The following is a 57,671-nucleotide window of genomic DNA, read 5'->3' on the forward strand; positions in this document are numbered from 1 at the left end:
GACGTAATACTTAAAGTATACAAGAAAAAAGGCACAGCGCCCTCATAAAATGAGAGTCTGTGCCTTTTTTCTTAGTATACTTTTTCAGTGGCCTCTAAAAAACGCCAGCCCTCTTTAAAGGACTGGCGTTGTATGAAAGATGACAAAATCGATTATGAAAAACCATTGACCGCGTGCCGTGCTTATAGCAGCCGCTGTAAGCGCAAGATCGTAAACCGGTTGCGCACGAACAGCGCATCCTGCAGCGATGCCTCCACCAGCGCTGGCTCCACGCCAAGCTGGTCCGGCGTTACCGGCCCCTGCACCGCCGCGAGCCACGCAGCAAGCTGCGCTGGCGGCGGAACCGCCCGGGCGATGCTCTGCACATCGCCCCAATGCTTCGCGATGCGCGCCCCAAGCGCACGCGCATCCACCCCCATCGCCGACGCATTCTCGGCGATGATGGCCTCGGCCATGGCCCCGTAAGCCGCCCGGATGCGTTCCGCATCCGTCTGCGCACTCGGGGCCAGCCCTTGCGCTAGGCGCGCAGCCGCCTCGTCGGCCGTAAGCTCAAGCAGCGCCTGATAGCGCTGCGCCATGAGCACGGTCGCGACGCCGACCTTCGCGCCGTGCAGCAGCGCCCGGCGGCGCTGCTGCAGAAGCACCATCTCCCAATAATGGGAGAGATGGTGCTCAGCCCCAGAGGCCGGCCGCGAGTGGCCGACCAAAAGCATGGAAAGGCCGGATAGGATCAGGCCTTCCATCAAACGGCGCATGCCCAGCTCGGTGCGCTGCGCAATCTCTTCCAGATTGGCGGTGGTCAATTCCACCGCCTCCAAAGTCAAGCGAGCACTCAGCTCGCAGTAGTGCTCGTCTAACAGCACGCGGCCGAGTGCCCAGTCCGCGAGCGAGGTGTGCTTGCCGAGCATGTCGCCAACGCCAGCTGCGATCATGGCTTGCGGCGCTGCTGCGAGTATGCCCAAGTCAGCGAACAGCGCCTCGGGCGCAGAGCAGGGAATCGTCTGTTTGAAACCGCGAACGATGAGCGGTGCGCCCACTGAGGCAAACCCATCAACGGACGGCGCTGTCGGCACGGAGAGGAAAGGCCGATTCGTTCGATGGCTTACAAAGCGAACAATGTCATGTAGCGTCCCTGTGCCTACGGCGATCAGAACTTGTGAAGTCGTCGACGTGTCCAACATCAATTGTACGATAGCTTCCTCGTCAGCTGCGACTTCGCCCATCTCATTCTCACGAATGACACAAGTGCCAACCTTCACCTGTCCGTCTTCCAGCAGCGAACGCAGCTTTTCACCAGCCACCGCATAGGTATTCGCATCGGCTACCAGCGTTATTTCTTCATACCCTGTTTCCTTCACATAAGCAACAACATCAGCTAAAGCATTTTGAGCTATGACAATACGGCGAATCGGAATCTCATGCTTTTGCCCGCAGGCGCAATCTAGTCTTTTTCCCAACCACGCTTGTAATAATTCACTCAAATCTCTCATCTCCTAACTCGTACGTACAAGTGATCCTTCCTCCTATTCTAGCTCAACCTATGCTATAATGAAAGCCATTCTAATAGACTTTTCGCACGAAAAGAGGAGACAAATCCCTCATGCCGATTCAATCCGAAACAGAGCTATATGCACCGATCAAAAACTTCTTCGAACAGCGCGGCTACACCGTCCGCGGGGAGGTTAAGCACTGTGACTTAGTCGCCATTCGCGGTGAGGAACCACCGCTAATTGTTGAATTAAAGAAGAGCTTTAATATCCCGCTTCTCATTCAAGGGATTGATCGTTTACGGCTTACACAGGATGTGTATGTCGCTTTCGAACTCCCTAACAAGGGGAAAGCCCCCCATCGTGTGCAATGGGAGGACATTCGTCGACTTTGTCGCATGCTTGGACTAGGTGTCTTAACGGTCCAATTCTACAAACACAAACAGCCCACAGTCGATCTCGTCTGTGAGCCTACACCATATACCTTACGACCTAATAAACGGGCCTCTGGCAAATTAATGACCGAATTTCATGAGCGCAGCGGTGACTACAACGTTGGCGGCAGCTCCCAGCAGAAGCTAATGACCGCCTACCGCGAGAAATCGCTCCATTGCGCTTATCTGATGCAGCAACACGGCCCACTAAGTCCGCGCAAGCTGCGTGAGTTTACGAGTAATATGAATGTAAGCTCCTTGCTCCAGCAAAACTACTATCGTTGGTTTGTCAGACAAAGCCGCGGCATCTATCATCTTACGCCAAACGGTGAAAAAGCCTTACTAGACTATGCCCACGTAGTTACGGCTTTCCCAAGTATTGAGCTGAATTAATGGATTTTTTCGACTAGAATAAATAGTAGACACCTCGTAAAGAGAATAATAATCATATCAGGAGGTGTTCATTTTGGGTGAGCAGCGGCAAAGGTATAATGATGAATTTATACAACAGACGGTGAAATTCATTCAAGAACAAACGAAATCGGTAACACAGATAGCTGAGGAATTGAATATTCCGGCAGGAACCCTGCACCAATGGGTTGCGAAATATCGACAGTTTGATAGTGAATCTATTGCAACACCAGAAAGACTCCGCCAGTTAGAACAGCTTTTGAAAGAGAAAGACCGTGAACTCGCTGCCAAAGATCGCCTCATTGCAGATGCTCAAGAAGAACTTGCGATTGTAAAAAAGGCCGTACACATCTTCAACAAACCAAAGAACTAAGGTTCCAGCTCATTGAAAAGCATCGTTCTGAATCTTTCAATGGAGAAGATGTCTCAGACGCTTGAGTTTTTTTCGACTTAGAGCATCCCTCATAGCTCTTTTCTCTCCCCTAAGTCGATTTTTTCGACTTAGGGCATCCCTCCTATGACCGAATCACAACCCGATGAACATTGGACTCCTCATTCATCCGCAGCAGTGCTTTGTTCATCCATATCGCGGCTTGTGAGCCTTCCCCCATGGCAATCGTCACTTGCTCAGCATGGACACCTACATCACCCGCCGCCCATACGAATGGGACGCTCGTCATCTTACTCCGAGGGTCGGTCATGATGTGTCGATTCTCCATGCGTTCTGCACCCAGCTGACGTGCTAGATCGGACTTGACCTCATTCCCTCCGAAGGCAATAAAGCCTCTCTCTGCTTCAACTTTACTGCCATCTTTGAGCACAATGCCTTTGAAACGCCCCGGTGAATCGGCAATAACCTCGGCAAGATCTTCTGTCAAATAGGTGATGCCTTTATTCTTCATCTCCATAAGATGCTCACTTTTCACAGCACAGCTTTGGTGATTTACATACGTTATCCTCTCTGTTCGGTGGCGCAGCTTAATCGCCATTGCTGCTCCTGCATCACCTGAGCCCATCACCACCGTACTGCGATCCTTAATTTCATAGCCGTCGCAATCCGGACACACATATACGGTTAATCCCAAGCACTCCTTCAGGTTCGGGATTTCAGGCATGCGATCGATCAAGCCAGTCGCCAGTAGAAGCGTATTCGCTTCGTAACCTCGGCCACTTTTTCCCCATAGCTCGAAGCCATCACCTATTCTTCCTTTGGCGACAGCTTGGACAACTTCATCTTGGACAAAAACAACGCCTAACCGCTCCGCCTGCAACCTGCCTAATTGTCGTAATTGTTCCCCCGATACGCCGTCTGGCCAACCAAGAATATTATGATAGCTCCTACACAGTGTTGAACGCCCGTAACCCGCATCAATCACAAGTACTTTATGCTCATATCTGCCTAATTGAATCGCCGCTTGAAGCCCTGCAATGCCGCCTCCGACGATCAAAGCATCCACTTTCTCCATGTCCACAGTGCCCCTCTTCTTCAATTCACTACCAACTAGGATAACCGAATTGTGGGACAATCATCCTTTTCATCGATTCTTAATCGACCAAATCAAACCAAATTGCGTCATTGCGGCTAGCAACAGAATCCATGGAATGAGGCCGCTGTCCAAATCGCTCCCGAAAGTGATTAGAGCTAGAATGGAAATAACCCGCCCCACATTCAAGAAAAACTCCCGAACAACAACACTTTCGACCTTTAATTCTCCTTTGAGAGGAAGTCTCGCAATTAAGCTATAATAGAAACCTGTCATTGTATTCCCTTGCAGAGGTGCAAATATCGAATACAGAATCATGAAGCCGACGACCGACCACACATTTAAGCTTCCTATTATACAGGAGACACCCACAAGGTAACCTACCGTCGAAATGGTCAAATACATTCTTGCTCTACCCGCATTCGCGTACTTCGAAATAAAAATCCCCATCACGATACTTAGACTCGAATAAAGGACACCGAGATAACCGACCAAATCTTCACGAGGCAGTACTTTGAATAAGAGAATGTTCGGAAGAAACATCATCGTGCCCTGCAGCAAACCCATACCAAAGAAGCCAAACAACGCTTTCAACCACTCTTGTTTTTTCTTCATGATGAGCCCTGTGTATTTCAAATAATACACCCGATGATGCCCGCTTGACGCCTTGATTTTCAATGATATTAACGCGGCCAATACAAACATGATGAATGCGATGGAGAAGACGATGGTATATCCGCTTAAACCTTCTTTTAACCGAATAATGAAACCAGCAAGTGCCGGCCCTGCAAGCGTAGCCGCTGTGAAGAACATCATATTGAACGCGAGATAGCGAATCCGATTCTGTTCCGTCGACACATCATACATCAGTGTTAAATAGCCAACCCAGTAGAAAGCGCCAGCAAGTCCATTAAATATGGCAAAAAGCACATAATAATCGACCAACCGCTCCCCTGCAATACTCACACTTAAATAGAAGAGACCGATTAGTACGATGCCAAGCCGGTACGCGACCATACGATCCTTCTTCTTAATCATATAACCGCCAATGGCGAACCCTATCGGTGTTAAGATATACACGATGATGCTGTAAGTCCCATTCACGACTACACTATGCGTTAACCGCCATAAGTATAAATTGAGGAACACCCCTGACATGGAAGCTCCGAATTGAAAAATAGTATGAATAATCAAGGAAATAATCGCATCGCGAGACAACTTTTTCTCTAGCGGAAGCGCATTCCCTCTGTTCTGCAGCCATGCTCTAATTTTATGATTCATGGTGAACCCCCAGTCTTCTACATTGTAACAGCCATTGCGCGAACTGTTAAACAGCAAAAAGCCCCAGCATTGGCGCTGAGGCTTGACGTACGTCTAGATTCGGGTTACTTCTTAAGGCTATCCCATGTTTTCTGGAATTCTTCCAACATTTGATCCTTGGTATACTTCTTCGCTACATAACCTTGCATGATATCGCCGAATTTCTTACTCGATGCTTCTCCACCTGGGAATTTGAACCAGTTCCAGCTCAATGTTTTGCCAGCTTTGCTGTAAGCGATAATGTCTGCTGCTAATGGTCCAAGTACTTTCTCGTCAGCAGGAATGGATTTGAACGCAGGGATAAACTTGAACTCGTCTGTGATGTATTTCTTACCGATATCGGAGCTAACCATCCAGTTCAAGAATTTCTTAGCTTCGTCTTTCACTGCAGAGTTTTTGTTAACAACCCAGTTATTCGGTACGCCTACGAACAATTTGTCGTTCGCAGTTGCATCATCACTGATCGGCATTGGCAAGAAACCAATTTTGATATCAGGGTTTGTTTTGGAAATTTGAACTTGTGTCCAGTTACCTTGTTGCGTCATAGCCGCTTTACCCGTTGCAAAATCCGTTACTTGTGTATTGTAGTCGGTTTGTAGTGGGTTTTTGTTGCCATATTGCAATTGAAGGTCGAACAATTTCGCCCATTGGTTGAACACTTCGTTACCTGTAATTTTCGCTGTACCTTTGTTCAAGCCATCGATGAACGCATTTGGATCCTTTTGATAAGCAAATGGAAGGTTCACGAAATGGTTTCCAAGTACCCACCACTCCGCATAGCCAGTTTCAAAAGGAGTGATTCCCGCATCTTTCAACTTTTTAGCCGCTGCTTCTAATTGAGAGAATGTTTTTGGAAGCTCTGTGATGCCCGCTTTAGCAAATAGATCTTTGTTGTATTGGAAGCCATAACCTTCAAGGTTAAGCGGCTGACCGTATAGCTTGCCACCTTTTGTCATAGGCTCTTTCGCAACATCTACAAGATCTTTCACCCAAGGTTGATCGGATAGATCTTCCAAGTTATCGATCCATTTATCTAGATCCGTGAAACCACCGTTGTTGAAAATATCCGGTTTGTCACCTGCATTAAACTTCGCTAGCAAGGCTGCACCGTAATCAGCACCACCACCGACAGTGTCCACTTGAATTTTCACGTTCGGGTTCAGCTTCTGATACTCTTGCACCATTTTACCAAGTTGATCTGCAATCTCTACTTTGAATTGGAAAATTTTAATAGTGACTGGCTTACCGCCAGCAGCAGGTGTTGTTGTAGCTGTTGAAGCGCCCGTAGTTGGAGCTGGACTTGCTGTCTCGTCTTTTTTCCCGCAGCCAGCTGCTAATACGGATAAAGATAATACTGCCGCCATTGAAACCATCGTTAATTTTTTCATTTAGGTAATGCCTCCCTTTAACTTGTTTCTTCGTTTGTTCCCCGCTTACTTGCCCTTAACTTGCTTCCTTACATGATTCATTGTAAACACTTACATCGTGCCTTAACACCGAGTATATTGAACATAAAGGTGGAATATCTTGAACTTATTTGCAATTTTGTCATCCTTTTACTGAACCTGCCGTAATCCCTTCAACAATATGTTTCTGTAAGAACAAGAAGAAAATAACGATCGGCAGTACGCTTAAGGTTAACCCAGCAAGAGCTAAATCCCATTGTTTCGTATATTGTCCAAAGAAAGAGAAGGTAGCGAGCGGAATCGTTCGCAGCTCCGGATTGCCCAGTACGAGTGATGGAAGCAAGTAGTCATTCCAGATCCATAAACTGTTCAAAATGATAATCGTAATCGACATTGGCTTGAGCAATGGAAATACGATTTTCCAAAACACACCATAGGCTGAACTGCCATCTACTTTTGCCGACTCCTCAATTTCCAGCGGAATGGACTTGATGAAACCATGATACAAGAACACATTTAGTGAAACACCGAAACCGAAGTAACAAGCAACCAATCCCAGCTTACTATCCATGAAGCCAATTTGACTAGCTACACGTACTAGCGGAATCATAATCGACTGGAAAGGAATTACCATCGCAGCTACGAAAGCCAAGAACACCAAGTTATTGAATTTACTAGATTTTCTCACCATGCGATAAGCTGCCATGGACGAGATCACCACAAGGCCCACATTAGCCAAAACGGTAATGAACAAAGAGTTGAAGAACGCCTTTGGAAACTTCATGATACTCCACACTTTCGTGTAGTTATCTAGGTAAAGAGAGCTTGGAAGTTTCGCTGTATTCGCTGCAAGTTCAGGGAACGTCTTCAAGGAATTTGCGATAACAAAGTAAAACGGAATTAAGAATAGTAAGGCAACTAGAATGCCCAGGACTTCGAGAGCAAATAATCGACCTGTATATTTTTTGACGGAAGCCATTAGACCTCAACCTCCTTACGCTTGGTGTACATCACTTGGATGGTTGAAATGATGGCAACCACGATGAAGAATACGAGAGCTTTGGCCGTACCTAAGCCGTAGCGGTTATTACGGAATGCTTCTTGATAAATATTGATGGATACGGACTCCGTAGAATTGAATGGTCCGCCTTTTGTCAAAGAGAAATTCAAATCAAAGATTTTGAATGACCATGAAATCGTCAAGAACAAACAGACTGTCACTGCTGGCATAATGAGTGGAACGATGATGCTTCGCAATACTTGTAAACGGGATGCACCGTCAATATAAGCTGCTTCCAGCATATCCTTCGGTACATTCGACAAGGCCGCTATGTAGATAATCATTAGATATCCTGCACCCTGCCACACACTGACAATAACGATCGCCCAGAAAGCCGTCGGTGAATCGCCCAACCAAGGTAATTCGAAAAAGCCGATATGTGTAAGATTGCCAAGAGTCGCAAATCCTTTTACAAAAATAAACTGCCAAATAAAACCAAGCAACAAACCACCAATTACGTTAGGCATGAAAAAGATGGTGCGCAGCACATTTCTTGTTTTCAGCGCTTGCGTCAGCAATAAGGCGAGTAAGAAACCTACTAGGTTTGTCAGAATAACGTTCGTCACGGTTAAACGTGAAGTAAAGTTAAATGCATTGCGATAATCCTTATCATGGAATAGGATTTGTTTGAAGTTTTCCAACCCATTGAATTTCACTTCTGTTGTTACGCCATTCCATTCGGTAAACGAATAATAGATGCTCATCAGAAATGGAATCAAGACTACGATGGTAAAAAATACTAACGCAGGTCCGATAAAAACCCATTGCTGAAGCCATCCAGAAAGCATTCTTTTTGTTTTCACTGGGAAGTCCCCCTTACCATTTTGCTACTATACCCCAAGTATAGAGTGCTGCAGTACCCCAAAACACAGACAATGGTGACGCATTAGGTGGAATTTGTTGACCTCTCCTGCTACAATGTAGGGGAAAATCCTAATACAGAAACCGAGTTGATGACGTGTGATTCGACATAGTATCCGCAATAAACTCATCTTATTTTTGCTCATTGCCACGTTAATCCCCTTCCTCACCTCCCTTGTTGTGTCCTACTTTTTTACGAAGCAGAAGGTTACCGAGGATACGCTCACGAACAACTCCGTGCTGCTTACACAGGGTAAAACAAACATCGAAAACTATCTGAACGGCCTTGTTCAGGCTTCCTCGACGATTTACACAGGAAGAAATCTGGCTGAGCTTGGTCAATTTTATGATATTATTCAAACGCAGCGTGAAATCGACTATCAGAGCGATAAAGTGATCAAAAGCGGGCTCCAGGTAATGTCACACTCCGTGAAGGAAATCAAACAAATTTACCTGTATGCCTCAGTGAGCAACCGTTCTTATCTCTCCAACAATGACATCCAAGTAGGCATGGTGGGTAAATATGAAGGACTGCAGCCGTTCCCAGCGGACAAGCTTGTCTATTTTGAAACGACTCACCAGAGCAATTTATACGGGATGTCGCTTACTGCGTATTCTATCCCAACGCCAGTTATTTCTATGCACCGAAACGTCATGTACTCACCCAGTAATCAATCCATTGGCGAGCTGGTGATTGATTTGAAATTAGATCTTATTTCCGACATTTCCCAAAGCCTTTTCACCCATGATCAAGAGGAGCTCTATATTTTAGATGAAAAAGGGAAGATCGTCTTCGGCCCGGATGCAAGCAAATGGGGACTTCCTTTAGGTGACAGTTGGGGAAATGAAGCGATTCAAAGTACGCTTGATCGAGGCAGCTACGAGTGGACGAAAGGTGATTTTGCCGGGATTAATATGTATGAGAAAATGCGCGCAGACTATTTGAACTGGACCATTGTCAAGCGTATTCCCTATGAGCTTTTAACCAAAAATGCTCGCCAGTTGACTTTCATTAATGCTCTAATCCTTAGTTTCTCCATGCTGATTGTCATGGCTGGTACGGTCTATATTAGTATTCGTTTCACTGCCCCAATCAAGCAATTAATTCGGTACATTACCCGTATTCAAACTGGACAAGCTGGGCTAGGTGATCAGCAAAGCGATATTGAGTTGACCCGCGTGGACGAAATGGGGATTCTCGCAAACCGCTTCCATGGGCTTATGCAAGATCTAGATCAAATGGTTATGCGTGAATATCGGTTGGAACTCGCGAATAAATCGAATCAACTCATGGCCTTGCAAGCGCAGATTAACCCGCATTTTCTGAATAATGCCTTGCAATCTATCGGTACCTTAGCCTTGCAGCACGAAGCTCCTAAGATTTACACCTTGATTAATTCTTTGGCCAAAATGATGCACTACAGCATGAACACGAATGAATCGGTGGTTCCGCTTCGTAAAGAAATTGAACATACGAAAGCCTATTTGGAGCTGCAGAAGCAGCGTTTTGAACATCAATTTGAAATTGTTTATGCGATTGAGGAAGTCACTCAGACCTTATCTGTTCCTAAAATGATGCTTCAACCGCTTGTCGAAAATTATTTCAAGCATGGCTTTAAACCTAGCCAATCGCGAGACGTCGGTCTGTTGCGTATCGAAGCTGCGAAACTAATCACCGCAGAAGGTGACTTTTTGAAGCTCACCGTTGTTGATAATGGCATTGGGATGACGGAACAGCGGATCCATGAAGTCCGAAGTCGTTTGAAAACGCCAACTGCAGCAGATGATTCCTATATCGGTTTACGTAATGTTCTTACGCGCGTCCAGCTCTATTTCAATGATGATGCCACATTGGAGATCGACCATGTCCATCCCCAAGGCCTGCGAATTGTCATTCTTATTCCGATGAAAAAGGGAGTTACCTGAAATGAAAGTATTACTTGTTGATGATGAGAAGCATGTTCGTGATGCCATCCGATTGCTTGTGGATTGGAAGCATTATGGCATTGATACCATATTAGAAGCATCTGACGGGGAAGCCGCCGTTGCCTTGGTTGGCAGTGAGCATCCAGAAATCATTATGACCGATATGATGATGCCCGGCATGAATGGCGTGAAGCTGCTAGAGTGGCTGCATCGTTTTGCCCCTGATGCCAAGACGATCGTTATCAGTGGTCACGACGACTTTTCGTTACTTCGACATACGGTGAAGTTCGGTGGAACCGATTATATTTTGAAACCGATCGATCCAGATCAGTTGAACGAAGCTTTGGACAAAGCCATTCAGACCTGGCTTAAGGATGAAGAACAGCGGCATGCCAATCGAGAGCTCAATATCGAAGTGAACCAATTCAAACCGATTTACTGGGATAAGCTGCTTTCCGCGTTAATTGCCGAACCGAATACGTACGAACCTGTCGCTGACCAGCTAGAGCGTGAGCTTCATTTATCCAGACATGTCACGACCTGCCGAGTTGCCATTCTCTCGTTAGATACGATGGAGGCTAGTATCAAGAATAAATTCAGTCAAAATATGGATCTCCTTCTTTTCTCCTTGATTAATATTTGCAATGAATTTCTTGTTCCGCCTCAGCGCGGCTACGCTTTCCGACACTTGCATAATTCGAACGAAATTGTTCTTTTTTTATGGTCTGAACCTTCCCAAGCGGAGGAATTGCTCGCTACGATAAATGATGGGATTCGCACTGCTTTGCATGCCCGTGTGGACTTCGGGATTGGGCGTGAACATAGTTTTCCAAGTCAATTGAAGCTTTCCTACCAGGAAGCGCGCGATGCCCTCCGTCAACGTAATCTGAAATCCAAAGAAACCTGGATTCATACGAATTGGCTGCCTGCCAAGGTTACACCACAAACGTTAACCTTTCACCAGTTTGAAGAGCAAATCTATCTGGCGCTGCGCAGTGGGAATGTCGAGCAGATCCAAGAGATAGTACAGCTGTGGATCGACGCAATCCGAAGCTGTGAAGTGATTACGCCTGAGCAGCTGGAGCACTGGTGGGGAGAATATCGTGTGATGATGCGTCGTTGGGTCCAGCAGTTGCTGCCGAACAGCCGCGAGGAAGAGATTCATCCGCTGCTCCTAGAAGATAGCGTTGCTACGATTATTACACTCGATGAGAAGGGCATCCTCTCTTTGTCTCTCTGGCAGCAAGAGTTAACTCGCAGCCTCGTTCAGCTATCCAAACTCCATCTCGAGAGTCAGCACAAGGGGAACAATGTTATTTTCGAAATCGCTAGTTTTCTAGAAAAACACTACCACGAGGATATTTCGCTTGCGGATATTGCTAGCCGCTTCTATCTAAGCCGTGAGTATATCTCTCGCAAATTCAAACAGGAGTTCGAAGTCAATCTATCTGATTACTTAGGACAGATTCGGATGAGCAAGGCGAAGGTGCTGCTCTGCAACCCAAATCTGCGCATTTCCCAGGTTGCTGAGATGGTTGGTTATCAGGATGAAAAGTATTTCAGTAAGGTTTTCAAAAAAATGTCGGGGATGACCCCCAATGAATATCGAAAAACAGCGAATTCTATCTAAAGTTCCGAGAAAATAATGGAATATGCTATACTAGTATGTAAGAGGTGATTTTCATGAGTATGCCCATTGAAAGCGCAACGGCGAATTCTTTTCCCCGCACGTCGAAGGCAACAAGGGTCAAGAAGAAAACGTATGTCTACCTATTCGTGGGTTGGGTCATGCTGATCGCAGTCGGAGTAACAGCTACGATGATGTACACGGAGCATCTGAGGCAACAAATATCTACCGATATCGCACAGCAAACCCAGCAGCAATTACAGGTAATTCAACAAGATTATCAGAAGCAAGTCTCTCAATTGAAGGATAGTGTAACTACCGATATGAAGACTTTGCAAGCCAAAGTAGATTCATTGAATGAACTACTGGCATTCACCAAAGATAGCGCTAACAGCAAGACCGATAATAGTAATCAATTGTATACGCAGCTTGCAGACGTCAAAAAGAAGCTAGATGAGCTGACTAAGAATCTGGATGTGTTGAAATAATGACAGCAAATTCGATTCAGCAAATCAATCGTATGATGTTGCTTGTATGTGCCCCATTCCTGGGCATGCTGATTTGGCTGCTCTTCGTCTCCCTGCATATTTCTATTCCAGTCAATTCACCTATAGCGTCAATACCACTCCAGCTAGAGCAAGAGACGAATAACTTGAACAGCCTATTGACCAAGGCGAATAATGACGCCGTTCAAACGAAAACTATTATTCAACAGTATTTTCAGCTGTACGAGAAAAGCACGGCAGAAGTAACCGCCATGCTCCAAAGTGCGGCTTCGCAAGTCGTCAAACCCGGACTTATCTATGATGCACGTATTACAGCCAAGCTTGGAAGTCCCATCCGTTCAGCCACTTCTGGCAATATTGATATTCAGCTGTTCGCTTTGAATGAAAAACATTATTCAGGTTATGCTCTTAAAGTGAACCTCAAAAGTGATAAAGCGATCAAGCTTGTGTTAGGGAACGATAAGCTCGGTTCGAGTGAAACGACGTTAGCCGCGGCTTCGCGCTATGGCGCCGTTGTCGGCATTAACGCTGGCGGCTTCGCGGACGATAACCGTGGAAAACGCTATCCGCTGGACACCACCGTGATGAACGGGAAATATGTCAACGGCTTCTTCCCAACCAACAATGACACAGCTTTCATCGGTTTGAACAAGGACCGAAAGCTGATCGGCGGCAAGTTCAGCTCGCAGTCGGAGCTTGATAAGTTGAATCCTCTGATGGGTTCGACATTCGTCCCCGTGTTGATGAAGAACGGCAGCAAGACATCTATTCCGTATCAATGGCAGAGTTCACCAGCAAGAGCTGCACGAACCGTGATGGCTAATTACAAGCATGATCAGCTCTTATTCCTTGTTACAGACGGCTACGATGAGAGCGGCAATTCCGGTGCTACACTGGCTGAGCTGCAGGACAAGATGCAACAGCTAGGCGTCGTTGATGCTTACAATCTAGATGGAGGCGGCTCTACGACACTTGTCTGGGGTGGCAGCGTAATCAATCGTCCTTCCGATGGAAGACTCCGACCACTCGCTACAAACTTCTTGTTTTTCAAATGACCCAAATTATTCACACAATATTCGTTTCTTTTTTGGGGATGGTTGGGTATAATAAGCCTTAACTATGTGCAAAAATGTTCTTTAACCCTATAGGAGGTGCAGCAATGTTCGGTTTATCTACAACATTTTGGCTCGTTAATTCGGTTTTTCTATTATTCATCGTCGCTATGTTGACGGCTTCCTATAACGAGGACAAAACAAAAGGCCTATAAAAGCCAAGAAAAAAGCATCGTCTTCTCCAGTTGGAGAAAACGATGCTTTTTTTCATTTGTTAAACTACTAGGCTCTCGCCTTAAGCAGGTTCATTTCAGTTATACAAACGCCGCAAATATAGCGATCTTTGAATTCACTGACACTTTCCATGCTACCGCAGAATACACATTTCGGACGATATCTCTCGAGAATAATATGGTCTCCCTGCACTAGAATTTCTACAGGATCCCCCTCATTCATTTGGTATCGCTTTCTTAACGATTTAGGTAATACGATTCGTCCCAATTGATCGACTTTACGTACGACTCCAGCTGGCTTCATCATAGGACTTCACCTCTCTTTTCCCAGACGTTTTCTACATTTCCGGCGATTTCACTTCGACCATCTTAACCATATCGAGCTTACCGATACTATTCGCCGTCATTCATGTAATTCCTTCTGCCAAAGCCCTAAAAACTTTCTTTTCTTGTCAGAAATGTCGCTTGAGCACTAAAAAACGTAGGTCAGGAGTATTCCTACTCGAGACCTACAAATCCAGTTTGTCGTAATCCCTCATATAAAATAATAGCCGCTGAGTTGGATAGATTTAATGATCTTACCGCGTCGGACATTGGCAACCGTATTAAGGTATCTGGATGTTGACGAAGCAATTCCTCAGGCAAACCTTTAGTCTCTTTACCAAACACGAAAAAATCGCCATCTTGGAAAGTAAAATCGGAGTAACGTAGTTTTGCCTTCGTTGATGCGAAGAAGAATCTATGACCCTCATACGCTGCCATGACTTCATCGAATGAATCGTGATAGTCAATCTTTACGGAATGCCAATAATCAAGACCAGCTCGCTTCAGCGTCTTATCATCGGTATCAAAGCCAAGGGGTCTCACCAAATGAAGATGCGTACCTGTTGCTGCACATGTGCGAGAAATGTTACCTGTGTTCGCAGGAATTTCTGGTTCTACCAATACAATATGAAAAGCCATCTCTGTTCATTCACCTCATTCTCTATCCTATTATAACCTGATTCCGATTGCAATTTAACACAGGGTTAACTTTATCTTAATATCACGATGATAGAGGTACGTCATACTAGAGATATCCTTCATTAAAAGGAGATACCTAACAATGAAAAAGAAAATTCTTATTGTTGATGACGAACCTTCAATTTCCATGCTAATTGAATTTAACCTAAAGCTTGCCGGTTTCGAAGTACACTGTGTATTCGACGGAGAAGCTGTCTTCGGCGCTATTCAATCCTTTCGCCCTGACCTTATTGTCCTTGATCTCATGCTGCCCAAAATGGACGGCTTACAAGTATGCCGCAAGCTGAGAAGCCAGAACAACCTTGTTCCAATTATTATGTTGACGGCTATGCAGGATCTAACCGATAAAATTGCCGGTTTAGACAACGGAGCCGATGATTACATGACAAAACCTTTCTCACCGCTTGAGCTTGTCTCACGTATCCAAGCAATTCATCGCCGTATTCAAACCTTGCCTTCAACGACAGAAGAAGCACCGATCGCGATCGGTCAAATTTCCGTCAAAGCAGAGCAACGGGAAGTAACGATGAATGGCACGCCTATCGAGCTTACACCGAAGGAATTTGAATTGCTTCTATTCCTCTGCAAGCATCGCGGCAAAGTCCTTAGTCGACAACAGCTGCTTCACGGCGTGTGGGACTATCATTTCCTCGGGGATACGCGCATCGTAGACGTCCATATCTCGCATCTGCGTGACAAGATTGAGCAGAATGCACGTCATCCGGAATATATCATGACGATCCGCAACGTTGGTTACAAATTGACTGAGCCTGTCATCAAAGAGTCTTACGCTTAATGCACCAACTACATGAAAAGAAACATCCCAGAACATGAAATCATGTCTTGGGATGTTTTTTGTTTAAGATTTTCCTTTCAGCTCTGCTGCCGCTTGCTCAGCTTGCTTATGCTCCAAGGATTCGGTTAATCGTTCTTTACTCATGAGAACTGCTGCTATAACAGCCAAAGCTGTTGGAATCAATGCCCACATAAATGTATAGGAAATCGAGGATGATAATCCGGCTGTAATTTTATCTAGAGCAGGTTTTGGAATTTGGGCTCGCATTTCAGGTGCCAGCAATACCCTAGGATCACTAAACGCTGGATTGTCAGCCATGTTCCCTTGCCCGCTTCCAGCGAAAATATCCTTAAGCTTCGCTGTAAAATCATTCCGTTGAATAATTCCGAATAGTGTAATCCCTAACGTCATACCTAAGGAACGAACGAACGAGACTGTTGCATTCACTGAACCACGCTGGGACGGATCAAAGTGATGAATCGCCGCATTGGAAAGTACCGAGAAGCTCGCGCCGATCCCAACACCAACGACGATCATGCACATTGTCACATACAAGCGAGTTGTATCCGGTTCAAGCTGTGTCAACATGAACATACCCGCTGCTAGAATTACAACAAAGATCATCATAATGTTCCGGTAGGGCATCTTATTCATTAAGAAACCGCCGCCGACCGCTGAGAATACGGAACCTACCATCATCGGCAATAAGACGAGTCCCGAATTCGTAGCTGTACCGCCAAGTACCCCTTGAATATAAATCGGGATATACACAGATGCTGTGATGAAGCCCATCCCGCTCAATAAACCAAGCGCATTACTCGTTGTAAAAAGACGGTTCTTAAACATTGGGAATGAAATAATAGGCTCGATGACTTTTCTTTCGATGAAGATAAAACAAATCGTTAATACGGTGAAAGCTGCAAATAGTCCAATAATTAAGCTGGAATCCCATGCATATTTGTTTCCACCAAGCTCAAGGGCAAACATCATACTGACAACGGCACCAACAAGCGTAACGGCACCCCACCAGTCGATTTTCTGCTTCGTATGAATCGGTGATTCTTTGTAGTAGATTGCAATAAAAATAAGGGCCAAAATACCAAGAGGAATATTGACATAGAAGACCCAATGCCAGTTAATATAATCTGTAATATACGCGCCAAGCAACGGTCCGAAAATACTCGACAAACCGAATACCGCACCGAACAAACCGCCTAACTTCCCGCGTTGTTCAACAGGGACAGTATCAAACATAATTGTGAATGCAATCGGAATAAGCGCTCCGCCGCCAATCCCTTGAAGCGCACGATAAATGCTAAGCTGAACAATACTTTCTGCTGTACCACACAGGATAGAGGCAAGCAAGAATACAATTAAACCAAAAATAAAAAACCGTTTACGCCCGAACATATCGGATAACTTACCAAAAATCGGCATACCGGCCATTTCAGCAACCATGTATGCGGATGTTACCCAAACGAACTTATCCAGTCCGCCAAGATCACCTACGATCGTTCCCATTGCTGTAGCGACAATCGTATTATCCATCGATGCCATCAGCATCGCCAAGAGCAGACCTGCTAAAACAAAGCCTACTTTATTATTTGCTTTCGTCATTCTTACACATTCCTTTACTATTTCGTTTCGTCTGTCCACTTTAAACGGACAGGCGTACTACATCTTGCGTGATTCTTTCACAATGGCACCCTTCTTTTTCTCCAGATGCACCTTGTATTCAACCAGTTCGACTTCACAGCCAGGCCCAATGACAACTTGGTTACCGCGGACTACCTTCGCTCTCGTATGCTCCAGGTAAATATCATCCCCTTCAATCACCGAAACCATAACCTTTGCGTGCGGTGAGGGTCTAAAGAAAAAGCTAAACGGATGGAGCATGCTCGCTTTGCGAATTCTAATTTTCTCTCCACCAATCTCTTTCGCCGTTGAATCTTGAAATAGCTTGATATCGATCTCTCCTGCGTTCAACAATCCACCAACATCAAACATTCCCTTCAGATTAAACACATCGACTTCGCAATCCCCTCCTGCGGCGATATGCCCTTTAAGCGCGATCTTGGTGCCTTGCATATGGCCTTTCACTTCAATCGTCCCTGAACCCGTAAGTGAGCCAATTTCGGCATCACCACTGATACTCACCGTCCCCGAATTTTTCATTGTATCGCTTCGAACATTTCCCGTCAACGCAAAAGTGCCCACAATACCCGCTTGGCCTGTCTGCAAATTGCCTTCCATCTCTAATGTTCCGACACATTTCAGAAGCCGGCATTTCGTATCGCCTTCAATGCTTCCTTCTCCAACAATTTTCACACGATCGTAAAGACCACCTGCCACAGTAGAGCTGCCTGTAATGTTCAAGTTACTAATTTGCGAACGTTTGTTTGCATTCAATTCCATTGTACATCAAACCCTCCTCTCTCCGCTACACTTTTTCGCTGATCTTCACTTTGGATTTCTTATCCTGTTCGAGCTTGACCGTATATTCAATGAGTCCGATCTCGCATCCAGGCCCAATCGTAATATTCGCCCCTCTTACTACATCTGCCGTCGTGTACTCCAGATAAATATGATCGCCTTCGATCGTCTGGCACGTCAAATGATTGCCGATAGCTGCAGGCAGAATCTTCAACAAACTAGCAAAGCTAATACCCGGCTGCTTACGAATTTGGATTCGTTCTCCACCGATTTCCGATATTTTGCAATGACCGTGCAAGGTAACTTGGATGGTATCCGCATTGAGTGTGCCCACATGCAGCTTGCCATTTGCGTGAAACTTCTCTGCTTCACAGCTGCCGGTTATCGTGGATGCGCCGTGTATCTCAATATTTTCGCCAAAATAATTACCCTCAACCTTCACTCTCCCATGAATCCGTGTACGCTTAGCCTTCAAATCCCCCTGAATCGTAAGGGTCCCATTCATTTCCGCCGTTTCCGATTGGATGCTGCCATTCACTTCTCCACGACCATTTAGCGTAAAATGCGAGCAAATAACGTCCCCTTCCAGGCGTCCTAATCCATCAATTTTCACGGTACGAAAGCTCCCGCCATTCGAAGAACCTATCCCAGAGATCATCAAATTACGTTTCAGTTCAGCTGAGTGCATGGATGCCACCTCCTTACATTGTTGTCATTTTTAACTTCAACTCTTCAATTTTCTTCGCTACCTGCACGCGGAGCACGATCTTAGCACCACGCTCGCAAAACAGTTCACAGCCTGTCGTAACCAGGAAGAACAAAGTTAAGCCCATCTTGCGAATAAAAATTAAATCACAAGGCTTTCCCTCAAACTTGTCATATTGCTCTTTCATCGTCAGAAGCAGGTGCTTTCCTTCATCGAGGCTCATCTCACCAGTTTGTAAGCAATCCTCTAATAGGAACAGAAACAACGTTTCTTCAAAGCTGTACACCGCTGTCGCCCCTAAAAAGGGGGAAGCATATTCAATCGTCGTCAGTGAAACAATGTTTCGCTTCACAAGCTCTAATTTGTCTATTCTCAGATCACTCGGAACGATAGAGAACACATCCGCTAGTTCGTCAAGAGATAGATCATCTTTCATATTTAAAATTTTATCGATACGCGCCAGCATCTGCCCCTTCGGGAAAAACGTTTCCTGTCCCGTAAACGCTGATTTCCGTATAAACCATTCCTCAGGAACTAAGTTTTTCCGTTTCCAGCGGTATAATTGACCATAGGATATTCCTGTTAGCTCTAATAGCTCTTTTTTGGAGATCAAATCCTCTTCCAAACGACATCCCTCCTTTGCAAGTTTAATTTAACATAACATTGTTACGTTGACATCAGCCTTGAGACTGAACCCCCATCAGTCCTGGATACGATTCGATAACTGCAACTCGAATTTTTCAAGTTACAGCGGCTACTTCGACTCTTTCTCCTCCCGCAACTCGAATTTTTCGAGTTACAGGCTTATCGACCCGATTAGCTAGGCGCATAACCAAAAAAAACCACCCAGCAACCGCTGAGTGGTTCATTTTTTCACTTTATGTTTCACTTCTTAAAATATAAAGTCATCGTCCGTCAAAGCCTCGACGTGAATCGTGCGCACATAACCATTGCCTTTTTTGGAGAAAAAGTCATGCTGCTTTGTCTTCGTGCTCAGACCGTTCAATACAATCGGGTTGATCTCCTCTTCCGGGAACATCGGCTCAACACCCAAGTTCATGAACGCCTTATTCGCATTATAGCGCAAGAATGCTTTCACTTCGTCTGCTAGACCGAGCGGTCCGTACAGACTATCTGTATAGCCTTCTTCATTTGCATGAAGCTCTTTCAACAGGGCACATAGCGTCGCATACGCCTCATCTTGCTCAGCAGGGCTAAGCTCCGCGTAGACCTCTTGTGCCAACACGCCGATGTACAAGCCGTGGATACTCTCATCGCGTAGAATCAAATCAATGATTTCGCCGCTACTCGTCATTTTACCTTGGCCAGCCAAGTACAACGGATAATAGAAACCGCTATAGAACAAATAGCTTTCTAGCAAAACAGACGATGCCATCGCTAGATACAGCTCTTTGGTCGTATTAATATTTTCATAATAATGTGAAATCTTATTCGCCTTAAACTGCAAGTGTGGATTACGCTCCACCCATTGGAACAGCTCGTTGATCTCTTCTGTCGTAGACAGCGTCGTGAAAATCGAACTGTAAGACTTCGCGTGGATCTGCTCCATCATCCCCATGAAGCTAAGCACAGCTTTGCGCTGCAGCCCATCCACATGCTCAAGAATCTTCGGCATCCCAACGCCGCCTTGCATCGTATCGAGCAATGTCAGACCGCCAAGTACCTTCATATACAGCTCGCGCTCCACAGCGCTCAAGGTGATCCAAGACATTTTATCATCAGACAATGGAATCTCTTCATCTGTCCAAAATTGCATAATATTTTGATTCCAGAACGTATTCGTAAAATCATCATCAGGTCGGTTCCAATTTACCGCTTTACGAACGATTGGTTTATTTAGAGTAGGTGCAGTTGTCATGATTGGTAATCCCCTTCCTAATTATACCGAGCAGCTTACACATTCCTCAACGGATAGCTGATTGGTTCGTGTGTAGTAGAGCGATTTAAGTCCTTTGTGTGCCGCATACAGGTATAATTTAGCAAGTTGTCTTGTTGAAACATCACTGTTTACGTGTAAAATGGTCGAGATCCCTTGATCCACATGTGTTTGAATCTCCGAAATGAGGTCAAGAATCTTGAACTGATCCATTTGATATGCAGATTTATAGTAGAAGAAATTGTCACGTGCCATGAATGGCATCGGATAATACGTTGTTGAATTCGCATACGTACGTGTCTCAATTGGTTCAACGATCGGCATAACGCTGGAGGTTGAATTTTGGATATAGGAAATGCTCTGCGTCGGCGCTACTGCCAAACGATATGCATGATAGAGCCCGTGCTTCTGAACGTTCGCTTGCAACGCTTTCCAGTCATCTGGTGACGGAATCGGCATGCCTTCGAATAAACCTTTCACTTTGTCCGACAGCGGACGGTAATCTATTTCTGTATAACGGGTAAAATAGTTCCCATTCGCATACTCGGATAGCTCAAAGCCTTCGAACGTTTGCCCGGATTCTTTGGCAATCTCCATACTTTTTTCGATGGAATAGAAATTCATCGCTGCAAAGAAGGTGCGAACGAAATCTCTCGCTTCAGCACTCTCATAAGCAATTTTGTTCTTAGATAAATAGCCGTGCAAGTTCATAACGCCAAGACCGACAGAGTGCAGCTCACGGTTCGCTTTCGCAACACCTGGCGCATTATGGATCGTCGTCATATCACTCACCGAAGTTAGGGCAATCATGCCTTCATGGACGGTTTCGCGCAGCTTTTTACGATCCATCACATTGGCAATGTTCATGGAAGCAAGGTTACAACTGATATCGCGAAGAATAACGTCATCTTGACCGTAATCATTAATTTCGGATGTTTCTTGCAATTGGAAAATTTCTGTACAGAGATTAGACATCTTGATCGTCCCAATCCCTTTCAGGGCATGATCCTTATTCGCATTCGTACGATTCATCATATATGGATAACCGGATTCCAGTTGAGTTGTCGCAATTTTGGTCAGCATATCACGTGCCTGCATGACGACTTTCTTTTTCACTTTCGGATTCGCTAGGAGTTCATCATACATCTCATCCATATCCAGGTCATCGAGATGCTTGCCATAGGCTTGAAGAACGGTGTAAGGTGCAAAAATATGTAGAGGCTTGTTTTCCTCCGCCAGTTTATAAAACTTATTCGGAACAATAAGTCCGATCGAAAGAGTTTTCAAACGGGATTTCTCATCCGCGTTAATTTTCTTGCTATCCAAGAATTCCAATACGTCCCAGCCAAAAATATTATAATACGCTGCGCCTGAACCCTTGCGTTGCCCCATTTGATCCGCATAGGAGAACGCATCCTCCATCAGCTTAAGGACAGGTATAATTCCTTTTGCCGCGCCTTCAACACCTTTAATCGTTTCACCACGACCACGAAGCTTCGATAAATTCACGGCTACCCCGCCGCCAATTTTGGAAAGCTGCATGCACGTTGCGAGTACATAGTTGATGGAATTTAAGGAATCGTCCATTTCCAATAAGAAGCAAGATACCATTTCACCTCGACGACTCTTACCTGCGTTCAGGAATGTAGGTGTCGCTGGCTGCAACCGTTGCTCCATCATGGATAGGGCTAGCACTCGTGCTGTCTCGGCATTTCCGCGACCTAAGTACAGGGCTACAATCGCTACGCGATCTGGAAAATGCTCCAGATATAACGTCTTATCATCACTGCGTAAAGCGTAATCTGTATAAAATTTCGAAGCTGCCATATACGATGCGAACTCGAATTGATTGTCATGTGCCACTTGATACACGCTTTTAACTTCAGCTTCGGTGTATTTGTCATAAACATTCTCGTAGAAGTTATTGTCGATCATGTAACGAACCTTCGAAGAGGTATCGGGGAATGTGAGGCTTTTGCTGTGGACTTCCTTCATAAACACTTCAACAGCTTCTTTATCCTTCTCTAATTGGAAGAAACCATCCGTACCGCGTTGCATTAATTCATTATTAAGCTCAATGTGCCGCAATTGCTTGTACCCCCTGAACGAATCGTTCTACATCATTTTTGGTGCCGGATAATTCGAATTTCGTTAATACGGGAACATCGTAAAGAGCTGAGATCGTATCTGCGCTCTTGGCGAAGCCATCACCCCAGTTGCGATTACCGCTAGCTGCTACGCCTTGAAGACGAGAAGAATTACTTTCTAGGAAAGAAGCTACCTTGGGAGGAATTTGACCAAAACCAGTTGTATACGTCACGAGAACGAATGGCTCGTCCATCGTCATCGCTTCCTCAATCTGAACTGCAGGCATTTGGAGTTTCGCAATAAAACGGCGAACATTTCCAGTCTTCGAATCGTAAGCAATTATCATAGCTTCCGTCTCCTATCATTATCAATTCTCTCTATCTTGTGCCAACACTTGCTAGTAACCTATATGTAGTAAAAATGCTCATTCTATCGTCTGCCACTCGTGGGTGATACTACCCTGTAATCGACAGAATCTGCGTTTTCGTAACGACTCCGTACGCGGTCAAAAAAGCTTAAAACCTGCGTTATTACTTGGTTTCCGCCGCTATTTGAGCCTTCAGCCAGCAATCTCGCAACGCGCTTTTTATCACGACATCTAGTTGATAGATTCAAATTTATATCAATATATTGTGTTTGTCAACGAGGTAAAAGGCCTATTTACATTTCCAAAACACCAAATCCTAGACGGGGCGTGGCTCGATAGGTTTAGAAAAAATATTTTAATTTTTCACTTGATTTTTTCAGAAATGTCGAAATGCCTAGGACCATTATCACCCACTAGATCTAGTTGCAACTTCTCTCTCAATCAACCTCTTTAAACCTTCTCAGAGACCCTCTAGAGGCTTCAGAACACTTTGATTGAAACTCTATGCCTCCGACAAAAAAAAGCTATCCATGCACACACGAGGGTGCCATGAATAGCTTCCTTCTTTTGTATTAGCTGTTGCGTTGTTGGAAATCAGTCATGAATTCAGCAAGTGCTTTACATGAAGCGTAAGGTACAGCGTTATACGTGGATGCACGTAAACCGCCAACGCTGCGGTGACCTTTCAAACCAACAAAACCTTGCCCCTCGGTTTCTTTTATGAATTTCTTTTCCAGCTCTTCATCTTGCAAGCGGAAAGTAATATTCATGTTAGAACGGCTGCCTAGATCTACTGGTCCACGGTAGAAGCCATTGCTGCTATCGATTGCGCTGTAAATGAGGCCTGATTTTTCAATATTATTCTTTTCAATAACTGTTAATCCGCCTTGCTCCTCAATCCATTTCAACACCAGATTCACCATGTAAATGGAATAAGCCGGTGGCGTGTTATAAAGGGAATTGTTTTTGCTATGCGTTTCATAACGCATCATCGTAGGGATTGTTTTCGGCAGATCAACGAGTAAATCGTCTTTAATAATCGCCACAGTCACACCAGACGGTCCAAGGTTCTTCTGTGCTCCCGCATAGATCATGCTGAACTTCGACACATCAACCGGGCGGCTCAAGATATCACTGGACATGTCACCGATTAAAGGTATGTTGCCTGTATCCGGGAAGCTTTGGAACTGCGCACCCTCAATGGTTTCATTGGAAGTGATGTGCAGGTAAGCTGAATTCGGATCAAGGTTAATTTCACTTAGAGCAGGAATTTTCATGAATTTCTGTTCTTTCGAAGATGCCGCAAGCGCCACTTCGCCAAACAGCGCAGCCTCTTGCACAGCTTTCTCAGCCCAAGCGCCTGTCAGCACATAGCTGCCAACCTTGCCAGCTTTTAAGAAATTCATAGGGATCATGGAGAACTGAGAGCTCGCTCCACCTGTCAGAAAGAGAATTTGGTATCCATCTGGAATACCGAAAATACGCTTCAATAGCGCTTGTGTTTCATTATGTACTTGCTCATATTCCGAACTACGGTGAGATATTTCCATGATGGACATGCCAATACCTTTAAAATCAACAAATTCCTCTTGCGCTCTTTGAAGTACTTCGAGCGGTAACGCCGCAGGCCCTGCGTTAAAGTTATAGGCCCTGTTTCCCATGAGTGACCACACCTTTGCTTTTGTATTATGGCTATGATAGCAATATTCTGATCAAGCATCAAGTAAAACCTCAAACAAGCTCTCCAAGCGCAGGTCGAATACCGCTGTAAATTCCAACCATTTCCTCCAGCTTCATCCGAACTAGACCGCTCGAAGACGGGCATACATAATCGACAACACCGTCTACCATCGGGTTCGGTTGAATCCCCCATACAATCCCTCTGCGGCCGCTATATTGCTCATAAACACCTTTCCCCACGAAGCACACAACCTTAGGTCGGAAGTGCTCGATTTTCTCTTTCAAAATACGTCTGCCCTCTCGATACTCCTCCGCCGTGATTTCCGCTGCGGTTAGAGAGGGGCGTGCTACGATATTTGTGAAGCCGTACCCGATTTGAAGGAGATCGCCATCCTCTTGCGGTTTGTAGAGCCTGGGCGTTAAACCCGCTTGCAGCAGGATGCGATAGAATCGATTACTCGGATTCGCATAATGATGCCCCGTTTCGCCAGATCGAATACTCGGGTTATAACCAACGAAGAGAATTTGCAGCCCCTCCGCGATATGATCTGATATTGCTGCTAATTCCAAGCGTGCACCGCCTTCTATCTCTCATTATATGAACTTTAAGTTCTCATAAGATTTGCCCAGCACGCTGGTTGTATCTCCTTTTAACCACGAGTCAATTAACGTGCTATAGACGGATCGGAAATCCACCTCATATTTTAAATCATCATTGTCTAGATTACTCAAGTTGGAATAGGCGCCATACAGCCCGCCTTTTACTTTACCGCCAATAACGAACATCGGCGCCGCTGTACCGTGGTCTGTCCCACCGCTTCCGTTCTCTTTCACGCGACGTCCGAACTCCGAAAATACCATCACAGCCACACGATCCTGTAATCCTTGTGCCTGCAAATCCTGGTAGAAGGCCGTCAGCCCTTCATCGACTTGAGTAAGCATTTGTGCATGCTGCTGCTTTTCATCCGCATGATCATCAAATCCACCTACCTCTACATTGAAGAGTCGCGTACCCGACTTTCCAGCCAACAGCTTCGTCACAAGCTGCAAGTCTCTCGCAAAATTCGAATTCGGGTACTCTATTTTCTTTGTATAGGTGGCGGCCAGTGATTGAATCGCTTCGACGCTCTTATAGGCTTCTGACCCTCTGGTTGATGCAACACGCAGCTGTTCCAACGGATTGGATGCCCCATACATATCCAAGAAGGCTTTGGTTATTCTATTCTTGTCCATGAGTGCCGTCTTAGGATCAAATACATGATAGGATTCCAGGGATTGAATCACGGGAAAGCTGGATTGATCTGAGGCGAATGCTTTGCTGCCTGAACCGCCAATTTGAATCACTTTGAGCGGGTTTGGATTATGCTGCAAGGAAGACTCCGCGTATCTGGCCAACCAGCCGCTGCGGCTGATCTTTGCAGGTTCTGCCGTTTGCCAGATCTCCATAGAGCGAAAGTGGGAACGATTAGGCTCGGGATAACCAACTCCTTGTATAATAGCCATTTTGCCTAACTTATACAACGCCGCTAAGCCCGTGAGACTGGGATGCAGGCCAACTTGATTATTAAGGGTCAAGACTTCTTTTTGCGCATACGCCAGCGTTGGGCGCGTATCATAGTATATGCCTTGTCCATATGGAATCAACGTATTCATGCCGTCATTCCCGCCGCTTAATTGCACAACAACTAGCACCGGGTCATCCACGTCGGGTTCGGAGCTACCAGCCCATATAGATTTCCCTGTTTCTGTGAACAGTGCACCGCCAAGCCCCAGGGTTGCGAATAACGCCGTACCTTTAATTAGAAAATCTCTTCTCGTTAATTTCACAAAGTTCCCCCCTATTTCATTTGAGCTTCTGGACTGATCAATACGAGCTGCAAGAGACCGCGCAAGCCTGTCAGCTTCTGCTTCACTTGCGCGTTATGTACAATGGTATCGTCTGCATACGCACTTAAGCTTCGCTGTGTTTGTTCGGATAAATCCGTAACTCCTATGCGCTCTGCATAAATCTTCGCCCAGGCCAATGACGAATCTCCTTGATCAGGTTTAATTTCTGGCGCGTTCAGCTGTTGCCCGTTCATTTGCTTTGCAATGCCCTCCGCGAACTGATATCTCGCCAATAAGCAATTCGTTGTGAGCCATGAGGCGCCGCCTCTCCAGCCCGCAACGTCAGGAGGGACGAATAGCTCCTGCCCCATCTTGCGCATCGCTTGCGCGTGCCCCTTGGCGACTGAGAGCTTGCAGCTTTTGAGAATACCTGCTACATAATCCGCCGGTGTTTTGATAAGCGCCATCCTATGATTCTCTGCGTAGAATTCATCGGATAGGAATAGTTCTTGCAGCACTTCCCCCACGGTTTGTTTTTGTGTGATTAATGCTGCTAGGCTCTGAACCCAGCTATCCGAAGGTGTATCGGTTGCAAAATAGTGCAACAACTTAACAGCTAAGAACATCGGCAAAGCTTTTTGATGAAATAAAATGTCAATCACATCATCTGCATCTAACTTACCGCTTTCTCCCAGCAATGTTTTGGCATCGTTATCGTGTTGCTTCGCATTATAGTTCACCTTATGTTCGTTCTTATTATACGACCAGCCAGTGAGCGCCCGCGCCGACTCCTTCACATCCGTCTCGGTATAATGGCCGATACCTAGCGTGAATAGCTCCATCACCTCACGTGCATAATTCTCATTCGGCTTGCCCTTCTTGTTCTGATTCACATCCAGCCAAATCATCATGGCAGGGTCCTTGCCGATTTCAGTAAGCAGCTCTTTGAAGTTCCCCAGGGCATAGGTGCGAAAAAGGTCATTTTGTTTCGCCATAAGTGAGGCATCCTTCACTTTATAATTAGCTGTCGCAAAATGACCATGCCAAAACAGCGTCATCTTCTCAATGAGCGGCGTAGGAGAATTGACCATGCGATGCAGCCAATATATCTGCTGATCCACCAGTTGCAGCGGATCCAAGGCTTTTTTACCATCCGAATGAAATTGATCGAAGGGAGCTAGATCCGGTGCTTGATCAAGCACTTTCTTACCGCTGACTAAACGCCGCACCGTTTCCTCCCTGCCTAACGACAAGCAAGTCGCAATCTCCTCTTTCGTTGTACCAAATCCTGCACGACCTAACAAATGAACAACTTCCTTGTTCGTCCATTGAGCTCCCATATTCTTCCCACCGTTCATTTTTTACCACACTGTACCATATAATTGTGTCAAAAGTGTGTAGAAATACAAAAAAGGCCAAGTCTAGTGACTTGGTCCTTTTTGTATTTCTATATATATTAACGCGTTACCCTTATGCTCGTCCCGAAAGCTGCTCAGCAAGCGTAAGAAAAGAGCCGACCACACGACGTATTCTCTTATCGATATCGGGTTGAATGTCTTCGAAGCTAGCATCTACACGGAAGCTCTTCCGTTGATCCCCGCCAATAGAAATCCATTCCGGACAGTTAATTCCGTGAAGATTGCGAACCGTCGTCTGCATCTGTGTCAGCGAGCTGACAGCAACTGCTCCACCTGAGGAGCTGATAGATAGCACGGCTTTATTCTTGAAATGATCCTGCCCAACATGATCAAGCGCATTTTTCAATACCCCCGACATGCCGCTATGATATTCTGGGGTTGCTAGTACAATCGCATCGGCGGACAGCATCGCACGTTTAAATGCCTCCAAGGCTGGGTGAGTGTCCCCTTCAACTTCAGGCGAATAGAACGGTAACGGTGTTCGGAATAGATCTAGGAGTGCTACATCATGTTGTTCCTGCATAGCCAAATGCTGAATATATGCGGCAAGTCTTGTACTTGTAGCAGCGCTATGATTACTTCCCGCAACAATCGTAATTTTCATTAATGTCATCCTTCCTTTGCTAAACATCTCTCGCTAATTATACCTGACAATCATACTTTGTATATATTTATGTTTAGTAATTATTAAAAAAGAAAACTGCTCCTCCATAGCGTCCTATGAAGGGGCAGTTCCTATGATCATACTTGATAAGTGCTAAAGATTAGCAATCGAAGTAAAGGTTGTACTCGTGCGGGTGAATACGGATTGCAACTTGTTTCGCTTCGCCGCGTTTCAAGTCGATGTAGTTATCAATGAAGTCTTGTGTGAATACGCCGCCTTCAAGCAAGAAGTCGGAATCAGCTGCAAGAGCATCCAAAGCTTCGTCTAATGTACCAGGAACGCTGCGGATTTCAGCTTTCTCAGCATCTGACATTTCATAGATATTCGTATCGAAAGGACCGTATCCAAGAGCACGTGGATCGATTTTCTTTTTGATACCGTCAAGGCCAGCCATCAACATTGCTGCGAAAGCAAGGTATGGGTTAGCTGTGCTATCAGGTGTACGGAACTCAATACGGCAACCTTTTGGTGTCACAGCTGCGATTGGAATACGAACTGCTGCAGAACGGTTACCTTTGGAGAATACAAGGTTTACCGGAGCTTCGTAACCAGGAACTAGACGTTTGAAGGAGTTTGTACTTGGGTTCGTGATCGCGATCAACGCTGGAGCGTGATACAGGATACCACCGATGTAGTTGATAGCCATTTCGGAAAGGTTAGCATATGCGCCTTTTTCGTAGAACAAAGGGTTACCTTCGTTGAAAATGGACATATGAACGTGCATTCCGCTACCGTTGTCACCAAATAGTGGTTTCGGCATGAAAGTAGCTACTTTACCGTATTCTCTCGCTGTGTTAGCAACGATGTACTTGTATTTAAGCAGGTTGTCTGCTGTTTTAGTCAATGTGTCAAAACGGAAGTTGATTTCAGCTTGACCAGCTGTTGCCACTTCGTGGTGATGACGTTCGATGCGTAGACCTGCGTCAGCAAGTTTATTACACATTTCGGAACGGATATCTTGTTGAGAATCGATTGGAGCTACTGGAACGTAACCGCCTTTAACTGGAACTTTATAAGCAAGGTTACCGCCTTCTTCTTTACGGCCTGTGTTCCAACCAGCTTCTTCGGAGTCAACTTCGAAATAAGATTTGTTCATACCATTTTCGAAACGTACATCATCAAAAATGAAGAATTCGGATTCTGGCGCGAAGTATGCAGTTGTACCAACACCAGTTGTTTGCAAATACTCTTCAGCCTTTTGAGCGATGCTACGTGGATCACGGTCATAACGGTCGCCTTCAGGTGTATGGATGTTGCTCATAATAACTAGTGTAGGGTGTGCTGTGAAAGGATCTACATACGCAGTTTCCGTATCTGGCATCATTACCATGTCAGATTGTTCAATACCACGGAATCCTGGGATGGAAGAACCGTCAAAAGCTACGCCATTTACGAATGTTTCTTCATCTACTTCTGTAGAAGGCAAAGAGATATGCTGCGCTTTACCGGAAAGACCAACGAAACGAAAATCTACCCACTCAATATTTTTTTCCTTGATAAGGTTCAACACGTTTTGAACTGACATTTAAAAAACCCTCCCATTTCCGTACATTCAACGTACTTTGCATGATTAATGTTCAACTTTTGCTTGTTTTCTTTCACATATTATATAGCGATTCCTCTAAGACAGTCAATACTTATGTCAGGTATTTTTTAAAGATGTGTAAGCTATGCTTACACAATTTCACATAGTTCTCATATATCCAAAAACAGGAAACGGATTCCCCTATTTCTTGGGAATCCGTTGGTCTGAATCCGTATATTAGGCCAAAATAGGCTCTTTCTTCGTATCAAACTTCTTGCCTAGCAATGGAGCCAGCTTCTCAAGATCATTCAGCAAGTGAGCAAATTGATCTGGGAACAACGACTGTACGCCGTCGCCTGTCATTGAATTATCAGGATCCGTGTGCATTTCAATAATTAATCCGTCCGCACCCGCTGCTACAGATGCCTTCGTCATTGGCACTACAAGCTCTCTGCGTCCTGTGCCATGACTTGGATCGGAGATGACTGGCAAGTGACTTAATTGTTTAAGTACAGGAATCGCTGATAAATCTAACGTGTTACGTGTGTAAGTCTCGAATGTACGGATTCCGCGTTCACAAAGCATAACGTTCGGATTGCCGCCAGCAAGAATGTATTCCGCTGCGTTCAAGAATTCGTCATACGTAGAGCTAAATCCACGTTTCAGCAAAACTGGGGTTTGAATCGTTCCTAATTTGCGAAGAAGATCAAAGTTCTGCATATTCCGTGTTCCTACTTGAAGAATGTCCGCGTATTGCGCACAGACATCTACGTACTCCGGCGTCATAACTTCTGTAATCGTAAGTAGACCATGTTTTTTACCTGCTTCTGCCATCATGATCAAACCTTCAACGCCTACACCTTGGAAACTGTAAGGACCTGTTCTTGGTTTAAAAGCACCGCCGCGAAGCACCTGTCCGCCAGCTGCTTTCACTAAGCGCGCAATCTCATCGATTTGCTCTGGTGTTTCTACAGCACAAGGTCCACCCATGACAACAAGTTGTTCGCCACCGATTTCAACACCTTTAATAGAAATAACAGTATCGGCTGGGTGGAAATCGCGGCTAGCCAACTTGTATGATTTCGAAATTTTAACTACTTGCTCTACACCAGACATCTGACGAAGCTGTTCGGCTAATTTCGGATCCGCTTGACCGATGATCCCAATTACTGTACGATCCTCACCTTTGGATACATGAGCTTGAACCCCTTGCTTCTCGATAAATTGGACAATTTCCTGAATACGCTCATCTGACGTTTTGTTCGATGTAATTGCGATCATGTGATCCACGCTCCTAATTCATATGATATGGGATAATTTATTATAAATTTCACTTACACACTTCAACGCTTGTTCGCTTCTACGCTTTTATGCTTTTAACCACTAAAGCAAATATACAACGCTTGACGATATTTCGTCAAGCGCAAATTTATTATCTATTCTTTTGTTTCCGCAGGAGCCAACTGATCCTTACGGATTCTACGTTTTTCTTTACGGCGATTCGTGTGGTATTTAAGTAGGAGCACGACAGGGAAATAGGCAATAAGACCAAGAAAAAGACCAACGACCATCCCACCGACAATTAAATCCAAACCGCTGCGAATAATATTAGAGAGCAGATGCGGCAGATGATGGATCAGATAGATCTTAAAATGCTTCGGCACTAAATATTCCCCGACCTGCTTATTAAGAATGGAAAAAGGTATATAGATGACTTTACCGAACACAAAGCCAATTAATGCCGCAGGCAAGTTCCCTCTCAGTAGATAAACCAAAGGAAAAATAAGAACGAACGCAAATCCTGCTGTCGGTAAAGTGAACATCTCAACGAATAGACCAATCGAAAATCCCCTTGCTACCATGGAAGGTCCACCCTTGGCACGTAAAAGAAGTAAATATTTGAACTTAAACCAACGTTTGGTACTTTTCCAATCGTAGCGAGCTTTCATCATTTTCACCTTCTGAGTACTTTGCATGCTAGTTTCAATCCCGTCGAGTGGAATAAGCAGGAACTACACGGTACTTGCTGCTTTGGATTTAACAGTGGGAATTAGCTTCTTCATATTGATAGTACGTTTTATCTCCCAGCTGGTTTCATCTTTTGCATCGTAGTTCTCCAAGTAGGTAATTACCTCTTTGGTAATCGGTGTTGGCGTGGAAGCCCCGGAGGTTACACCGACTTTACGAACATTGGCTAACCAAGCTAAGTTCAGTTCGGAGACATCCGATATTCGGTACGCCATGACACCAGCGATTTCTTGCGAAACCTGTGCCAAACGGTTCGAATTGTTGCTTTTGGGATCTCCGACAACAATAACAAGATCAACTTCCTTGGCTTGCTCCGCGACAGCTTCTTGACGAACCTGCGTAGCTAAACAAATTTCGTTATGAATTTCGGCTTTTGGAAAAAGATCTAGTAACCGATTCATGATATGCTTGATATCCCATTGGCTCATCGTTGTTTGGTTCGTAATAATAATGCGATTGGACTTCAGCTTGAGCAACTCGGCTTCCTCAAGCTTCTCGATCAGATGAACATGTTCAGGAGCTACGCCGATCGCACCTTCCGGCTCAGGATGTCCTTTTTTACCAATATAAATAATGTCATAACCATCTGCGACTTTCTCACGAATCAAATCGTGTGTCTTCGTCACATCCGGGCACGTCGCGTCAACAACGGTTAAACCTTTGTCACGCGCCATCCGTCTAACTTCAGGAGAAACCCCGTGTGCAGTAAAAATAACAGTACCCGTTTCGACTTTTTCCAAAATCTCTAGACGATTCTCGCCATCGAGTGTAATAACGCCTTCTTCTTTGAAGAAATCCGTGACATGCGCATTATGAACGATCATGCCTAAGATATATATAGGTCTCGGAAGATTTAAATTTTTAGCAGTTTGCATAGCGAGCGCCATTGCATCAACAACCCCATAACAGTAGCCTCTGGGGGATATTCGAACAACTTCCATTTCTTCCACCTGCCTAGCCATCGTATTTCTTCTAATTATATCTGATTATATGGCATGAGGGAAGTTTGCCGGGATCCATATTAAAAATGTACTTCCTTCATCCTTCCGTGTAGTAACTTCAACAGAACCATCATGTTCATCAATGATCCATTTAGCAATGGAAAGTCCTAATCCAGTCCCTGTTGTTACGCCCCTAGACAAGTCAGCGCGATAGAATCGATCGAAAATATGGGGAATATCCTCTTTATCCATCCCTATGCCGGTGTCGGATATACGTATGCCAATAAAGGTGTTCCTCCGTATCGCTTCAATTGAAACAGTCCCAGCCGGCGTGTATTTGAAGGCATTTTCAATAAAAATAAACAGCAATTGCTGCAAGTAATCACGATTCCCTTGCACAATCGCATCCTCAAGCGCATCTAGATTGCCAACCTGCCATTCAGCCGTATGTTCGAGCAACTGCGCCCTCCGTACTACCTCATGCACTAAAGGCTTAAATTCAATGGGTTGTTTCTCCATGAGAACACCCGCGTCAGCCCTCGCAAGTGCGAGCAAGTCGTTGACTAATCTGCTCATTCGCTGAGCTTCCCCGGCAATATCGTGCATCGCTTCCAAGGACATCTGAACTTGCTCCGGCGTCGCCAACGCTTTCGTCCCTGACGTTTGCTTCCACATTTTCTCCAACAAATCCACATTGCCGCGAATTGTCGTTAATGGCGTTCTAAGCTCATGAGAAGCATCCGATACGAATCTACGCTGTGCGCGGTAAGCTTCATCTAATTCCACATACGTAATTTGGATACGCGACAGCATCCCATTAATCGTATTTGTTAACCGCCCTATTTCATCCAGAGGTCCATCATAGTGAATGCGCTTCTCAAGATCGTCACCACTCTCAATTTGGTTCGCTGCGTCAATGACTCGCTCGATTGGTTTGAGTGCCTTACGTGCCAAGAACCAACCTAACGAAGCTGCGACAATGATGGTTAATATAGCCCATATGATGAGGGTGTAACGCAGCGTAACAGCCGTTCGCTCGTAACTGCCAATTGGCACCGCTGATTGCAGAACCCCTATGAGTTTACCCTGATTATCCGAGATGATGCCTAAATTGTAGATTAAGAAATCTTGCCCCAGGATCTTCGTTTTCTGAAAAAGCCCCACTTCATCTTCCTGTTTATCCACCTGCCGTTGCAGCTTATCAATGATGGACTGGTCCATCGGTAACGTTTGGTCATAATATTGCAAATTCTGTGATCGGTTGTAGCTTTTCAGCGCAATATTATATAATTGCAAAAAAGTATTCGTAGTAAAGAAATCTCTACTCTCTAACTCAAGATCGACTACGAGCCCTTTCTGAGAAAGAGCAATGCTTTTTTGGATACGTGAGGAGCTGTTAACGGCCTCCCTCTTTACATCTTGACGGATTTGATCATATAGAAAATAGTTCAAGAAGAAATAAAGAACAATACCGAAGAGCAGCATCGTGATGGCCAAAATGCCTGAATACCAGAGCGTTAGCCGCAAACGAAGCGACATTTTAATTTTCCCCTCTCAATACATAGCCTGCTCCTCGAACCGTTTGGATCAGACGTTTATGACCAAACTCCTCTGTCTTCTGACGAAGCAGCGCTATGTAAACCTCCAGAACATTGGATTCTCCACTGTAATCATAGCCCCATATCTTTTCCATAATAATATCTCGCGAGAGCACTCGTTTGGGATTCTGCATGAACAAATGCAATAAATCGAACTCTTTCGTCGTTAACTCAATCAACTTATCTTCACGGAAAACCTCACGTGTGTCTAAATCCAACACAGCATCTTCAAAGCTGAGCCGGTTGTTCATCTGTTCAGGCCTTTCTGCTCTTCGACGAAGTAATACACGCACTCTGGCAAGGAGTTCTTCCAATGCAAATGGCTTGACCAAATAATCGTCAGCACCGAGATCTAACCCTTTTACGCGATCACTAATCTCGTCCTTCGCAGTCAACATGAGAATTGGCACCTCGCTGCCGCTTTCACGAATGCGTCGAACGACTTCCCAGCCATCAATATGCGGCATCATGACATCAAGAATAATAAGCTGTGGTTCGGTCACCAACATTTGCTTAAGACCTTCTAATCCATTCGCAGCCGTCGTGACTAAGTAGCCTTCAAAAGCAAGTCCTCGTCTGAGCATGGATGTGATTTTCTCATCATCATCAATAACCATAATATTTTCTCTCATTGCTCCGCCCCCATTCTACATCCTATTGTAACAAAATTACCGGTTAGCAAAAAGAAGCAGAGCCTGCAAGCTTGAGGCCGCGGACTCTACTCCTTTCATTTAGTTCTGTATACGTGCAGGTTACTCAGCCGGCGTCTCGGCAAGTGCGTTTTTATCACCAATTGTTACAGGGACTTCCATGCGTTTGCCGTCACGAATAATACCCAATGTCACTTTGTCGCCAACCTTTAAGGTTTGAACCTTCGTAATCAAGTCTTGTGAATTCTTGATCTTCGTACTATTCAAATCTACGATCACATCATATTGGCGAAGACCTGCTTGGAAAGCTGGTGTCTTGCGTGTCACACTACCAACCAAAGCACCATCTGTATTCGACAGCTTCAATTCACTAACCCAGTCTTTGCCGATATCTTGCAGGCCAACCCCTAAGTAAGGAACTGGTTCTTTCGGAATCGTAACATTGTTTTTCAAGTTCTCAAGGACGGAGGAAATCGTACTTGTCGGAATCGCGAAGCCAATCCCTTGTGCTTGCGAGCTTACTGCTGTATTGATTCCAATAACTTCACCGTTCAAATTAAGCAAAGGTCCGCCTGAGTTACCAGGGTTAATGGAAGCATCTGTTTGCAAGAGATGTTTATATTCGCGCGTACCCTTCTCATCAGGAATACTAATTGGACGTTCCTTCGCACTAAGCACACCAACGGTTACCGTATGGTCGAATCCGTACGGATTACCAATCGCAACAACCCAATCCCCTACGTTAACGTCGTCTGCTTTGCCAAGAGGAAGGATAGGGAATTCTTTGTCGCCCTCAATTTTGAGCACGGCTAAATCTAAGTCATAGCTGTTCCCCAACAATTTGGCTTTGAAAGGTTTGTCGTAGCCTTCTACGGTCACTTGAATTTCATCTGCACCGTCAACCACATGCTCGTTCGTTAGGATATAACCTGTTTTCTCAAAAATAAAGCCAGTTCCCATCCCCGCTGGTTGCAGCTGTCCGCTTCCTGCGTCATTTTGATTACTCTTCGGAGTCGTCTGCCCACCGCCATTATCACCAAAGAATTGACGGAAGAACGGATCATCAAAAAGGGAATTACCACCATTGCTTCGGCTTGAAGTCTTCGGCTTTACAAGCGATTCCACTTTTACAATGGCAGGTCCTGCGTTTTGAGCAATCTCCGCAATGTTACCAGGGCGTACTACATCCAAGGCTGCCTTCTTCACATCGCCATTGTTCGAACCATTTGCTACGGTTGTCGGGGAACTCGCGCTGGAAGCAAGCGGCTGGTTACCTGAGAACATGTTCGTCTTATCCGCTGTAAACATCAAACCACCAACAACGATCGCCCCTGCCAGGAAGGCAGCAAATATGCTCTTGACCGAGGAACGCTTCTTGGCATTCGGATCCCAAGCTGCAGGCCCCTGTGGTGAATTCTCTGGTCCGAAGCTGAAAGGACGAAGTGTCTTAGGAGGTGTTACTTCCACATTCGAAGTTCCTTCCGAGTTGGAGGAAGACGTCGTTAAGGCTTGCCCTTCACTTTCTTCATTAAAAGCAGATTTGTATGGCCCATATGAATAATAGTAGGAAGGTCTTTCTTTGTTAGCCTCTTGTCCTTCATTCCCTTGCGTATGCTCTCGTTTCGTCTCTTCGTTGTTATCATTATTCTGCGGCTTGAAAAAGTCGCTGTAGTCTTTTTTATTCTCGTCCATGGGTCTTACCTCCATTGATTAAAATGATAAGTGCATGCTCTCTTGAAGGATCATGTTGTTCTCTATGTGTCTATCATGCACTCACAACCTTAAACGAATATTAAAAAACAATAAAATGGAGGTAAAAATAGGACATATTTTAGTGAATCCAGGCTTGTTCAACTTTTTGGAGCACGTTCGCGGCTTCTTTCACCCATTTATCTTCGATCCCCGCGTCCGAATCCACTGGTGCTTGGAACTGATCAATTAACGCGCCTGCTGTTTCGAGGTCAGCCTCTGGATCTAGCCCTTCATTATAGACATGCTTTAGCACAAAAGGGGTACCTACTTCAACAAGCGCATCGGTCGCTTCGACATCACCGTCAATTCTACCCGTGATCACCTGTACTGGAATTCGCAGCCACACTTTATGCGCTTCATCTAAAGAACGATCAAAGTAGCCATGGTCGTAATCCCAACCGCCGCCCAAATTAAAATCAAACTGTTCAAGCTGGGCACGCACCTTGTCAAATGTTTCTTGAACCTGTTCCAAAGAGGAAGATAGTGATTTCATAGCTATTGGACACTCCTTAAGCGCTCATATTATTTTGCTTACGCATAGAATGTGCCAAATTGACGTTTTTATGTGCAATAATCCCTCTATTTGTTCGATTGTACTAAACCCATCCTTTACGATGAGCAAAAATAGCCAATTGCGTACGATCTTCAAGCTCACACTTCATCAACAGGTTGCTGACGTGTGTTTTCACCGTTTTGATACTAATAAAAAGCTCCTCGGAAATATCCTTGTTGCTTTTCCCTTCGGCAATTAAGAGGAGCACTTCTCGTTCCCGCGCAGTTAGTCCCTCTTGCTCAGGCAATTCATTGCGCTGTCTAATCCCTCTCGTTAGCGCTTGAGACACTTCCGCATTCATAATCGGCATCCCGCGGTACGCGCTCTGAATCGCATGAATCAATTGATCCGAAGAAACCGTCTTCAACATGTAACTAATGGCGCCAGATTCAACAGCCTCTAACACCTTGGCTTCCTCTAGAAAGGAAGTTAACATAATCACTTTCATCTGCGGAAACTTCTCACAAATCAACTTCGTCGCGCCAATCCCATCTAATACTGGCATCGTTAAATCCATCAGAACAACATCTGGCAGTAAAGCATCATGAACTTCATTCAACTGATCAAAAGCCGCTTGACCGTTCGATGCTTCACCTACAACTTCTAATCCAGGCTCAAGCGATATGTAAGTGCGTAAACCTACACGTACCATGTCGTGATCATCAACAATCATCACTTTAATATTCGGATTCACTCTTTTTCCCCCTATTGCCCAGAAAATCGCGGAATTCGCACACGCACACGCGTTCCAGAGCCTAATTTGCTATCGATTTCTACTTCGCCGCCTAACTTTTGTGCGCGTTCTCTCATGGTTGACAAGCCGTGGGAAGCAGAAGGAATATCACTTCGTTCAAAGCCTTGACCATCATCCTGCAATTGCAACACATATTGGTGCTCCCGCTCATAAATCGCGAGTCGAACCTGCTTGGCTGAAGCATGTTTAATGACATTCGCAAGTCCTTCTTGAATAATGAGAAAAAACTGATGCTCAATCGCTTCTGAGATGAGCTCAGGTAGCGAAACATCAAGTTGACCCTGAAGTTCATGCGTCCGGCAATATTCCGGAAACCATTTCTCCAGGGCTTCTTGTAAGCTCATATCTTTTAATTCGATCGGTCTAAGTTGTGAAATGAGACCTCGCATCTGCTTCTGAGCGTGATGGGACATCTCGATGAGCTGATTCATCAAAGCTGGTGCAGCTGCGGGATTTCTTTCTAATATTTTAGGAAGAGAAGAAGCCGACATATGAATGGCAAACAGTTCTTGACTGACCGTATCATGGAGATCACGGGCAAGCCGACGTCGCTCCTCCATCACAGCATTTTCTGTTAACTCTTGATCCCGAATTGCTTCGGCTTCCCCTAACTTCTGCAACAGCTGTACGCGTTTTTCAATTGAAGTCGCCATGCTGTTAAAAGCATCATACAAGTATAGGAAGGGCTCAACGGGCTCCATATCGATGCGAACCGCGAAATTCCCTTTTGATAGTTCCAACATCGCGACATGCAGTTCGTCTACCTTACGCTGCCATCTTCTAGTTGCAATGAAACCTACGGTCAAGCTCACGACAAGTATCGCGATAGCGAACCACAATCGAAAGTCCCAAGAACTCAGTTCCGTCTCGTAATACTCAAGTACGATATAAATACCTGAAACCGTTAATACGCTCGAGATGAGAAAGTAATTCAGCAGTTGCCACTTCATATTGAACATTCGCAATTTATACATGCTCCATCCTTAACCTATCTTCTTAATTGTGATATCACCGATAAACATGCTTGTCGTAACAACGATCTTGTGTTCAGCCTCTTCATAATGGGTAGTTTGTGTTCGAATGTTGCGCAGGAATCCACTCTCTCGACGATCAAGCACTTTCATATCACCGATAAATGAGCTAGCCATGACGCGCACCTCTACATCCATGTCATTAGGAATGAAAATCTTCACATCGCCAATAAAAGCAGTAACATGAATCGTAGTTTCTCCGCGAGGTATTGAGGCACGTGTTAAATCAATAACCGAATCACCAATAAAATGTGAGATTTGAACAGGCTTCAATTCCCATGCTTCTTGACCAAGATGAACATCGCCTATAAAACCATGACGGTGAAGCACATTCCCTGAATCAAAATTACGAACAAAACCATCATATTTATGTTGGTGATCGTTATCAAAGCTGTTTGTCTTCGGCTGACCAGCCCGACCTGCTTTTTCTTTAGCATCAATTTCGTCAGAAATCTGCCAGTCATCACGTTGGTTATCTAGCGGATAGGTACCATGAATATCCTTCAGAACTTCTTTTTCTTCTTCTGTTAGCCCATGTTTCACGTTACTTGTTGCGGAATGGTCGCTATACTCTTTCGGATTGCTGGATACATCCTTGGACATATTCCAAGCAGCTGACTCCCAATTCTTCTTATGATGGGCATGACGCATGCGATGCGCTTCTCTTCGCGCTTGTCTTTCTTCCTCTTTGGCTTTCTTAATAGAAGGCCAATCAGGTGACTCTTTCTTGCCAGGTCTAAAAATCACATGTAAGCCAAAGAATATTAATGCAACCGGAGCTAAAAACTTAAACATTTCTCCAATGGATAGATCGGTTAGGTTTAGATTTTTCAGTAGAAAAATGGTACCAACCCCGCACATCAGCAAGCTGCCGATGGATCCACCCCAATGGTATTTGCGCTGTGAGACAAAACCAATAAGACCGTAGCAAATAAGAATGGCTGGCCAATACGTGGAAAACAAATATCCGATGTCTACTTGAACGATTCCCAATTGATTTAGTAAAAAGAGTGTCCCCGCGGACACGAGAACTAGCCCCCAGATCACTCTTTGAAGCATATGCGGATTCATACGTTCTTCCTCCATTTGTGTAAAGCGTTGTTAAGATAACTCTAGTTTATAAGATCCAAGGAAATATGAAAAGAGACGTTAGATTGACGGCTCTCTCCGTCTCGAGACTGATTTTTTAGAGGCTGTGATTCCCAAACCTCACATGACTGTCGTATAAGACGAACAATTTGTCTTCCATGTTATGTATTCTTACGTAATTCGTTGACATGCTTATCATCAGAACCGTATAATTGGTGCTGAGAATGCTAGTATTATAAGGAGAGATTACAGGGATGGATCAAATCCAACAACTAACTTCTGGTTTAGACACGATTTGGGTTGTATTAACTGCTGCCATGATTTTATTAATGGAAGGCGGCTTCGCCTTACTAGAAGCAGGGTTTGTCAGACAAAAGAATGCTGTAAGTATCATCATGAAAGTGTTCGTAGATATCTCATTTGGTGCTCTTATTTTTTACTTTTTTGGATTTGCTCTTATGTATGGCAAGGATGTTGGAGGAATCATTGGTACAACGGGCTTCTTCATGGGAGGAGATCTATCACATATCGCGTTAACGATCTCACATGACACCTACTGGCTATTCCAATGCGCCTTTGTTATCGCGGTCATTTCGATTGTATCTGGAGCAGTTGCAGAACGCATCAATTTCCGCGCTTATATCCTGTATACGATTGCCATGACGGGAATTATCTATCCTGTCGCTGGCCACTGGGTATGGGGCATCAATGGTTGGCTTGGCAAGCTCGGCATGGTTGATTTCGCCGGATCGGCTGTCATTCATGGTCTTGGTGGTTTCTCTGCTTTAGCTGCAGCGATGATTATCGGGCCAAGGATCGGCAAATTCTCTGCGGATGGAAAAGCTAACATCGTCCCTCCATCTAACCTGCCACTTGCCTCTGTAGGCGCTTTTATCCTGTGGTTCGGTTGGTTCGGGTTTAACTCGGGTAGCACATTAAGCGCTACCAACGCTTCCATCGGACACATCGCGGTTACCACGATGCTATCCGCTGCGGCTGGTTGTGCCGCCTGTATCCTCTTCACCATGATGCGCTATCGTAAAGCTGATCCACCGATGGTTATCAATGGTGCGCTTGCCGGGCTCGTCGGGATCACCGCAGGCTGCGCCTTTGTAAGTGACGCTGCTGCCATCTGCATCGGTGCGATATGCGGTATAGCCATGGTCTATGCAACAGAATTCTTGGAATCCAAACAGATTGATGATCCGGTCGGGGCCTTCCCCGTGCACGGAATCAGCGGTTGCATCGGTACGATCGCAGTTGGCTTATGCGCGAAACCAGACGCGATCCGCGAAGGAACTGCTGGATTATTCTATGGCGGCGGCTTTGATCTTCTAGGTGTTCAAGCGTTAGGTCTTCTCACCGTCTGTGCATGGGGCTTTTTCATCACTTGGGCATTCTTGAAGCTCATTAAGCTCATTGTTCCTTTACGTGTAACTCGCGACGAGGAACTAGTTGGTCTAGATGTCGGGTCACACGGTGTTCCCGCGTATAGCCAAGAAGAAGGATTCTTGGATCTGCAGAACCTGAAGAATAACTAATAAACAGGACTACATAGAAAAGGACACTGCACACGCAGTGTCCTCTTTCTTTTATGAAAATATATCTTCGAATTCTTCTGGGAAAGTAATATCTTCCCCTGGCTTCGAATCATTCATGATTTGTCTCGCTTGCTCGATTTCGGCACGAAGCTTTCTTACCTGCTCCATCGGTTTCTTTACATAATGGATATACTCAACAGCAAGATGATGATCAGGCTTCTTACCGGAGAACATGCGCCGAAACGATGACATGGTTTGATAAGCCCGTTCTTCCTTCATTCTCTTAACTTCATAACGCTCAACAACCTGCTCAATTTCCCGAGCCTGCTGTTCTTTCCGCGTAATAAAAGCTTCCAAGAAGGGAAGTACCTCCGCAGCTTTCCTTGGTGTTCTTAAGGGCTTTCCATCCGATCGCAATGCTTGTAGCATAATCCGTCACCTATCTCTCCGTGTCAAGGTTTATAACAGTAATCTTATTTTACACTAAAAAGAGCGGTTTGAGAACCATTAATTTAACACTAAATCGATTCCAACGACACCAATTGGATTTCCCATGTCATCTATGACAGCTTTCGATAACGTAATACATGGTTTTTTCGTAATAGCTGACACGTACTCGTCCGAAATGAAGAGTTCACCAGCCATCGCACGCTTCCACCATTCTCTGCCTTTGGCATTCACTAGGCCTGCCTCTGGTTCCGAGTAAATAAAGGTGCCATCACCACGATTAGACCAAATCGCTTCAACTCCTGCTGTTTTCTTCAGTATGCCATGCAGATGGGAGGTATGCTTATCTTCCAGCAATGATCTGATGTCAGGTACGCGAACAAGCGCGTTCAACAATTGCTTCATTTCTTCAATATTCACATGTACGCTTCCCGCTTTACTCTTCAAGCCAACTGCTTGGATTGCCTGGATGAGCTCTGCAGAAGAACGATCTAAATTCTGATTAATATGCTGCAATCTCGCTACCTCGTGACGCTGCTTTTTCATCTGATCCAAGGTATGCTCAACACTCGACATCGTATCTTCCATCAACTCCACAACTTCCCCTAGTGATGACCTTGTCCCCGAAACCAGAGAAGATTGATGCTTCGTTGAGCTCGTTGTGCTTGCCACTAAGCTATTGACATTGAGGATCAATGAGAAGATCGTATCAATCTTGCCCTTCATCACCTTCATCTCATCAATCCCGTGCGTAACTGAGGCTTTCTCCTCAGCAACCGCTGCGACAACCTGCGATACGCCGCTCTCAATGTCAGCTAGAAGCTCTGAAGACTTCTGCACGGCTTCATAGCTTTGCGCTGCTAGCTTCTTAATCTCCTGGGCTACGACCGAAAAGCCTCTTCCATGTTCACCAGCTCTAGCCGCTTCGATAGATGCATTTAAGGCGAGCAAAGATGTTTGAGCAACAACTTCGGTAATGAATGTGTTGATTTCTTCAATCTTGGAGGTATGTGCTGTTAAATCCTGAATTTTCTTCTGCATCGTATCATTGTTCACGTGCAGATCATTCATCACTTCATCTGTCGTATTCAGGGAGCGACACACATCAACTACTGTATCTTTGGTTTGTTCACTTTCACGATGCATATGTAACGACGAATCCAAGATCTGATCGGCAGCGGCAGACACCTGCTGAATCGCCGCAAAGGCCTCTTGGAGCTGTCCTGCGGCATGCTGGCTGCGCCCCTTCAATTCCTCTTCACCTTGGATAGAAGCATCCGCAATTTGAAGCAAATGGCCAATGGAGCGATTCACTTCTTCAACGGCCGCAGCTAGGCGATCCGCAACAACTTGTGATTCTTGGATAAAGGTACGAAATTGCTCTTCGTGATCAAACGCGCCTTGCTCTCGGGCTTTACCTGTGGCTCTAGAACTAAGTAATGCGCTTACACCCATTAGCAGAAAAATAGCGACACTTACTAAGGCAACCCACTTTGCAGCTGAAAATATAGCAAATGCATTCAAACTGATACCTATAACGACAAAACCGTAGAACCAAGCTTTCTGCCTTGAATCCGTCCACATGCGCAACCGGAACTCCTCCCAAAAGGAACAAAATGTTAGTTTTTGTTACATTATATCGTAGGAAGGCGGGAAAAGAAACGAGAAAAACGGAGCCCCTTTCGGATCTCCGTTTTTGTTATCAGCTATTTTATTATTTATTTTGATTTTGTGTGTTGTTTTGTTGCTGCTTGTTAGGTACCGCTACTTCAGTAGCAAATTCAGCGTCTTGCGCTGCTTTCTTGTTGTTCTTGTTCTTTGCCATGTCAATCACCTCCTGTATGAGTATCTTTTCCCAAACAGGATTTTTTATGAAAATATTTTTTACTAGTTTGGCCATTACAGCGCTTTGGCAGGTGCCAAAATCTCATCTTTTAGCTGCTTCCAAATGACCTCTGTCACTTTGCCATTCCCTTTTTTCACTACAAAAACCTTAACGGTTTTCTTACCCCATTCTTTGTAAACTTGGTCCTTCGTATCAAAATACAGATCGATTTTCTTCCCCTTAATCGCACTTCCTGTATCCGCGACAACCCCGTAACCATAACCAGGGATAAACAAAACAGTTCCTAATGGAAACACCTTCGTGTCTGCAGCAATCGTTGATAAAGCTTTATCATCACGTTTGACCTTAATACCCGAATATGTAATTCCATAGGTAGGATGATCTGGGGTTTTCCCCGTCGATTCTTTGCCTGCAAAGTAACCTGTGGCAGTCACTTCGACTGCTGTGTATTTCGACAAATCTGAATCAAGATTGGGTACAAAACGGTAACTCACTTGCTGCTGATGCTCTTGAGCTACAGGTAATGCCACAGGTTCAACGATCCCGGGTTGTTTGCCTTGCTGAACTTGTATATGGGTATCGGTAATTGCCGCCCTGTCTGTACCTGAATGGCTAACCTTCTCTTCTCCAAAAATCACGACCAAAACGGTAAGCACCATCCACGCCAAAATCCATTTGGATTGTACCTGCGCATCGGTTATTCTCATTGTTTTAAGCCTCCCCCTACTAAAGTAGGCTGTCCATTTCCTATCATCAATAAACCTCCACATCTAGATTCCATGTATAACATGTCCTACTTTTAACTACTTATTCACCAACTTTCCCTATTTTGAACACAAAAAAGCCGAGATGTGTTTTCACATCTCGGCTTCCTACTTCTTATTGGAGGCAATTAAAGTTTTTGATTAATCTCATCGTTAATCATGCTAATGACTTGATCAATCGGCTGCGTACCTAAATCCCCTTGTCCACGTTTACGAATGGACAAGCTGTCATTCTTCACTTCATTCTCACCAACAACGAGCATGAAAGGAATTTTCTCCAGCTGCGCTTCTCTGATCTTGTACCCTAGCTTCTCATTGCGATTGTCAGCTTCAACTCGAATGCCAGCAGCTCTCAATCTATCTGTTACTTGATTGGAGAACTCTTCAAATGCTGGAGATACCGGAATTACTTTTGCTTGTGTTGGCATCAACCAAGTAGGCAGAGCACCAGCGAAATTCTCAAGCAAGAATGCAGTCATGCGCTCCATTGTCGAGATGATTCCTCTGTGGATGACCACCGGACGGTGTTTCTGGCCATCTTCCCCAGTGTATTCAAGCTGGAAGCGTTCTGGCAGCAAGAAATCGATTTGGGCTGTCGAAAGCGTCTCTTCTTTTTTCAACGCTGTCTTGATTTGAACATCTAATTTAGGACCATAGAACGCTGCTTCACCTTCAGCTTCAAAGAACGGCAAACCAAGCTCTTCCACAACCTCACGAAGCATGCGTTGGGAAGTTTCCCACATTTCATCATCTTGGAAGTATTTCTCCGTATCCTTCGGATCACGGTAAGAAAGACGGAAACGGTAATCCGTAATTCCGAAATCCGCATACACTTGACGAATCAAAGTAACAACGCGGGAGAATTCTTCTTTAATTTGATCCAAACGACAGAAGATATGTGCATCATTCAACGTCATGGCACGAACACGGTGCAAACCAGTCAGTGCACCTGACATTTCATAACGGTGCATGGTGCCCAGCTCAGCAATACGAACCGGAAGGTCACGGTAGCTGCGCATATCACTCTTATATACCATCATATGATGCGGACAGTTCATTGGACGAAGAACAAGCTCTTCATTGTCCATAACCATTTTCGGGAACATATCTTCGCTGTAGTGTTCCCAGTGTCCGGAAGTTTTGTATAACTCAACGTTAGCTAGTACAGGCGTGTATACGTGTTGGTAGCCTAAGCGCTCTTCCAAATCTACGATATAACGCTCCATTGTACGTCTTAGCTTCGCACCATTTGGCAACCAAAGCGGTAAGCCTTGACCTACTTCACGCGAGAATGCGAACATTTTGAGTTCGCGGCCTAGTTTGCGGTGATCCCGCTTCTTAGCCTCTTCTAGCAAGTGCAAGTGCTCATCCAATTGCGCTTTCTTAGGGAAAGCTGTTCCGTATATACGTTGCAGCATTTTGTTTTTAGCATCTCCGCGCCAGTAAGCGCCAGCTACACTCAGCAATTTGAATGCTTTAATGCGTCCTGTTGACGGTAAATGCGGTCCGCGGCAGAGGTCAAAGAATTCACCTTGATCATAAATTGTAAGAACGGAATCTTCCGGTAGATCACGGATCAATTCTAGCTTGAACGGATCCTCCATCTCTGTGAAAATACGGATCGCTTCTTCACGTGATACTACACGGCGCGTAATCGCCAAATTCTCATTGGAGATACGCTCCATTTCCTTCTCGATTTTGATCAAATCTTCAGGGTTAAGCGGTGTTTCCAAATCAATATCATAGTAGAAGCCGTCTTCGATGACAGGTCCGATCCCTAACTTAACTGCTTTATTGCCATAAATGCGCTTGATTGCTTGTGCCATCAAATGCGCCGTGCTATGACGGTACATTTCTAGACCTGCTTCGCTATCGAGCGTTAGGATTTCAACATCTGCATCATTGTCCAATGCGAAAGATAAATCAACGGCTTTCCCGTTTACTTTACCGCCCACTGCATTTTTCTTCAGACCGGATGAAATGGACTCTGCTACTTGTTCAATGGTCGTCCCCACTGCATACTCTCTCACTGCGCCATCTGGTAATTTTACTTGTACAACCATGTCCTTGCCTCCTATTGTGTTAGTGAATTGAACGCAAAAAAGCACACTGCATCCCATAAAGGGACGAGTGCGCTCAGCTCGTGGTTCCACCCTAGTTCGATTCGCTCCTACCTAAAGATAAGCCGAATCCTCATCAGCATTCGTTAACGGGAATGATTCCGGTACTGTATAGTATCGCACCTGCTGGTCAGGACGAATTCCACAGTACGGCTACAAAGGGGTAAACAATCCGATTTGCTGAAGGAGATTGCAGCCTGGTCTCCTCTCTCTGAGCAGTTCATACAGAAAGTTCATGTCTTTGATACTAACGCCTTCGATCACTATTATAAATGGCGAGAAGGGCAAGGTCAAGGGGATAGTTGATCCTGCTTTTTGGCATCTCCAAGATAGAGGTCGCAAGTTCGGCAATAACTGCACACCGATGTACGGTCCTCAAAGATCTGCCGAATCGTTTTGATAATCGTCAATTCAGGATCTCGCGTATGAATATAAATATTCGCAGGCGATACCGTGATTAGTGTACTCACGATCATATCCTCGAAATTAATGTCCTTCTCCAGCATCTCCATACGGAAACTTGCATCAAATTCGTTCGCATCAATCGGCTCCATACGGTCATTCAAAATAACAAACTCATGGCCGCCTTTATGAATCAGATGTGCTGCTGGAATTTTGGCCTCTTGAATATACACAAAATATTGCAAGAGCGAAATAAATTCCTGATATTGACGATCCATCATAAATTCATCAATCGCATACTCAGCAATTTCCCGCAACTCTTCCTTGTATTCCTGAATGCGAAATTTAAGAAACCCATCCAAGCTAAACTGTGGATTCTCCTCAAGCAAAATGACGATTTGCTCCTTCAGCATTTGAATGCGACGAAGCCGGCTTGGGCTGCTGTTCACCAGCGGTAACCCTTCCAGTTCGCTTTCTTGCTTTAAGGACTGCTTACAGTAGCCTTCAATAGCTTCAATATCCGAATGCTTTTCATATTTAAAATCCTTTGTAATCAGATTACGCAATATGCCCGATTCCTTGTCCGCTACGATGTGGCTCGCCAGCACTTCTGCCAGACAAGATCTCACTTGAGCTTCATGGATAACAGGATCGTGGATCACACTTCCGGCTTCTGCCTCCACATAAATAAAAGCACGTGTTTCACACCAAGTATAAGTAGCCTTCAAACCATTTTGGGCGATATGTAAATGCTGTAGCGCTTGATTCAACTGTGCACTCAGCGAACGTACATAGAATTCCTCAACATGAATTAGGGTAATTGCAAACAGTTCCATGTGCTCACTCCTTCCGTCTATGCATCCTCCTCTTAAGAGTATATGGCCCTGAGGAGGGAGATATACAACGAACAATTTGCCATTTGCGGCGGAAGGGTTAGAAATGCAAAAAAGGAGCAGCACAAGGCTGCTCCTCTCAAAGAAAAGGATGACAGGTTACAACTGCTCTAGCAGAGTCTTAACCAGTAAGAATGGGAGAGCACCGATAGAGATGAAAGCAAAAAGGAATCCTTGCATAAAATTTTTAAGCAGCTTCACAAAAATCACTCCGATCTTCAATCTCATATTGTGGTGTGCCTTTATTCTACTCCTATTGACCATTGGTTACCTGAAGCTAAGATTAATTTTACCTTAAAGTGGTGCGGAAATTGACGACAAAAACGCTTATCCATTCAAATCCCACCAGTGGATTTAAGCATAGATAAGCGTTAACGTTCCTATGTGTTTAGTTTTGCATCACAAAATCACGATCAATCTTCGCATTCACGTCATCAAACACACGTAGAATTTGATATTTCGTGTTCCGTTGCGCAGGAATTTTGCCTGCTTGGCGGATTATGTCCAGCGTCGAGCTAACGTTGACCTTGTGCGTAGTACCCGCCGCGGACACAACGTTCTCTTCAATCATAGTGCTGCCGAAGTCGTTACAACCGTAGCTAAGCGTCTGCTTGCCTACCTCAGGTCCCATGGTGACCCATGAGGATTGGAAGTTTGGCACGTTGTCCAGCATAATGCGGCTGATCGCTAATGTTTTCAAGTACTCTTCAGGCGTCACTTTCTCCGCCTTCATATTCGTGTTGTCTGGTTGGAACGTCCACGGAATAAATGCCAAGAAGCCTGGTGTGTTCAGCTTCTGCAGCAACACATCGTCTTGTGCATCGCGGATACGCAGCATATGCAGCGCACGCTCTTCCATGGATTCGCCGAAGCCGATAACCATCGTCCCCGTCGTGTGCATGCCTAGCTTATGCGCTGTCTGCATGACGTCCATCCAATCGCGCCAAGAGCCTTTGAGCTTGGAGATCTTGCGACGCGTACGGTCATCAAGGATTTCTGCTCCGCCGCCTGGCAAGGAATCCAAGCCCGCTTCGTGCAATTGACGAACGATTTCTTCCAGCGATAAACCGCCGGAGACATCTTTCATTTTCATAATTTCAGCGGGTGAAAAGGAGTGCATCGTAATATCGAAACGCTTCTTAATTTCACGTAAAATGTTCGTATAATAGCTAAATGGCAGATTCGGATTCGTACCACCTTGCATCAAAATCTCGGTACCGTCAACATCCAAAGTCTCTTGGATCTTCTGGAAAATCGTTTCATCCGGCAATACATAACCTTCCTTCGAACCCGGAGGTCGGTAGAATGCACAGAATCTACAATACACATCACAAATATTCGTGTAGTTGATGTTACGCCCAATGACGAAGGTCGTGATCGGATCGGGGTGCCACTTCTTCATAATAATATTGGCGGTGTCGCCAATTTTCTCTATTTGATCGGATTCGAATAGCGTAATACATTCTTCTACATCAATTCGTCCGCCTGCTTGTGCTTTACTTAATATGCGATCAATCGGTTTCATTGCAACTCACTCCTTTACTTTCTGAAGGCTCGTATCCGTTAATCGTACCATATTCATGCCAAAAAAGCAGCACAGGGCTGCTTTTTCCAGACGTTATTCCTTTGTAAATATGAATAATTTCTGAATACAGTAACGCTTAACCGCGTAGAGCTTGTTCCAAATCTTCAATAATATCTTCGATATCTTCCAGTCCTACGGAGTATCTCACGAGACCATCCGTAATACCGCGCAACAAGCGAACTTCCTTCGGCATCGCCGCGTGTGACATCATCGCAGGGTACGATAGAATACTCTCAACAGCACCTAGACTCACCGCAACGAGTGGAATCTTCACTTTGCTTAGCAATTTCTTCGCTTTCTCCCCTGAACCTACATCAAATGAGACGACAGCTCCGTAACCGAGCGATTGCTTTTCATGAATTTCTCTACCTGGGTGGTTAGGCAAACCTGGGTAGTAAACCACGTCGATATCTGGCTGCTCAGTCAGCCATTGTGCTAATCTACGAGCGCCCTTCTCGGACATTTCCATCCGAGCTTGCAAGGTTTTCATGCCGCGAATGAGCAACCATGAATCTTGAATGCCTAGGACGTTCCCCATACCGTTCTGAATTTGCTTCATACGACGGCCTAAACTGTCATTTGCAACAACAGCTAGTCCAGCTAATACGTCGCTGTGCCCGCCTAGAAATTTCGTCGCGCTGTGCAGCACGATGTCGATTCCAAGTTCAATTGGACGTTGATGATACGGCGTCATGAATGTGTTATCGAGCATCGTGAGTAGATCATGCTCCTTCGCAAACGCTGCAATCTCACCGATGTCCGTGATGCGAAGCGTTGGATTGGAAGGGGTCTCGATGAAGACAGCTCTTGTATTCGAACGAAGGGCCGCTCTCACTTGAGCAATATCCGTCATATCCACGAAAGTGGATTCCACACCCATGCGATTCATAATCGTTGTCAGCAAACGATACGTACCACCGTACACGTCTTCCGTACAAATGACATGATCCCCTTGAGACAGCAGCATCAATGCGGAGGAGATCGCAGCCATTCCAGAGGCGAACGCAAAGCCGCGCGTTCCGCCTTCCAGCCCAGCAATATAATCTTCTAAGGCCTGACGCGTCGGGTTACCTGAACGCGTGTAGTCATACTCTTGATTGGCTTCCAAATCAGCCTGATGGAAGGTAGAAGCCTGGTACAAGGGCACGCTCGATGCCCCTGTCGCTTCATCAATTTCAGCACCAAAGTGGATTAGTCTTGTTGCAAATTTGCCTTGCGGCTGGCGTTTGTCTTTATCCGAGGAGTGGCTCATGATTGTGGAGCTCCTTCCAGTTCGGCTTGTGACGCCTCAAGTGCGTTCGACAAATCTGCAATCAAATCATCGATGTGCTCGATACCTACGGAGAAACGAAGCAGACGGTCGTCTACGCCGATTTGCTGTCTAATTTCCAGCGGAATATCCGCGTGTGTTTGTACCGCAGGGTATGTCATCAAGGACTCCACGCCGCCTAAGCTTTCAGCGAAAGCAATGAGCTTAATGTGACGAAGAATCGGTTCGATCAATCTCGCATCTTTCACTTTAAAGGAGAAAATCCCTGTGTTCCCGTTCGATTGTTTGTTTTGAATTTCATAACCCGGATGAGACTCTAATGCTGGGTAGTACACGTCTGAGATCAGCGGGTGCGCAAGCAAGAAGTTCGCAATGGCTGTTGCATTCTGCTCATGACGTTCCATACGCAGTGCAAGAGTTTTCATCCCTCTCATCAGAAGCCAGCTATCCTGAGGTCCAAGTACCGCACCAATTGAATTATGAAGAATAGCCATCTGTTCAGAAAGTTCTTTTCCTTTTGTAACAATCAAACCAGCTAGCACGTCATTATGACCACCCAAATACTTCGTCGCGCTGTGGATAACGATATCCGCACCAAGTTCAATAGGGCGTTGCAGATAAGGCGTAAGCAATGTGTTATCAACGATAGAAACGATGCCCTTTTTACGGGCCCAAGTACATACAAGCTCAAGATCCGTAATCATCATCAACGGGTTCGTTGGCGTTTCAATAACAAGACCTTTTGTATTGGACTGATAGGCACCCTCTAGGGCATCCAAATCATTCGTGTCTACATACGTAGCCGTTACACCGAAACGGGACATGATTCTTTCTAATAAACGATACGTACCCCCATATAGATCCAAGGATACAATTAGATGATCTCCTTGGCTGAAATAGGCGAAAATCGTTTGCAATGCAGCCATACCTGAAGAGCAAGCAAATCCTGCATCTCCGGATTCAAGCCCAGCAATGGCGTCTTCTAGCACTTTACGGGTCGGACTCTTCGTGCGCGCATAATCAAATCCTGTGCTCTGTCCAAGCTTAGGATGGCGAAACGCAGTTGCTTGATACACTGGAAAGCTTACAGCACCTGTAACAGGTTCTTCAATGGAGCCAATTTGAGCGAGACGGCTTTCGATTTTCAACAAGGGAATTCCTCCTATGGATGTGGGTTCAATGAGTACAGATTACAATTGCGAACTTGCCAAACTTTCATTGATGTGAGTCGTCAATTCAAAAGGTGTTTCCTGATATACATAATAGTTCAGCCAGTTGGAGAACAGCAAATTCGCATGTGCTCTCCAAGTGTTGTAAGGCATTCTACTCGGATCGTTATTCGGGTAATAATTGTTCGGGATCTCGATCGGCAGCCCTTTAGCCACATCACGGTCATACTCCCATTTCAAGGAACAAGCATCATATTCCGAATGTCCAGTTACGAAAATATGCTTGCCATCGCGCGTTGCCACAATATATACGCCTGATTCATCCGATTCAGATAAAATTTCTAAATCCGGACATCGCTCGATATCTTCACGATTAATATCGGTATGGCGTGATTGCGGAACGTTGAATACTTCATCAAAGCCGCGCAGCAACTTCGTGTTCGGAACACTTACTGTATGTGGGAATACACCAAAAGTCTTCTTCTCAAGCGCATATTTGCGTACGCCAAAATGGTGGTATAGTCCTGCTTGCGCTGCCCAGCAAATATGCAAAGTGGAGGTAACATTACGTTTGCTCCATTCAAGGATCTGTGTTAGCTCCTCCCAGTAGTTCACATCTTCGAAGTCCATTTGCTCTACGGGTGCGCCAGTTATAATCATTCCATCTAGCTTATCATCTTTGATATCATCAAAGGTTTTGTAAAACATATCTAAATGTTCGAGAGATGTATTTTTGGAAGTGTGGGTTTTGGGATGCAACAGCACGAACTCCACTTGCAGCGGCGTATTTCCGATCAAGCGCAACAGCTGCGTCTCCGTTGTTTCTTTGGTCGGCATTAAGTTGAGCAGGGCAATGCGAAGTGGACGTATATCCTGGTGATACGCGACAGATTCGTCCATGGTGAAGATGTTCTCTTGGTTTAAAATTTCTTTGGCAGGCAGGTTGTCAGGAATCTTGATCGGCATCCTGTTCACTCCTCTTCTTTAATTTAAGTTAGTTTAGGTAAAAAATATCTATAGAAACGCAAAAATGACCCTCTCTGGGATCAGAGAAAGGCCATGGAAAATCAAAGTCAATGTCCTTTCCTTATCTCCCAGATTCGCTGTAAACAGCGTTTCCGCAAGAATTAGCACCGTGCTCCCCTTTTTACAAAGGTTTGTCGGTTGCCGGGTGTCATAGGGCTAGTCCCTCCACCTACTCTTGATAAGAAAACGTAACGTATGCGATTAGGATTATCATACTATAAATTAGGTGAAAGTCAAGATGGTACTGCTTGTATTTCTCATTAGAAATAGTTAAGATTTTGCATTTGCAGAGAAATAAAATAATGTGATACAATTTGTATCAAACGGACTGTGTTTCAATAGTTAAAGAGAAGGTTATATAAGTAGGATAAGCTATCGCACCACAAAGCACATTTAATTCCTAATCATAGCAAAGAAATGAGGGCTACTATGTCAACCCAAACCTCGGATAATTTCTCAGCTTTCGCTTCCCTACATCGCTACTTCGCCTTAATTGAAAGTGACAAGCCTACCCCTCAGCAAGCAGCAATCGCTGTTTCACAACTTCCTCTCGTCTATGGTGCTGTTAATGAAGATGACTTGATGAAGCGCGGCGGTCCTGAACTGATTCAAATGTACACGGACATTAAAAATAAAATCCTGAATGCCGCCAAGTAAATTTGGCGGTTATTTTTTTGACACCGACCTAGCCTATTTCCCATACGCTATCTAAACGTCATTTCCCCTTATTCATGTGACTTTATGGCTTGAAACGTGATATATGAACGGGTATACTAGACAAGTATTCGACACGGACGGAAAAGGAGGGCATACGCTTGGACGGAGAACCGAGGAGTAGAACCTGTAAAGTCTTTAGTAAACAATTTCAAAGTGTAGGAATGAAGTCGGTTATTCCATCATCCAGAGTATTGCTCTTCTAGATAGATGAACTAACCGGCTGATTCCATTCAAAGGGGTGGGCAGATGAAAACACGGTTGGTTCAAAATGGTATTTTTACGTTAGTAGAAGATGTGACCACTGCGCTATTACCTCCAAGCCAAGGTTTCTATTGGATTGATGCGGGGATCGAGGATTTAGAATTATTACAGCCTCTGTTCCATTTGCATGATTTGGCCGTAGAAGACTGTCTGAGTGAGGAAGAACAGCGTCCAAAGATTGAATTTTATGATTCTCATTATTTCATTGTAATTAATAGCATTCGGTTCGATGATGAAGAAATTTTCCTTCGCGCACTTAATTTATTCCTCAGCAAACATGTCATCATTACCGTAACACGACAAAAAATAAATGAACTTCGCGCGCTTAAGCCTTTCCTTTGGGAAGAAGAAGTGAACAGCGCTGATCGATTCTTATATCACTTAGTCGATCTTGTCGTCGATAACTATGTAGCGGTCGGTGACCGGATTGAAGCGAAAATAGAGAAGCTAGAAGAAGATATTCTCATGGCGACGAAAAAGTCCCATTTGAATGAGATTATTGGTCTCCGTTCTGAGATTCTATGGCTGAAAAAGATGCTAGTGCCTCAACGTGACGTCATCGGGACGCTAGGTAAAAAAGAGTTGAGACTGATTGATCACCAGCTTCAAAAGTATTTCGGCGACATCTATGAGAATGCTGTCAAAATCGTCGATACCTTCGATACGCTGCGCGATCTCATGGGGAACTTACGAGAAGCTTATCAATCCAGCTTGGCGAACCGCGCGAATGATATCATGCGTGTGTTTACCGCGTTGACCACAATCTTCATGCCATTGACGTTTATTACCGGTGTGTTCGGGATGAATTTCGATAACATTCTTGGTCTGCATCTAACCGATCATGGGGATGAAATTGTGCTAGCCTTTATGGGTGTGCTGGGCATTGCCATGTATATCCTCTTCCGTAAGAAAGAATGGTTATGAGCCTTTCCGATTTAATAAGATGGTGACTTCAAGCAGCATGTTGCTGGGAAGTCACCTTTTTTATATCTCACTTAGGTTAGCTTAATTTTGACAAACTTCCGTTTCCCAACTTGCAGGATATCACCATCTGCTGGTGTAATTTGCGCATGAATGTCGGTTAGCTTCGCTTCGTTGATTTTGACAGCGCCTTGCTCCACGCTCCGTCTTGCTTCCCCATTAGACGCTTGCAAAGCTAGATGGACCAACAGCTTGATAATTGAGATCCGTCCTTCATCCAACTGCTCGGAACTTAGGTTAACCTCCTCAATTTCATCAGGTAAAGACCGCTTCTGAAAAACAGTAATGAAATGCTGTTCGGCCTCCTCAGCAGCTATAGCGCCGTGGTACATCTCCACATACCCTTTCGCAAGTTTTATCTTGGCGTCTCTAGGATGGATCGTACCCGCTTCAAGCCCTTCTCGCAGACCTTCGATTTCCGCATTCGACAAGGCCGTCGTCAGCTCGAAATATTTGAGCATCAACGTATCCGGAATGGACATCGTTTTGCCGAAAATATCAGTCGGTGACTCATCGATTCCGATGTAGTTGCGCAGGCTTTTGCTCATTTTCTGAACACCATCCAGCCCCTCAAGCAAAGGCATCAGAATCGCCACTTGACCTTCTTTGATCTCATAAGCACCTTGAAGCGTGCGGCCCATCAAGATGTTAAACGTCTGATCAGTTCCACCTAATTCGATGTCACTTTCCAGTGAAACCGAATCGTAGCCTTGCATAAGCGGGTAGAAAAACTCATGTACATGAATCGGCTGATTCGCCGCATACCGTTTGGCAAAATCATCTCTTTCGAGCATGCGAGCCACAGTTACCTTACCTGCAAGTCTTAGCACATCATCAAAACGAAGCTCACCTAACCAAGAAGAGTTGTAATGAAATGTTGTTTTATTCAAATCCAACACTTTGGCTAACTGTGTTTGGTAAGTTTCTGCATTACGTTTGACATCTTCCTCTGAAAGCTGTTTACGCGTCTCCGATTTCCCCGTCGGATCCCCGATTCGTCCTGTAAAATCACCAATAATGAGCTGAACCTCATGGCCCAAATCCTGAAATTGACGGAGCTTCTGCAGGACAACGGTATGTCCGATATGAATATCGGGTGCTGATGGGTCTAAGCCAAGCTTAACTTTGAGGGGGATCCCGGTCACGACAGCCTTCATAATCTTCTGTTTCAGCGCTTCCTCTGGCACGATGTCTGCTGCGCCTCTTTGGAGAATACTTAATTGAACCTCCACTTGATGTTGTTGCTCTTCCGTAAGCTTATCCCATGAAACCATACGATCCCTCCGTTCAATTGGTAAAAAGAAAACAAAAAAGACAACCACCTCGTCCACAAAGGGACGAGAAGGTTGTCTCGCGGTACCACCCTAATTAAAGAGAGGGGTTCCATGCTTTACAGCATGTCACTTCTCTTTCACTTAGAAGAATAACGACAATAAAATTGCCGGGTGTAAGCTACTGATACTCGCATGAGTACGTTCCCTCCACCAACTCAGAACTGTAATTCGGAAAACATGCTTGCATCGGTTTGCACCTTCCACCGACTCTCTGCAGCAGCGGCATTTCTCCTACTTGGGCCATCGCCCGTGTTCGTCATCGCATTAACGGTTATTAGATTATTGACCATTTAATCATATCCGGTTAGTTCTTGTCAATACGCCTAACTAGCGGCTTGCGACGTAAATCTTTCCTTCTCCCTGCGAAAACGCAACCGAAGCAGACGCAGCCATTCATAGGCACGGTCTAACTCTTTACCTTTCAATTCATCCGTCCCCGTAAGGCTCTTGAGAACTGGTTTCAAATAGCGGTCACCTTCGGATTCATACGCATTCCAAGCCTTAATTTGCTCTTCTTCTGGGATCGTAGCAAGCTCTGCCTCCACAAGTGGATCCATATCATAGCCTTCACGATCCAATTCTTCCACCCACAGCAGTAATTCTCTTCGCGGCATCGTTAAATTGGCTTGAAGATCGGCTAAGTTGCCGCCACCAGCAACGATTTCAAGCAGTTTACGTTTACTGATCT

At 45.0% G+C, this 57,671-nt stretch carries 52 protein-coding genes, 1 riboswitch and 1 other annotated feature (1 of these 54 running past the window's edge); of the genes, 10 read left to right on the top strand and 42 right to left on the bottom strand.

The window, feature by feature from the left end:
- Positions 1-182: 182 nt before the first annotated feature.
- Positions 183-1,481 (bottom strand): sn-glycerol-1-phosphate dehydrogenase, encoded by a 1,299-nt coding sequence (locus J2736_RS28170; RefSeq protein WP_310501910.1) that lies wholly within the window; start codon positions 1,479-1,481, stop codon positions 183-185.
- A gap of 119 nt (positions 1,482-1,600) precedes the next feature.
- Between J2736_RS28170 and J2736_RS28175 the strand changes: the two genes are divergently transcribed.
- Together J2736_RS28175 and J2736_RS28180 are read left to right on the top strand one after the other, a co-directional pair.
- Positions 1,601-2,314 carry a DUF2161 domain-containing phosphodiesterase gene (locus tag J2736_RS28175; protein WP_310501911.1) on the top strand — a complete coding sequence of 238 codons (714 nt, stop codon included), beginning with the start codon at positions 1,601-1,603 and terminating at the stop codon, positions 2,312-2,314.
- A 64-nt stretch (positions 2,315-2,378) separates the two neighbouring features.
- Positions 2,379-2,705, top strand: a complete 327-nt coding sequence (locus J2736_RS28180; protein ID WP_310501912.1) for a transposase — start codon at positions 2,379-2,381, stop codon at positions 2,703-2,705.
- A 142-nt stretch (positions 2,706-2,847) separates the two neighbouring features.
- Here J2736_RS28180 and J2736_RS28185 read toward each other — a convergent pair whose 3' ends face one another.
- From J2736_RS28185 to J2736_RS28205, 5 genes are all read right to left on the bottom strand, one after another.
- The gene (locus J2736_RS28185; RefSeq protein WP_310501913.1) at positions 2,848-3,798 is read right to left on the bottom strand and encodes an NAD(P)/FAD-dependent oxidoreductase; all 951 of its coding nucleotides are present in this window, start codon (positions 3,796-3,798) and stop codon (positions 2,848-2,850) included.
- A gap of 69 nt (positions 3,799-3,867) precedes the next feature.
- On the bottom strand, positions 3,868-5,097 hold the full coding sequence (locus tag J2736_RS28190; protein WP_310501914.1) for an MFS transporter: 1,230 nt from the start codon (positions 5,095-5,097) through the stop codon (positions 3,868-3,870).
- A 104-nt stretch (positions 5,098-5,201) separates the two neighbouring features.
- A complete protein-coding gene (locus J2736_RS28195) occupies positions 5,202-6,524 on the bottom strand; it encodes an ABC transporter substrate-binding protein (protein ID WP_310501915.1) in 1,323 nt (440 codons plus the stop codon).
- Between the two features lie 160 nt (positions 6,525-6,684).
- The gene (locus J2736_RS28200; RefSeq protein WP_310501916.1) at positions 6,685-7,521 is read right to left on the bottom strand and encodes a carbohydrate ABC transporter permease; all 837 of its coding nucleotides are present in this window, start codon (positions 7,519-7,521) and stop codon (positions 6,685-6,687) included.
- A complete protein-coding gene (locus J2736_RS28205) occupies positions 7,521-8,390 on the bottom strand; it encodes a carbohydrate ABC transporter permease (protein WP_310502017.1) in 870 nt (289 codons plus the stop codon). Before J2736_RS28205 ends, J2736_RS28200 begins: the two co-directional genes overlap by 1 nt.
- A gap of 172 nt (positions 8,391-8,562) precedes the next feature.
- On the opposite strand from J2736_RS28205, the gene J2736_RS28210 reads away from it, so the two are divergent.
- From J2736_RS28210 to J2736_RS28225, 4 genes are read left to right on the top strand one after another with little or no spacing between them, the layout of a single operon-like run.
- Positions 8,563-10,389, top strand: a complete 1,827-nt coding sequence (locus tag J2736_RS28210; RefSeq protein WP_310501917.1) for a cache domain-containing sensor histidine kinase — start codon at positions 8,563-8,565, stop codon at positions 10,387-10,389.
- Position 10,390: 1 nt separating this feature from the next.
- On the top strand, positions 10,391-12,019 hold the full coding sequence (locus J2736_RS28215) for a response regulator (protein ID WP_310501918.1): 1,629 nt from the start codon (positions 10,391-10,393) through the stop codon (positions 12,017-12,019).
- A gap of 53 nt (positions 12,020-12,072) precedes the next feature.
- Entirely contained in the window at positions 12,073-12,504 is a 432-nt protein-coding gene (locus tag J2736_RS28220) for a hypothetical protein (RefSeq protein ID WP_310501919.1), read from the top strand.
- Positions 12,504-13,577: a phosphodiester glycosidase family protein gene (locus tag J2736_RS28225; protein ID WP_310501920.1), complete on the top strand. Its 1,074-nt coding sequence runs from the start codon at positions 12,504-12,506 to the stop codon at positions 13,575-13,577. The genes J2736_RS28220 and J2736_RS28225 overlap by 1 nt, the downstream gene beginning before the upstream one ends.
- 279 nt (positions 13,578-13,856) lie before the next feature.
- On the opposite strand, the gene J2736_RS28230 is transcribed toward J2736_RS28225, so the two are convergent.
- Together J2736_RS28230 and trmL are read right to left on the bottom strand one after the other, a co-directional pair.
- On the bottom strand, positions 13,857-14,111 hold the full coding sequence (locus tag J2736_RS28230) for an AbrB/MazE/SpoVT family DNA-binding domain-containing protein (protein ID WP_171630099.1): 255 nt from the start codon (positions 14,109-14,111) through the stop codon (positions 13,857-13,859).
- A 194-nt stretch (positions 14,112-14,305) separates the two neighbouring features.
- Positions 14,306-14,770 (bottom strand): tRNA (uridine(34)/cytosine(34)/5-carboxymethylaminomethyluridine(34)-2'-O)-methyltransferase TrmL, encoded by a 465-nt coding sequence (gene trmL / locus J2736_RS28235; protein ID WP_310501921.1) that lies wholly within the window; start codon positions 14,768-14,770, stop codon positions 14,306-14,308.
- A 142-nt stretch (positions 14,771-14,912) separates the two neighbouring features.
- On the opposite strand from trmL, the gene J2736_RS28240 reads away from it, so the two are divergent.
- The gene (locus J2736_RS28240) at positions 14,913-15,626 is read left to right on the top strand and encodes a response regulator transcription factor (RefSeq protein WP_310501922.1); all 714 of its coding nucleotides are present in this window, start codon (positions 14,913-14,915) and stop codon (positions 15,624-15,626) included.
- A gap of 63 nt (positions 15,627-15,689) precedes the next feature.
- Here J2736_RS28240 and J2736_RS28245 read toward each other — a convergent pair whose 3' ends face one another.
- From J2736_RS28245 to liaF, 23 genes are all read right to left on the bottom strand, one after another.
- Positions 15,690-17,243 carry an MDR family MFS transporter gene (locus J2736_RS28245; protein WP_310501923.1) on the bottom strand — a complete coding sequence of 518 codons (1,554 nt, stop codon included), beginning with the start codon at positions 17,241-17,243 and terminating at the stop codon, positions 15,690-15,692.
- Positions 17,244-17,300: 57 nt separating this feature from the next.
- Positions 17,301-18,041, bottom strand: a complete 741-nt coding sequence (locus tag J2736_RS28250; RefSeq protein WP_310501924.1) for a hypothetical protein — start codon at positions 18,039-18,041, stop codon at positions 17,301-17,303.
- 25 nt (positions 18,042-18,066) lie between these two features.
- Positions 18,067-18,747: a polymer-forming cytoskeletal protein gene (locus J2736_RS28255; protein WP_310501925.1), complete on the bottom strand. Its 681-nt coding sequence runs from the start codon at positions 18,745-18,747 to the stop codon at positions 18,067-18,069.
- Between the two features lie 13 nt (positions 18,748-18,760).
- Positions 18,761-19,390: a YhbD family protein gene (locus J2736_RS28260; RefSeq protein ID WP_310501926.1), complete on the bottom strand. Its 630-nt coding sequence runs from the start codon at positions 19,388-19,390 to the stop codon at positions 18,761-18,763.
- Between the two features lie 267 nt (positions 19,391-19,657).
- Positions 19,658-20,644: a class 1b ribonucleoside-diphosphate reductase subunit beta gene (gene nrdF / locus J2736_RS28265; RefSeq protein ID WP_310501927.1), complete on the bottom strand. Its 987-nt coding sequence runs from the start codon at positions 20,642-20,644 to the stop codon at positions 19,658-19,660.
- A 21-nt stretch (positions 20,645-20,665) separates the two neighbouring features.
- Entirely contained in the window at positions 20,666-22,750 is a 2,085-nt protein-coding gene (nrdE, locus tag J2736_RS28270; RefSeq protein WP_310501928.1) for a class 1b ribonucleoside-diphosphate reductase subunit alpha, read from the bottom strand.
- On the bottom strand, positions 22,737-23,096 hold the full coding sequence (nrdI, locus tag J2736_RS28275; RefSeq protein WP_310501929.1) for a class Ib ribonucleoside-diphosphate reductase assembly flavoprotein NrdI: 360 nt from the start codon (positions 23,094-23,096) through the stop codon (positions 22,737-22,739). The genes nrdE and nrdI overlap by 14 nt, the downstream gene beginning before the upstream one ends.
- Before the next feature lie 593 nt (positions 23,097-23,689).
- Positions 23,690-24,778: a 3-phosphoserine/phosphohydroxythreonine transaminase gene (gene serC, locus J2736_RS28280; RefSeq protein ID WP_310501930.1), complete on the bottom strand. Its 1,089-nt coding sequence runs from the start codon at positions 24,776-24,778 to the stop codon at positions 23,690-23,692.
- A 70-nt stretch (positions 24,779-24,848) separates the two neighbouring features.
- Positions 24,849-25,367: a mismatch-specific DNA-glycosylase gene (locus tag J2736_RS28285; RefSeq protein ID WP_310501931.1), complete on the bottom strand. Its 519-nt coding sequence runs from the start codon at positions 25,365-25,367 to the stop codon at positions 24,849-24,851.
- Between the two features lie 24 nt (positions 25,368-25,391).
- A complete protein-coding gene (locus tag J2736_RS28290) occupies positions 25,392-26,624 on the bottom strand; it encodes a DUF1501 domain-containing protein (RefSeq protein WP_310501932.1) in 1,233 nt (410 codons plus the stop codon).
- Positions 26,625-26,635: 11 nt separating this feature from the next.
- Positions 26,636-27,964, bottom strand: coding sequence for a DUF1800 domain-containing protein (locus J2736_RS28295; protein ID WP_310501933.1), 1,329 nt, complete (start codon positions 27,962-27,964; stop codon positions 26,636-26,638).
- 130 nt (positions 27,965-28,094) lie between these two features.
- Positions 28,095-28,646: an NADPH-dependent FMN reductase gene (locus J2736_RS28300; RefSeq protein ID WP_310501934.1), complete on the bottom strand. Its 552-nt coding sequence runs from the start codon at positions 28,644-28,646 to the stop codon at positions 28,095-28,097.
- A gap of 160 nt (positions 28,647-28,806) precedes the next feature.
- Entirely contained in the window at positions 28,807-30,231 is a 1,425-nt protein-coding gene (gene glnA / locus J2736_RS28305; RefSeq protein WP_310501935.1) for a type I glutamate--ammonia ligase, read from the bottom strand.
- 237 nt (positions 30,232-30,468) lie between these two features.
- Positions 30,469-31,512, bottom strand: coding sequence for a 3-deoxy-7-phosphoheptulonate synthase (aroF, locus tag J2736_RS28310; RefSeq protein ID WP_310501936.1), 1,044 nt, complete (start codon positions 31,510-31,512; stop codon positions 30,469-30,471).
- Between the two features lie 155 nt (positions 31,513-31,667).
- Positions 31,668-32,207, bottom strand: a complete 540-nt coding sequence (locus J2736_RS28315; RefSeq protein WP_310501937.1) for a DUF2062 domain-containing protein — start codon at positions 32,205-32,207, stop codon at positions 31,668-31,670.
- A 36-nt stretch (positions 32,208-32,243) separates the two neighbouring features.
- The gene (locus J2736_RS28320; RefSeq protein WP_310502018.1) at positions 32,244-33,200 is read right to left on the bottom strand and encodes a 4-hydroxy-3-methylbut-2-enyl diphosphate reductase; all 957 of its coding nucleotides are present in this window, start codon (positions 33,198-33,200) and stop codon (positions 32,244-32,246) included.
- Positions 33,201-33,245: 45 nt separating this feature from the next.
- The gene (locus J2736_RS28325; protein WP_310501938.1) at positions 33,246-34,739 is read right to left on the bottom strand and encodes a sensor histidine kinase; all 1,494 of its coding nucleotides are present in this window, start codon (positions 34,737-34,739) and stop codon (positions 33,246-33,248) included.
- A 1-nt stretch (position 34,740) separates the two neighbouring features.
- Complete coding sequence (locus J2736_RS28330; RefSeq protein WP_310501939.1) at positions 34,741-35,430, bottom strand: response regulator transcription factor; 690 nt, start codon at positions 35,428-35,430, stop codon at positions 34,741-34,743.
- 120 nt (positions 35,431-35,550) lie between these two features.
- Positions 35,551-37,140 (bottom strand): S1C family serine protease, encoded by a 1,590-nt coding sequence (locus tag J2736_RS28335; RefSeq protein ID WP_310501940.1) that lies wholly within the window; start codon positions 37,138-37,140, stop codon positions 35,551-35,553.
- A gap of 139 nt (positions 37,141-37,279) precedes the next feature.
- Positions 37,280-37,693, bottom strand: a complete 414-nt coding sequence (locus J2736_RS28340) for a YugN family protein (protein WP_310501941.1) — start codon at positions 37,691-37,693, stop codon at positions 37,280-37,282.
- A 103-nt stretch (positions 37,694-37,796) separates the two neighbouring features.
- Positions 37,797-38,447 carry a response regulator transcription factor gene (locus tag J2736_RS28345; protein ID WP_310501942.1) on the bottom strand — a complete coding sequence of 217 codons (651 nt, stop codon included), beginning with the start codon at positions 38,445-38,447 and terminating at the stop codon, positions 37,797-37,799.
- Between the two features lie 11 nt (positions 38,448-38,458).
- Positions 38,459-39,466 (bottom strand): HAMP domain-containing sensor histidine kinase, encoded by a 1,008-nt coding sequence (locus J2736_RS28350; RefSeq protein WP_310501943.1) that lies wholly within the window; start codon positions 39,464-39,466, stop codon positions 38,459-38,461.
- A 24-nt stretch (positions 39,467-39,490) separates the two neighbouring features.
- Positions 39,491-40,609 carry a cell wall-active antibiotics response protein LiaF gene (gene liaF, locus J2736_RS28355; protein ID WP_310501944.1) on the bottom strand — a complete coding sequence of 373 codons (1,119 nt, stop codon included), beginning with the start codon at positions 40,607-40,609 and terminating at the stop codon, positions 39,491-39,493.
- A gap of 272 nt (positions 40,610-40,881) precedes the next feature.
- Between liaF and J2736_RS28360 the strand changes: the two genes are divergently transcribed.
- Positions 40,882-42,168, top strand: a complete 1,287-nt coding sequence (locus J2736_RS28360; protein WP_310501945.1) for an ammonium transporter — start codon at positions 40,882-40,884, stop codon at positions 42,166-42,168.
- A 51-nt stretch (positions 42,169-42,219) separates the two neighbouring features.
- On the opposite strand, the gene J2736_RS28365 is transcribed toward J2736_RS28360, so the two are convergent.
- From J2736_RS28365 to metA, 9 genes are all read right to left on the bottom strand, one after another.
- A complete protein-coding gene (locus J2736_RS28365) occupies positions 42,220-42,597 on the bottom strand; it encodes a hypothetical protein (protein ID WP_310501946.1) in 378 nt (125 codons plus the stop codon).
- A 78-nt stretch (positions 42,598-42,675) separates the two neighbouring features.
- The gene (locus tag J2736_RS28370; RefSeq protein WP_310502019.1) at positions 42,676-44,199 is read right to left on the bottom strand and encodes a methyl-accepting chemotaxis protein; all 1,524 of its coding nucleotides are present in this window, start codon (positions 44,197-44,199) and stop codon (positions 42,676-42,678) included.
- Between the two features lie 315 nt (positions 44,200-44,514).
- On the bottom strand, positions 44,515-45,168 hold the full coding sequence (locus J2736_RS28375; protein WP_310501947.1) for a 3D domain-containing protein: 654 nt from the start codon (positions 45,166-45,168) through the stop codon (positions 44,515-44,517).
- 185 nt (positions 45,169-45,353) lie between these two features.
- Positions 45,354-47,288 (bottom strand): threonine--tRNA ligase, encoded by a 1,935-nt coding sequence (gene thrS / locus J2736_RS28380; protein ID WP_310501948.1) that lies wholly within the window; start codon positions 47,286-47,288, stop codon positions 45,354-45,356.
- Positions 47,289-47,635: 347 nt separating this feature from the next.
- Positions 47,636-48,583 carry a putative sporulation protein YtxC gene (locus J2736_RS28385; RefSeq protein WP_310501949.1) on the bottom strand — a complete coding sequence of 316 codons (948 nt, stop codon included), beginning with the start codon at positions 48,581-48,583 and terminating at the stop codon, positions 47,636-47,638.
- Positions 48,584-49,028: 445 nt separating this feature from the next.
- Positions 49,029-50,165, bottom strand: a complete 1,137-nt coding sequence (gene mqnC, locus J2736_RS28390) for a cyclic dehypoxanthinyl futalosine synthase (protein ID WP_310501950.1) — start codon at positions 50,163-50,165, stop codon at positions 49,029-49,031.
- Positions 50,166-50,301: 136 nt separating this feature from the next.
- Entirely contained in the window at positions 50,302-51,477 is a 1,176-nt protein-coding gene (locus J2736_RS28395) for a trans-sulfuration enzyme family protein (protein WP_310501951.1), read from the bottom strand.
- Positions 51,474-52,643 (bottom strand): aminotransferase class I/II-fold pyridoxal phosphate-dependent enzyme, encoded by a 1,170-nt coding sequence (locus J2736_RS28400; RefSeq protein ID WP_310502020.1) that lies wholly within the window; start codon positions 52,641-52,643, stop codon positions 51,474-51,476. Before J2736_RS28400 ends, J2736_RS28395 begins: the two co-directional genes overlap by 4 nt.
- A gap of 42 nt (positions 52,644-52,685) precedes the next feature.
- Complete coding sequence (gene metA / locus J2736_RS28405; protein ID WP_310501952.1) at positions 52,686-53,630, bottom strand: homoserine O-acetyltransferase MetA; 945 nt, start codon at positions 53,628-53,630, stop codon at positions 52,686-52,688.
- 118 nt (positions 53,631-53,748) lie between these two features.
- A riboswitch (SAM riboswitch) is annotated at positions 53,749-53,875 on the bottom strand.
- A gap of 244 nt (positions 53,876-54,119) precedes the next feature.
- Between metA and J2736_RS28410 the strand changes: the two genes are divergently transcribed.
- The gene (locus tag J2736_RS28410) at positions 54,120-54,347 is read left to right on the top strand and encodes a hypothetical protein (RefSeq protein ID WP_310501953.1); all 228 of its coding nucleotides are present in this window, start codon (positions 54,120-54,122) and stop codon (positions 54,345-54,347) included.
- 306 nt (positions 54,348-54,653) lie between these two features.
- Positions 54,654-55,592 carry a magnesium/cobalt transporter CorA gene (gene corA / locus J2736_RS28415; protein WP_310501954.1) on the top strand — a complete coding sequence of 313 codons (939 nt, stop codon included), beginning with the start codon at positions 54,654-54,656 and terminating at the stop codon, positions 55,590-55,592.
- A gap of 71 nt (positions 55,593-55,663) precedes the next feature.
- Here the strand turns inward: corA and tyrS are convergent, their stop codons facing one another.
- On the bottom strand, positions 55,664-56,923 hold the full coding sequence (gene tyrS, locus J2736_RS28420) for a tyrosine--tRNA ligase (RefSeq protein WP_310501955.1): 1,260 nt from the start codon (positions 56,921-56,923) through the stop codon (positions 55,664-55,666).
- Positions 56,924-56,979: 56 nt separating this feature from the next.
- Positions 56,980-57,240 (bottom strand) — a binding site (T-box leader).
- 66 nt (positions 57,241-57,306) lie between these two features.
- Positions 57,307-57,671 carry the 3' end of an HRDC domain-containing protein gene (locus J2736_RS28425; protein WP_310501956.1) on the bottom strand. 649 nt of this gene lie beyond the right edge of the window, so the window shows 365 of its 1,014 coding nt (coding positions 650-1,014); the start codon falls outside the window, past its right edge; the stop codon is at positions 57,307-57,309.

The organism is Paenibacillus qinlingensis (assembly GCF_031455095.1).
Taxonomy (GTDB): Bacteria; Bacillota; Bacilli; order Paenibacillales; family NBRC-103111; genus Paenibacillus_E; species Paenibacillus_E qinlingensis_A.

Excerpts from the sequence above, each read along its gene's own strand:
- J2736_RS28175 (WP_310501911.1), top strand. The coding sequence starts at position 1,601 with ATGCCGATTCAATCCGAAACAGAGCTATATGCACCGATCAAAAACTTC.
- J2736_RS28185 (WP_310501913.1), bottom strand. The coding sequence starts at position 3,798 with ATGGAGAAAGTGGATGCTTTGATCGTCGGAGGCGGCATTGCAGGGCTT.
- J2736_RS28190 (WP_310501914.1), bottom strand. The coding sequence starts at position 5,097 with ATGAATCATAAAATTAGAGCATGGCTGCAGAACAGAGGGAATGCGCTT.
- J2736_RS28195 (WP_310501915.1), bottom strand. The coding sequence starts at position 6,524 with ATGAAAAAATTAACGATGGTTTCAATGGCGGCAGTATTATCTTTATCC.
- J2736_RS28200 (WP_310501916.1), bottom strand. The coding sequence starts at position 7,521 with ATGGCTTCCGTCAAAAAATATACAGGTCGATTATTTGCTCTCGAAGTC.
- J2736_RS28205 (WP_310502017.1), bottom strand. The coding sequence starts at position 8,390 with ATGCTTTCTGGATGGCTTCAGCAATGGGTTTTTATCGGACCTGCGTTA.
- J2736_RS28215 (WP_310501918.1), top strand. The coding sequence starts at position 10,391 with ATGAAAGTATTACTTGTTGATGATGAGAAGCATGTTCGTGATGCCATC.
- J2736_RS28220 (WP_310501919.1), top strand. The coding sequence starts at position 12,073 with ATGAGTATGCCCATTGAAAGCGCAACGGCGAATTCTTTTCCCCGCACG.
- J2736_RS28225 (WP_310501920.1), top strand. The coding sequence starts at position 12,504 with ATGACAGCAAATTCGATTCAGCAAATCAATCGTATGATGTTGCTTGTA.
- J2736_RS28230 (WP_171630099.1), bottom strand. The coding sequence starts at position 14,111 with ATGAAGCCAGCTGGAGTCGTACGTAAAGTCGATCAATTGGGACGAATC.
- trmL (WP_310501921.1), bottom strand. The coding sequence starts at position 14,770 with ATGGCTTTTCATATTGTATTGGTAGAACCAGAAATTCCTGCGAACACA.
- J2736_RS28240 (WP_310501922.1), top strand. The coding sequence starts at position 14,913 with ATGAAAAAGAAAATTCTTATTGTTGATGACGAACCTTCAATTTCCATG.
- J2736_RS28245 (WP_310501923.1), bottom strand. The coding sequence starts at position 17,243 with ATGACGAAAGCAAATAATAAAGTAGGCTTTGTTTTAGCAGGTCTGCTC.
- J2736_RS28250 (WP_310501924.1), bottom strand. The coding sequence starts at position 18,041 with ATGGAATTGAATGCAAACAAACGTTCGCAAATTAGTAACTTGAACATT.
- J2736_RS28255 (WP_310501925.1), bottom strand. The coding sequence starts at position 18,747 with ATGCACTCAGCTGAACTGAAACGTAATTTGATGATCTCTGGGATAGGT.
- nrdF (WP_310501927.1), bottom strand. The coding sequence starts at position 20,644 with ATGACAACTGCACCTACTCTAAATAAACCAATCGTTCGTAAAGCGGTA.
- nrdI (WP_310501929.1), bottom strand. The coding sequence starts at position 23,096 with ATGATAATTGCTTACGATTCGAAGACTGGAAATGTTCGCCGTTTTATT.
- serC (WP_310501930.1), bottom strand. The coding sequence starts at position 24,778 with ATGGGAAACAGGGCCTATAACTTTAACGCAGGGCCTGCGGCGTTACCG.
- J2736_RS28295 (WP_310501933.1), bottom strand. The coding sequence starts at position 27,964 with ATGGGAGCTCAATGGACGAACAAGGAAGTTGTTCATTTGTTAGGTCGT.
- J2736_RS28300 (WP_310501934.1), bottom strand. The coding sequence starts at position 28,646 with ATGAAAATTACGATTGTTGCGGGAAGTAATCATAGCGCTGCTACAAGT.
- glnA (WP_310501935.1), bottom strand. The coding sequence starts at position 30,231 with ATGTCAGTTCAAAACGTGTTGAACCTTATCAAGGAAAAAAATATTGAG.
- aroF (WP_310501936.1), bottom strand. The coding sequence starts at position 31,512 with ATGATCGCAATTACATCGAACAAAACGTCAGATGAGCGTATTCAGGAA.
- J2736_RS28315 (WP_310501937.1), bottom strand. The coding sequence starts at position 32,207 with ATGCAAAGTACTCAGAAGGTGAAAATGATGAAAGCTCGCTACGATTGG.
- J2736_RS28320 (WP_310502018.1), bottom strand. The coding sequence starts at position 33,200 with ATGGAAGTTGTTCGAATATCCCCCAGAGGCTACTGTTATGGGGTTGTT.
- J2736_RS28325 (WP_310501938.1), bottom strand. The coding sequence starts at position 34,739 with ATGTCGCTTCGTTTGCGGCTAACGCTCTGGTATTCAGGCATTTTGGCC.
- J2736_RS28330 (WP_310501939.1), bottom strand. The coding sequence starts at position 35,430 with ATGAGAGAAAATATTATGGTTATTGATGATGATGAGAAAATCACATCC.
- J2736_RS28335 (WP_310501940.1), bottom strand. The coding sequence starts at position 37,140 with ATGGACGAGAATAAAAAAGACTACAGCGACTTTTTCAAGCCGCAGAAT.
- J2736_RS28340 (WP_310501941.1), bottom strand. The coding sequence starts at position 37,693 with ATGAAATCACTATCTTCCTCTTTGGAACAGGTTCAAGAAACATTTGAC.
- J2736_RS28350 (WP_310501943.1), bottom strand. The coding sequence starts at position 39,466 with ATGTTCAATATGAAGTGGCAACTGCTGAATTACTTTCTCATCTCGAGC.
- liaF (WP_310501944.1), bottom strand. The coding sequence starts at position 40,609 with ATGAATCCGCATATGCTTCAAAGAGTGATCTGGGGGCTAGTTCTCGTG.
- J2736_RS28360 (WP_310501945.1), top strand. The coding sequence starts at position 40,882 with ATGGATCAAATCCAACAACTAACTTCTGGTTTAGACACGATTTGGGTT.
- J2736_RS28365 (WP_310501946.1), bottom strand. The coding sequence starts at position 42,597 with ATGCTACAAGCATTGCGATCGGATGGAAAGCCCTTAAGAACACCAAGG.
- J2736_RS28370 (WP_310502019.1), bottom strand. The coding sequence starts at position 44,199 with ATGTGGACGGATTCAAGGCAGAAAGCTTGGTTCTACGGTTTTGTCGTT.
- J2736_RS28375 (WP_310501947.1), bottom strand. The coding sequence starts at position 45,168 with ATGAGAATAACCGATGCGCAGGTACAATCCAAATGGATTTTGGCGTGG.
- thrS (WP_310501948.1), bottom strand. The coding sequence starts at position 47,288 with ATGGTTGTACAAGTAAAATTACCAGATGGCGCAGTGAGAGAGTATGCA.
- J2736_RS28385 (WP_310501949.1), bottom strand. The coding sequence starts at position 48,583 with ATGGAACTGTTTGCAATTACCCTAATTCATGTTGAGGAATTCTATGTA.
- mqnC (WP_310501950.1), bottom strand. The coding sequence starts at position 50,165 with ATGAAACCGATTGATCGCATATTAAGTAAAGCACAAGCAGGCGGACGA.
- J2736_RS28395 (WP_310501951.1), bottom strand. The coding sequence starts at position 51,477 with ATGAGCCACTCCTCGGATAAAGACAAACGCCAGCCGCAAGGCAAATTT.
- metA (WP_310501952.1), bottom strand. The coding sequence starts at position 53,630 with ATGCCGATCAAGATTCCTGACAACCTGCCTGCCAAAGAAATTTTAAAC.
- J2736_RS28410 (WP_310501953.1), top strand. The coding sequence starts at position 54,120 with ATGTCAACCCAAACCTCGGATAATTTCTCAGCTTTCGCTTCCCTACAT.
- corA (WP_310501954.1), top strand. The coding sequence starts at position 54,654 with ATGAAAACACGGTTGGTTCAAAATGGTATTTTTACGTTAGTAGAAGAT.
- tyrS (WP_310501955.1), bottom strand. The coding sequence starts at position 56,923 with ATGGTTTCATGGGATAAGCTTACGGAAGAGCAACAACATCAAGTGGAG.